Genomic DNA, 57,671 nt, shown 5'->3' on the forward strand with positions numbered 1-57,671 from the left:
TCCTCGGCATCGTGAACTACGGTGAGCATGGGCGTACCTTCCCAACCAGCGCGCCAACGCCGGTCTTGATCGAATACCTGATTCCGTGATGATCATCCTCGGGAAGGTGCGCCCACTTTCAGGCCACCTCGCCGAGCCTCATCCACAGGTATTGATCATTGCTCCCCACGGCCACCGATGATGCTGCACCGAACATCCCAGCGCTAGCGGTTTGCGAGCGCGCAGGTCAAGGCAAAAGATCCGGAAAAGCCGTCGCTAGGAGGTACGCGGTTGGTACGCAAGCGCTATTGCTGGACTTTCACGCGAGCCCTTACCTAAACTCGCAGGCTACACGCGAAACCGACTGAATCAAGCACCCTAGAGGCTTTGGAAGTACGACGCCGGTCCGAAGATTCGGAAACACGACCGCCGACTCTACTTACCTGCCAAAACTATGCTGGACGGGAGATCACGCGTTGGGCACAATGACTGAATTGTGCCCAAGAAAAAGTCGCTGCGGACCATCGATGATCTGCTCTCAGAGATTACGCCGGTTGATGCAAGCGAGGTCCAGTCTTGGTACAGAACCAGACACGGCCAACTCGCGGGCAGCGAGATACAAATGTCTGCGAAGACATTTCCTGTTCCGCCACTAATTCGCTACATCCTGGTTAGCTGCGGATGCAAGGACCTGGGGAGGGCGGAAAAGACGGCCTGGCAATACCCGTTCACACACGGCGACTGGCTTTTCATCGTTTCGCATCGAAAGTTCGGCCTCCGGCTATCGTTCTCGTATCCGACCGACAGTCAAGACGCTGCGAACGCTTGGGCACGGAGTTTTCTAGGGCGCCTCGCAGCCAGTCAGCGCTCCGCAGAATTGCTGCTCGCCGACGTTGCCGACCGCCAAATCGCGGAAGGTAACGTGACCCTCCAGAATCAGTACCAAGCGTTACGACTCACGTACGAGTACTTCCGCGAAGGCGCCCAGCTCGCTCTCGACGGAAAGGGGCGCATTCCCGAAAAAGCGCCTGGGGGAGGCTTCTGGATCGCACGAGAGGAACGAGAAGCGTTCTACAATATCGTCGCGATGTGCGGCGCCTACTTTTCCGTGATCGAGCATGTGCTTGTTTTATCCATCCCTTTCTTCGCAGAGCATAATTCGAAGGCGATCGATGTCCGCGAGGTCATCAAACTGTCCTGGGCTGACAAGTATCGTTACGTCCTCGGTGACTTAACGGGGATCGCGGGCGACTACTTCTCACGGCTTAACACCATCGCCGAAAGGTATAGGAACACGTATGGCCACGGCGCCTTTGGCAAAGATTGTGCGACCACCTATTTTCATGCTCCTGGAGTGGGGGCGATTCCGGGAAATATGACCCGAGTACGCCATAGCCCGCAATTCTCACTGGTGCCCGCCGCGGAGAGTGACTTCACGAAGGTGTGCGCCGTCTTCGATGGATGGGAGGCCGAGGTAGCCGACATTCTTATGTGGCCGGCGTGGACCTGGATCCAAGCTGGACTTGACGTCCGGTACGACCGAGAGTTTTGCAACAAGGTCAATGCAGCGCTCGAAGCTGAACGGTTTGATCAGTTCGTAGACGAGGAAGCTGCCCAGTGGGAATGGCACGTAAACATGGAGTACTAAGTGTCAGGCCGCGCTTGTTACTGCGTTAATCGGACGCTCAGCGCCGCGGGATTAGCCAATTCGACCAGCGCTGCCCCAGCACAGACGACGCATGCGATGCACGGCAGACCGCAGCGTCAAGTGACGCAGAGGAATAACTATGTTGGCGGCCGCGAGTCATGGCTACGTAGAGCAGGTTTCGGGTGGCGCTTTCGCCGAGGACGGCGTGGCTGGTGTCGGCGGTGACGCCTTGGGCGGATGAGCATGACTCAAGACCGCTACATGAGCCGCGGCCGGGTCCATACACAAGTGGCCGATCTGCTCGACCGCGCAGTCGAAGATCCCGACGGTCAATAAACTTGAAAAGTATGCATTTTATAGGTTAATAGCCTATGATTCGCACAATGGAGGATGGATTATGGCAAGGCGACACAGCACGGCGGTCCCCGCCGGCCTCGCCGCGCGCCCACTGCGTACCTTCCGCACCGGGCAGGCCGAGGACACCTACGCATACCCGGGCCCCGAGATCGCGCGGCTCCACGAGCGCGGCCTGCTCCATCGCCTCGCCAACGGTTACTACGTCGTCATTCCCCAAGAAATGTTGCGCCGCAAATGGATTCCTGATCTGGAAGTCGCCGCCGCCGGAATCGCCACGACGATCTACGGCCATGACGACATCGTCGTCATGGGACTCAGCGCCGCGCGCCTGCACGGCGCGATTCCTCGTGCATTGGCAACCGCCATCGTGGCGGTACCGCGCCAACACCGCCCCATCACACTCACCGACCGGCCGGCGGTCGTACGGTTCGTCAAACGCAACACCGCAGAACTCGACGCCGAACGCGTCCGCACTGACCTGGGCCCCACACTGGCAACGACGCCCGAACAAACCATCCTCGACCTCGCGCACCGTCCCACCCTCGGCGACAGCGCAGCCGACGTCCCCGCCGCCGTCGAAGCCCTCTACGCACGAGCGGATCCAGACCGTTTGCGCCAGCTCGCCACCGCACAGCGCCGCCTGGCTTCCCTGCGTCGGGCAGAAGACTGGGCAGGGGTTGCTCATGGATCCTGACGAACGCGATTCGGTCGCCACGCAGTTCGGCGTGTCCACCGAACAAGTCGAGCGCGACCACCTCATTTCCCACATCCTCGCGTTCCTCAGCCGTGAGTTCGGTGACCACCTCCACTTCATCGGCGGCACCGCCCTGGCACGCACCCACCTCCCCGACGGACGGCTCAGTGAAGACATCGACCTCATCGCCATCGGCAGCCGCAAAGAGTTGGCCGCCGAGCTCGACGCCACACTCTCCCGCGCCGTCGCGCGCACCCATGGCCGGCTGACCGTCGAACCCGCACTCAGCGGTACTGCAGACACCCTGCCGGTGCTGTTGCGCCCGTCGGACGGACGCCCGGTCCGCCTCCAACTGCTCTCCGCACGCGACCGGGTCGTCTGGCCGACGGAACGCCGCGCTCTGTTTCAGCGCTATGCGGACGCACCCGCTGCTGAACTGCTTGTGCCGACCCTCCCCGCGTTCGCGGCGTCGAAGACGGCGACATGGACGGACCGGCACGCAGCCCGCGACCTCTGGGACCTGTGGGCGCTGAGCCGGGTCGGTGCTATCGACGCGGAGGCCGCCGCGCTGTTTCGGCGGTACGGACCAACCAACAAGGCGCCGACGCTGCGCATGTTCGACCGGGCCCCGACGGACGCCGAGTGGCAGGCCCAGCTGGCCGGACAGACCCGCCTCAACGTCTCCGCAGCCGAAGCCCTCGTCGCGGTGCGCGAGGCTTGGCGACAGGCCATACGACCTGCGAAGACCGTCATAAACGGTGAATAAACGATGAGTTCCAAGATTCGATCTTGAAAAACACCCTCTGACGTGGGGCGGGCGGGGCTCGAACCCGCGACCAATGGATTATGAGTCCACGGCTCTAACCGACTGAGCTACCGCCCCGGCACGATGTGCGGCCACCATGGTCGCACACGGCAGGTCAGGCGAATATCGTCTGGCTCCGCTCGTCGACCTCGTAGCGTTCGGTGCCCTCGGCCACCCGCGGCGCATCGGCTCCCAGCGACACCGCGATCTTGTTCGCAGCGTTGCGCATCACGTCGAGCGTGAGCTCCAGCCGCTGCGTCTCGGAGAAATGCCGGCGAACTTCCTCGGCGACCCCGGCATCGATGCGCGACGGCGACCAGATCAGCGCATCGACATAGCGCAGCGCCGCCTTGTGCGCCGCGGTCAGCCCGTCGGCCGTCTCGAAGTCCGCGATCTGGCGATACAGCTGCTCTGACCCGCCCGCATCGAGCGCATGACCTTCGCGCAGCGATTTGCACAGCCGGCAGTCGTGCGCCTCGGCCCCGCGCAGCCGCACCACCTCGGTGGTGACCGGGTCCAGCTCGCGCAACCGTGCCACCGCGGGCACGAACCCGCCCAGCACCGCACCGACCGGATCGGTCTGCGTGTCGAGCTGGATCTCGGCCCGCCACCCGGGCTTACCGATGCCGAGCGCGTCGCACCCGGCCCACACCCGCGGCAGGAAGTCAGCGACGTAGATCGCCACCACCGCCCGAAAAGCGTTGTCCCCGAAAGTCTTCAGGAAGCGCTGGCGCTGATTGTCCCCGATGCCGGTCACGTCGACGGTGAACTGCTCGGCGAACGCGACGAGCACGGCGTCATGCTCGGTGTGTTCGTCGGCCAGATCGACCGGGGGCGGCAACGGCGGCAGCGACAGCGCCCGCCCGCAGGTCAGCCGGATCAGCGTGTCCGCGCGCGGCTCACCGGAAGACAGCGCGGCCATGTCTGCCAACCGCTTAGGCAACTCGTGATCGGTCACCAGCGCATTATTGCGCCTGACTGACCGAGGACATGTGAAAGTCGGGGATCCGCAGCGACGGCATGCTGGCGCGGGTGGCCCAGTCGCCCCACTCACGCGGCAACGTGACCTCGCTGACGCCGGCCTCGGTGGCCCGGCGCAGCAGGTCCAGTGGGCTCTCGTTGAAACGGAAGTTGTTGACCGCGGCGGCGACCTTGCCGTCCTCGATCAGGTACACGCCGTCGCGGGTCAGCCCGGTCAACAGCAGCACCGAGGGGTCGACCTCACGGATGTACCACAGCGTGGTGAGCAGCAGCCCCCGCTCGGTGCCGGCGATCATGTCCTGCAGGCTCGCCGTGCCGCCGGTCATCAACAGGTTGTCCGCCGCCACCGCCACCGGCTGGCCGAACTCCGCCGCGGCCGCCCTCGGATAGGCCAGCGCGTTGACGGTTCCGTCTCGGATCCAGTCCACCCGGTCGATCGCCATGCCATTGTCGAAGACCGACGCCCGTTCCGACGAACTCGTCGCCGTCACGAACGGCGAGCATTCCAGGCCCGGCGCGCGGGGATCGGAGTACAGCGTCAGCGGCAGCGACGTGAGCTTCTCCCCCACCCGTGTGCCTCCGCCCGGCGCGGCCAGCGCCGTGCGGCCCTCCTGAGCGCCGCGACCGCCCATCGACCACATCAGGTAGATCATCATGTCGGCCACAGTGGACGGCGGCATGATGGTCTCGTACCGGCCGGCCGGCAGTTCGACGCTGCGCTGCGCCCACGACAACCGCGTCGCCAGGTCGTCGAGCATGGAATCCACTGGCACGTCAGAGAAGTCGGCGGTGCTGACCCCGCTCCATGCGCTGGCCCCGTCGCGTTTGGCATTGATCTCCACCGAGCCGGTCGGCTGCGTGAAGCGCCGGCGCAGACCCGTCGAGGTCGCGACGAACGTCGTCTCCAGTTCGTGGCGGGCGAAACCGAACAATGTGTCGCGGCCCCGGAAGCCTTGCGCCAGAGCCTGTGCCACCCCGCCGAACACCTCCGCGCCGGTGCGCGGGATACCGGCGTCCCAGTCGGCCGGGGTGTCCCCGCCGGGCAGCGGCGGGGCGTTGTCGCGGGCGGGCGGTGCCGTCGCCGCCGCGTTCTGGGATGCGGACACCAGATCGGTGATGACGGCCGGGTCCACAGCACTGGAACGCACCGACCCCACGTGGGCGTCCTCGCCTTTGCGCACCACCGAGATGACGGTGGTGGTGCGGCTGGTCGATTCACCGTTGGTGGTCATTGTGTTGTTGGCCCACCGCAGCGACGCATCCACCCGGTCGGTCACCAGCACGATGGTCTCGTCTGCTCTGCCGAGCCTGCGCGCCTCATTCAGCGCAACCTCGACTACCAGTTGTGCTCCGATCATGTGTCTAGCGCCCGCCTTCTTCACGCGTGTTCAGCACGTTGACACCCCGGAACAGTGCTGCCGGGCAGCCGTGACTGACCGCGGCCACCTGACCGGGCTGGGCCTTGCCGCAGTTGAATGCCCCACCGAGACGCCATGTGGACTGTCCGCCAACAGCTTCCAGCGCACCCCAGAAATCGGTGGTGGTCGCCTGGTAGGCGACGTCACGCACCTGGCCGTCGAGCCTGCCGTTACGGATCCGGTAGAAGCGCTGACCGGTGAACTGGAAGTTATAGCGCTGCATGTCGATCGACCAGCTCTTGTCACCGACGATGTACAGCCCGTCGGACACCCGCGCGATCAGGTCCGCGACGCCGAGGTCCTCCGGTCCCGGCTGCAACGATACGTTGGGCATCCGCTGGATCGGCACGTGATGTGCGGAGTCGGCGTACGAGCAGCCGTTGGACCGGCCCACTCCGAGCCGCGGCGCGAACACACGGTCGAGCTGGTATCCGACGAACACCCCGTCGCGCACCAGATCCCAGCTCTGCGCGCGCACCCCCTCGTCGTCGAAGCCCACTGTCGCCAGTCCGTGCTGCACGGTCCGGTCGGCGGTCACGTTCATCACCGGGGAGCCGTACTGCATCCGGCCGAGCTTGTCCGGGGTGGCGAACGACGTTCCGGCGTAGGCGGCTTCGTATCCGATCGCGCGGTCGTACTCGGTGGCGTGGCCGATCGACTCGTGGATGGTCAGCCACAGGTTCGTGGGGTCGATGACCAGATCGGTGGGGCCGGCGACCACACTGGGCGCCTTGACCTTCTCGGCAAGCAGCGTCGGGAGTTCGGCCAATTCGCCGGACCAGTCCCAGACCTCGTCACCGGCCACCGCTTCCCAACCGCGCGCGGTCGGCGGGGCCAGCGTGCTCATCGACTCGAACGACCCGGCCGCCGCGTCGACGGACACGGCGTCCAGGCTGGGCAGCACCCGTACCCGCTGCTGCGTGATCGCCGAACCGAACGTATCGGCGTAGAAGGTCTGCTCCTTGGCCGCGTTCAGCCAGGCCGACACGTGATCCACCCCGTCGGCGGCGAGCAACCGGCCGGAGTAGTCCTCCAGCACCGCGATCTTGTCCCGGGCCGGGACCCCGAACGGGTCGATCCGATAGTCCGACACCCAGGAGACGTCCCGGTAGACCGGCTCGGGCGCGAGTTCGATGCGCTCGGCGTTCAACGGCGCCAGCGTGGTGGCGATCCGCACGGCGCGCCGGGCGGTGTCGGCGGCGGCAGCGGTGTCCAGTTCGGCGTGCGAGGCGAACCCCCAAGTGCCGTCGACGATCACCCGCACCGCCAGCCCGATCGCGTAATCGGTGACCGCGGTCTCCAGCGCGCCGTCGCGCAACTGCACGGACTCGGTGGTGATGGCGTGGATGCGAAGGTCTGCGTAGCTGGCGCCCGCCTGCGTCGCGGCGGTCAGGGCCGCATCGGCGAGCGCGTGGCGCGGCAGCGCAAGGAAGTCCGGATCGACGGTTCGGGCTGTCACGCCTTCACACCGTAGTGGTTCAGCGTTGGATGGCGCTGGTGCCCAGGACGGTCAGCTCCAGCGCGAGTGCGATGCCGCACACCGCGATCACGACGGTGAACGCCAGCCAGTCGCGGCGTTTGGGCCCGGACGGGACGGCCGAGATCTGTCCGGCCCCGCCCCGCGCGGTGATCGCGTCGCCCATCTCGTCGGCGCGGCGCAACGCCACCGTGACAGCGGCGGCGAGCAGGTCGATCAGGCTGGACAACCGCTGCCGGATCCGGGGACCGCGGCGGCCGTCCACCTCGCGCGGGCGCAGCCGCCGCGCGGCGTACAGCACGCTGAACTCGTCGACAAGCATCGGAAATGCTCTCAGCGCCAACGCCAGCGCCACCGCCCAGTCGTCGACCGGGATGCGCAGCGCGCGCAGCGGTCGGCCGAGCCTGGCCACCGCGGGCGCGACTTCGGCCACATTCGTGGTCCACGACACCATCGCGCCCAGGCCCAGCAGCACGATCGACAGCGCGGTGATGCGCAGGAAGTTCAGCAGCCCGCCCAGGCCGATCTCGACGGATCCGAGGTCGAGCACCGGGCTTCCGCCGGCGAAGGTGGCGGTGACCCCGCCCAGCAGCAGCAGGAACCACAGCCAGCCCGGGATCGTGGGCAACACGCCCCTCGGGATGCGGGCGATGACCGCGCCGACGACGACCAGCAGCGCGACCGCCCCGATCGGCACCCAGCCCGGGTAGAACGTCAGCAGCACCCCGATCCCCGCGACGATCAGCAGCTTCGAGCCCGCCCAGAGCCGGTGCATGACAGTGTCCCCGGGCACCGGCCGCAGCAGCACCACCTGGCGGCGCGGCTTGCGCGGCTCCGCGGCGGTCACGGCCGTCCGCCCGCGGTGGCCGGGGCGGGACTCAGCACACCGTTCTCCAGATGCACTGTGCGCGGGCACAACTCCTCGAGGCCGGCGAAGTCGTGGGAGATCACCACCACGGTCAGGCGCTCTCGGCGGCGCAGATCCTCCAACAGCCGCAACAGACCCCGCTGTGATTCGGCGTCCAGACCGGCGAGCGGTTCGTCGAGGATCAGGGCCCTGGGTGAGCGTGCCAGCAGACCGGCCAGCACCACCCGACGCATCTGGCCCCCGCTGAGCTGGTCGATGCGTCGCATCGCCAGGCCCGGGTCGAGTCCGACGCTGGCCAGCGCGGCGATGACCCGGTCGCTGTCGCGCACCGAGAATCCCGCGGCCGAGGCGATCTCGTGGGCGACGTGACTGCGCATCAGCTGCAGCCGCGCGGCCTGGAATGAGATCGCCACGGCCCCAACCTGTTCGGACACCGGTTTGCCGTCGAGCAGGCAACTGCCGGTGGTGGGCACGGTCAGGCCGGCCATGATCCAGGCCAGTGTGGACTTACCGGAGCCGTTGAGGCCGTGGATGAGCACACCGTCGCCCTCGTGCACCGTGAGGTCGATGTCCTGCAGTGCGGCCTTCGCCCATGGTGTCCCGCTGCCGTACTCGTGGCCGACGCCGACGAGCTCGAGGACGGGGACTCCTCGCGTCGCGTCGGGAGCTGCCGCCGGTGCCGGCACCTCCGCCTGCTCGACCATCTCGGTGTTGTCGGCGGCGCCGTTGCCGGCCAGCATCACCGTGCGGTCGGCGGCCTCGGCCTCGTTGTTGTAGTGGGTGATGTGCACCAGCGCGGTCCGATGCCGCGTGGTCAGCCCAGACAGCACCGACATCAGCGCCTCGCGGCCGTCCTGGTCGACCATGCTGGTGACCTCGTCGGCGATCAGCAGCGCCGGGTCGCGGGCGAGCGCGGCGGCGACCGCAAGCCGCTGCAGTTCGCCACCGGACAGTCCGCCGGTGTCGCGCTCGGCGAACCCGTCGAGCCCGACCTCGGCGAGCAGCTGGTCCACGTCGATGGCGGCCCCCGGCGGCAGGCCCCACACCACGTCGTCGGCGACACGGGTGCCCAGCACCTGGCTCTCCGGATGCTGCATCACCACCGCGGTGCCGCCGATCCTGCCCAATCCGACCGCGCCCGGGCGCTCCACGGTCCCGGCGGTGGGTTCGCGCCCGGACAACACCAGCATCAGCGTCGTCTTGCCCGAGCCGTTGGCGCCGGTCACCGCCAGATGCTCCCCGGGGCGGACCTGCAACGAGACCGGGCCGAGGGCGTCGTGGTCGGTGTTGGGGTAACGGAAGCGGACGTCGCGCAGCTCCAGGGGAACCGGAGCCACGGCGCCGATGTCGGTAGGGGCTTCCAGCTTGTGCACGTCGGGCACGCCGAGCAGGCGGCCCAACACCCGCGACAGCGCCCACCAGCCCACCAGGCTGACGAACGTGATGCTGACGACGCCCGAGGCGAAGAACAGGAACGGCCAGTAGTGCAGCGCGGTGGCGAAATCGCGGGTGAGCCGCGCGGCGAGACTCTCCAGGCCGGGGATGCGCTCGAGGACCGCGGCCAGACCGGTGATGTTGGCGGTGACGGATTCGAAGATCAGGTTGCGCAGCCGGCTCAACACGGCCAGGGCGGCGACGATGACGAGCCCGAACAACGCGCCGGCCACCAGCGCGCAGGCGATGACGGTCGGTGTGCCGCGGCCGCGACGTTTGACGATCCCGGTCAGGCCGCCGATGTAGGCGCAGTTCACGACGGTCATGAAGCCGCCCATTCCGGCGATCAGGAAGGCGACGATCCCGCCGGCCACCGTTGCGGCGAGCAGCACCCGCAGCCGGTATCGGTAGGCGAGCAGCCCCATCGGTACGGTCCCGAGCAGCGACAGTCCGGCGGCGAAGGGCACCACGACGGCGATGATCGCGATCGCCGCGCACAGCGCGGCCATGACGGCGGCCTGGGCCAGTTCGACCGGTTGGAGCGGGCCGGTCCGTCGAAGGACGCGCTCCGGTCCGGCCGATGTCATCACACGATTCTGCCAGTCGTACCGCCGCGGGCAGACAGCCCGGGCTGTGACCGAGACCACGGCCCGCCTTGATTTACATAGCCCCGCCTATGTAACCATGGGCGCATGTCGACGACGCTCGGATCCGATCTGCTGGCGGTGGTGGCCCGGATCAACCGGCTGGCCAATCAGCGGGTCCGGATGCCGGTGCCCTTCGCGCAGGCGCGCCTGCTGTCCACGATCGAGGACCGCGGCGAGGCCAGGATCTCCGATCTGGCCGCACTCGACCACTGCTCTCAACCGACCATGACCACACAGGTGCGCCGCCTGGAGGACGCCGGCATGGTCACCCGCACGGCCGACCCGAACGATGCACGGGCGGTGCTGATCCGGATCACCCCGCAGGGCGTCGCGGCGCTGCGGCAGGCTCGCGCTGACCGCGGCGCGGCGATCGACCCGCACCTGGAGCGGCTGACCGACGCCGAGCGGGACTGCCTGGCCGGCGCGGTGGACATCATGCGCCGGATCATCGAGGACGCCACGACCCAGGGTCCGGGGGCGCGCTGATTTGAGCCGATGCATTGGAGATCTATATAGTTCTCCTATGCTTCGTTCCCAACCCAAGGCAGTCTGGGCGGTCGCGTTCGCCTCCGTCGTCGCGTTCATGGGCATCGGCCTCGTCGACCCGATCCTGAAGCCGATCGCCGACAACCTGGACGCGACGCCGTCACAGGTGTCGCTGCTGTTCACCAGCTACATGGCGGTGATGGGGGTCGCGATGCTGGTCACCGGCGTGGTGTCCAGCCGGATCGGCCCGAAACGCACGCTGCTGCTCGGGTTGGTGATCATCATCGCCGGCGCCGGCCTGGCCGGGATGAGCGACTCGGTGATGGGCATCGTCGGCTGGCGGGCGCTGTGGGGCCTGGGGAACGCGCTGTTCATCGCGACCGCGCTGGCCACCATCGTCAACGCGGCCAAAGGTTCGGTCGCGCAGGCCATCATCCTGTACGAGGCCGCACTCGGTGTCGGCATCGCGGTCGGCCCGCTGGTCGGCGGCGTGCTCGGTTCGATCTCGTGGCGCGGCCCGTTCTTCGGGGTCTCCGTGCTGATGGTCGTCGCGCTCGTCGTGACCACGTTCCTGCTTCCGGCCACACCCCGCGCCGAACGCGCCACGACGCTGGCCGACCCGTTCCGCGCCCTGCGCCACCGCGCCCTGTTCGGGGTGGCAGTGACCGCGCTGCTCTACAACTTCGGATTCTTCACGTTGCTGGCGTTCACGCCGTTCCCGCTCGACCTGAGTGCCCACCAGATCGGGTTCATCTTCTTCGGATGGGGTGTCGCGCTGGCGTTCACCTCGGTGTTCGTCGCACCCCGCCTGCAGCGCCGCTTCGGGACCGTGCCGACGTTGCTGGTGAACCTGGTCGCGATGGCGCTGACCCTGGCCGTGATGGCCGTCGGCACCGACAGCAAGGCCGTCCTGGCCACATGCGTGGTGATCGCCGGACTGTGGATCGGCATCAACAACACGTTGATCACCGAGACGGTGATGAAGGCCGCGCCCGTCGAACGCGGTGTCGCGTCGGCGGCCTACAGCTTCATGCGTTTCGGCGGAGCCGCCGTGGCGCCGTGGCTGGCCGGCGTGCTCGGCGAGCAGGTGAACGTGCATCTGCCGTTCTGGGTGGGCACGGCGGCGCTGCTGCTGGCGGCCGGCGTCCTCGTCGCGACGCGCGGACATCTGCGCCACATCGACGTCGAGGAGAGCGAACTCGACGAGCTCACCGATCAGGCGCGCGCGGTCACCGTGGGCAGCGACAGCTGATCACCCGGTCACCGCAGCGCCGATCAGATAACCGACCAGATAGGTCGCGGCGATCGCCACTCCGCCGAGAAGCAGCTGCCGCGACGCCGCCCAGATCAGCGGCCGGCGGGTGAAGCGCGCCGCCACGCCCCCGGCCAGCAGCAGCCCGACCCCGCCGCACGCCAGACCGGCCCACAGCGATTCGTAGCCGAGCAGATACGGAATCAACGGGATGATCGCGCCGACGGCGAACAGGAAGAATGACGAGATCGCCGCGACCCACGGCGACGGCTTCTCGCGGGGATCCACCCCAAGCTCCTGCACGAGATGGAAATTCATGGCCTTGTGCTCGTCCCGGTGGATCTCCTCGGTGGCCTTGGCGGCGGTCTCCGGGCTCATCCCCATGTCGGTCAGCATCGCCACCAACTCGGCGCGCTCGGCCTGCGGATAGTTCTTGAACGCGCGGCGCTCCACCCGCACCTCCGACTCGATCTGCTCGTTCGCCGTCGTCACCGACGTGTACTCCCCCAGCGCCATCGAGAACGCGCCGGCCAGCAATCCGGCCACGCCGCTGATGACGACGGTGTGCGCGTCGGCGCTGGCGGCCACGCCCGCGATCAGGGCGGTGTTGCTCACCAGACCGTCCATCGCGCCGAATGTCGCCGCGCGCAACCAACCTCCGGTCACATCGGAATGTCGATGGCCGGCGACGTGCGGCTTGCCGGTCGGGGACAGAGGCCCCTGCAGTGGCGCCTCGGACGGCCCCTCGGACGGCTGCGTCATGGGCTTGATTGAACACCGGCACGCCACCACCCCGGTGATGAGGTTTACCTGGGTTTGCCACATCACAGTTTGCGGTCACGCCCGGAGGGCTACCGTCGCATCATGACCACCACCGCGGAGCATCTGCGCAACTCACTCGACGGCCGTTTCCGTGACGTGAAGAACCGGGTGCGACAGGAACTCAGCAACGCAATCTTCCGGCCGCACTACACCCCGAACACCGTCATCGCGCGCACGAAAGTCGCCGAGCAGATGAAGATCATGGCGGCCCGCGGCGCGGCCGAGGACGGCTTCAAGAAGGAGCACGGCGGCAACGGCGACGTCGGCGCCGCGGTCACCCAGATCGAGATGCTGGCGATGAGCGACCTGTCGTTGATGGTCAAGGCCGGCGTGCAGTGGGGTCTGTTCGGCGGCGCCATCGAGAATCTGGGGACCGAGCGTCACCACCAGGCGTACGTCAAGAAGCTGATCGACCTCGAGCTGCTCGGCTGTTTCGCGATGACCGAGACCGGTCACGGCAGCGATGTCCAGTCGCTGGAAACCACGGCCACCTACGACCCCGCCACCGAGGAGTTCGTCATCGACTCCCCCACCCCCTCGTCACGCAAGGATTACATCGGCGGCGCAGCCGAGACCGCCCGGGTCGCAGCGGTTTTCGCGCAGCTGATCACCCCGGACGGCGTCACGCACGGCGTGCACTGCTTCGTGGTGCCCATTCGCGACGACGACGGCAACGACCTGCCCGGCGTGACGACGTCGGACTGCCACTACAAGGGTGGGCTCCCCGGCGTCGACAACGGCCGCATCCAGTTCGACAACGTCCGGGTACCGCGCGGGAACCTGCTGAACAAGTACGCCGACGTCGCCGCCGACGGCACCTACAGCTCCCCGATCGAGAACCCCAACCGCCGCTTCTTCACGATGCTGGGCACCCTGATCCGCGGTCGGGTCACCGTCGGTGGCAGCGCGGGCGCGGCCGCGCGCGTCGCTCTCGACATCGCGACCCGGTATGCGTTGCAGCGCAGGCAGTTCTCCGATCCCGACGGCGGTGAGGTGTTGTTGATGGACTACCTCGTCCACCAGCGCCGGCTGTTTCCGTTGATCGCCCGCTCCTACGCGCTGCAGTTCGCTCAAAATGAGCTGGTGGCCCGCTGCCACGAACTGCAGACCGCCGACGACCCAGACCCCGAGGAGCAGCGCGAGCTGGAATCCCGCGCCGCGGGCCTGAAGGCGGCCAACACCTGGCACGCCACCCGCGCCATCCAGGAGGCCCGCGAGGCGTGCGGCGGCGCAGGCTATCTCGCCGAGAACCGGTTGATCGCGTTGAAGGCCGACACCGACGTGTTCACCACGTTCGAAGGCGACAACCACGTGCTGTTCCAGCTGGTGGCCAAGGAGCTGCTGACCGCCTACGCCGACGACATCAAGGGCATGAGCCCGGTCGAGTGGGTACGCTTCGCGGCCAACTTCGCCGGTGAGCGGGTGCTCAAACGCACTGCGGCACAGACGATCATGCAAACCATCCTGGACACCCGGCAGGACAACGAGGAAGAGGGCAGCCTTTTCAACCGGGGTACGCAGGTCCAGATGTTCGAGGACCGCGAGGAGTACATGATCTCGTCGGTGGCGCGGCGGCTGCAGAGCAAGGCCAAGGAGATGAGCGCCTTCGACGCGTTCAACTCGGTGCAGGACCATGTGCTGCACGTCGCGCAGGCCCACATCGACCGCATCGTGCTGGAGGCCTTCGTCGCGGGCATCGACGCCTGCCAGGACCGCCTGGCCCGCGAGATCCTGGGCATGGTGTGCGACCTGTACGCGTTGTCGGTGATCGAAGAGGACAAGGCCTGGTTCGTCGAGCACCGGTTCCTGTCCACCGAGCGCGCCAAGGCCGTCACCCGGGGCATCAACGACCGTTGCCGGCGCCTACGCCCCTATGCCGAGATGCTCGTCGACGGATTCGGCATCCCCGAGCAGCTGCGCTATGCCGAGATGCTGCACCCGGAGCACATCCCCGACGCCGACGAGCACACCCCGCAGAACGCGACCAGCGCGGGGACCATCTAGCGGACGTCAGGGCCCCGGTATCGGGTCCAGGACCGTCAGCCTGCCCTCCTCGAGTGTGACCTTGGCGGTGCCGATACCGGTCGGGCAGCACGGCTCGTCCCGGCCTTGCCGCCACTGGTACTGCACGACGGCGTCGTGCTGGCCCTGCGGGGTCACGGTGATGTAGGGCCGCGGGTCCATCGTCGGTGAACCGACGGGCTCGTCACCGTCGAAGAACAACACCTGCTGCGGGCTGTCGGGCTGATCGCCGGAGGTCACCACCGCCCACTGCAGCCGACAGTCTGCGGCGCTGCCGCGGGCGGTCTCACGCCACGACCCCGGCGGCAGCAGCGACAATTCGGACTCGATGGCCTGCGGGGTCGGGCCCGGGCCGCAGTCGGCGGCCACACTCGTCGGCGCCGGCGCCGGGGGACTCCAGCCACATCCGGCGGCGGCCGTCACGCCGGCGACCAGCACGGCCAGCGCCACATGACTGCCCTGAAGGCGCGCAACTCGCATGCGCCTCAGAATATGCGGGCGCGGCGGGCAACCGTCAAAGCGCTTCTGAGCGCGCGTCTTATCCGCAGCCGCCCCACGGCGCAGCACCACAGGGCGCCGTGGCGCGCACCGGGGGCGAGAAGGACATGGTGGCGAGCGTCGCTCCCGTAGTCGTCGTAGGACGCGAAACCCGTTGACACTCAGTATCGGAGGCTTGCGTCGGTGCGAGGAGCGTATCCACCCGACTGCGGTGCGGACGTGCCGTGACAGGGGGTTCCCACCGAGGCCACAGGAGATTCGCCGACTGCCCCCGGGCGGGAAACCGCCCAGGGCGGTGGGCGGGAACTGATGGCTCCCCCGGCTGGACTCGAACCAGCAACCCTTCGGTTAACAGCCGAATGCTCTGCCAATTGAGCTACAGGGGATTGCCCTCCCGCGGTCTGCGCCGCGGGCCAGAGAGCACTCTAGCCTACGTCGGCGCGACGGTGCCAATGCGCTCCCGGCCCGGCGCGTACAGCCCGTCGTGAGGCAGGATGGAACCCGACACGTCACCTCACTTCGAGACCTCCGGGAGGAGCCCTGTGATCGGGTATGTCGCCGCAGCGGCCGTCGGCTACGTGATGGGAACGAAGGCCGGCCGGCGGCGTTTCGAGCAGATCGCGGGCACCTACCGGGCCGTCACCGGCAGCCCGGCGGCCAAGGCCGTCATCGAAGCCGGGCGACGCAAAATCGCCGAGCGGGTGTCCCCCGACCCGGCGATGGTGAAGTTGACACGCATCGACTCCGGCACCGAGGTTCTCGAGCCGGAGCCGATGGTGAGGAAGAACCCCTAGTTGCCGCCGATGCCCTGACTGATCGTGGTGCCCGGCAGCAGCGGGCCGGTGTAGAAACCGAAGCCGTTGTCACCGAAACCGATCTGCGGGGTGCCGATCGTGGCGCCTGAACCGTTGGAGTAGGACAGGCAGTTGCCGTCCTCCTTGTTGCCGAACCACGCCAGGCAGCGCGGCCCGGCGTTGGCCTCCGCGGCGTTCACGCCGGCGACCGCGTAGAGAGGGACGGCGACCGCGGCGGCGGCGATGGCCCCGGCGATCAGCCGCATCCTGTTGCCCTGGATCCTGCCCATCACAACCCACCTTCTCCCCGACGGTTCAACGCGACCACCATAACCCGCCTATCGGCATCACGCAGTCAGGTCGTTACCGCTGGCCTGTTCCAGCAGGCTGCGCCGGTAGGCCTCCATCGCCACGAGGTCCCCGAACAGCGCGTGGTATTCGTCGCCCTGCTCCACCGGCGACATCCGCTGCAGTTTCGACTTCACCTCGGCGATCTGCCTGCCGATCCACACCTCCTGCAGGCGGGCCAGCACGCCGCCGATGTAGCGCGGCAGCCGCTCGTCGTCGGCGTTGATGGCTTCCACGCCGAGTTCGTTGACCAGGCTCGCCGTCTCCGGGCCGGCCACCCGGTCGCGCACCCTCTCGATCCACTGTGCGCCGGTGATGCCTGAGCCGGTGCCGCCGGCGGCCTCGACGGCCGCGCGCACCGCGGCGTAGCCGGGATGGGTGAAGCTGTCCGCGGCCAGCGAGTCGAACACCGGCCCGGCCAGCGCCGGGTACTGCAGCGCCGACTTCAGGGCTTCGCGCTGCGGCCACAACGTCGGATCGGCCGGGTCCGGCCTGGCCATCTGCGGGGCGGGCGCGCTCCGGGCGTTCGGCGCCTGCTCGGCGGCGGCTCCACGGCGGCGGGAGCGTTCGGGCATGCCCCGCCTGGTCGCCTCCTCACGCACGCGGCTGAGCACCTGTCCCTCGTCGTTCCAGCCTGTCCATCCCGCGAGGCGCCTCGCGTACTCGTCGCGTAGCGCGTAGTCGCGGATCCGGGCCACCAGCGGGACACATTGGCGCAGCGCGTCAACCTTGGCCTGCGGGTCGTTGTCCAGGACGTCGCCGGCCGGGATCAGGCTGCGGACGGCGAACTCGAACATCGGGATACGGCGCGCCACCAGGTCACGCAGCGCACCGTCGCCGGAGCGCAACCGCAGGTCACACGGGTCCATCCCGTCGGCGGCGACGGCGACGAAGGACTTTCCGGCCACCTGCTGGTCCCCGTCGAACGCCTTCAATGCGGCGGCCTGCCCCGCGGCGTCGCCGTCGAACACGAAAATCAATTCGCCGCGGTACCAGTTGTCGTCCATCATCAGCCGGCGCAGCAGCGCGAGGTGGCTGTCGCCGAACGCGGTGCCGCACGACGCGACGGCGGTGGTCTCCCCGGCCAGGTGCATGGCCATCACATCGGTGTAGCCCTCGACCACCACCGCACGGTGCGACTTGGCGATGTCCCGCTTGGCCAGGTCGAGCCCGAACAGCACCGAGGACTTCTTGTACAGCACGGTCTCGGGGGTGTTGACGTACTTGGCTTCCATCGGGTCGTCGTCGAAGATGCGCCGGGCCCCGAACCCGATGACCTCGCCGCCGCTGGCCCGGATCGGCCACAGCAACCGGCGGTGGAAGCGGTCCATCGGGCCGCGCCGGCCCTCTCTCGAGAGTCCGGCGGCCTCCAGCTCCTTGAACTCGAAGCCCAAGCGCCGCAGGTGTTTTGTCAGCGTGTCCCAACCCGACGGCGCGAAACCGCAACCGAACGTGGTGGCCGCCGCCGCGTCGAAGTTGCGGTCGAGCAGGTACTGGCGCGCCGGCGCGGCCTCGTCGCTCTGAAGCTGTTCGGCGTAGAACTCCTGGGCGGCCGCGTTGGCGGCCAGCAGCCTGCTGCGGCTCCCCCGGTCGCGCTGGACGTTGGTGTTCGCGCCGCCGGTGTAGGTGACGGTGTAGCCGACGCGGTCGGCGAGCAACTCGACGGACTCCACGAAGCTGACGTGCTCGATCTTCTGCAAGAACGCGTAGACGTCGCCGCCCTCGCCACAGCCGAAGCAGTGGAAGTGGCCGTGGTTGGGACGCACGTGGAACGACGGGGACTTCTCGTCGTGGAACGGACACAGCCCCTTCAGCGAGTCGGCGCCCGCCCGGCGCAGCTGCACGTAGTCGCCGACGACGTCCTCGATGTTGACGCGTTCACGAATGGCGGCGATGTCGCGGTCGGGGATCCTGCCCCGTCCTCGAGTCGCTTCGGCCGCCACCCGCTCAGTCTAGAGGCCGGGGCGAGCGCGCTTCGTGCACTCGTTCCAGTCGCCCCTCGGTGTAGGAGGCGATCTGGTCGATAACCACCCGCAGGCGAGCGCCGTCGTCGGGGGCCGCGGCGAACTCCGCCGCGAACTGGGGGTCCAGGCTGCCCGGCGCCTGCCCCCACAGCGCCAGCGCCACCTCGTGGATCCGGTTGCGCTGATCGGCCTGGATCTGGAGGTGCCGGTGGTCGGACATGATGAATTGCAACGCGAGGGTCTTGAGCAGCGCCACCTCGGCGCGCACCAGGCTGGGCACCGCCAGCTCGGCGTCGAACCGGCGCAACCGCCCGGGGCCGGCAACCTCGCGGGTGGCGGTCAACGCGGCGTTGGCGAACCGTCCGACCAACTCACTGGTCAACGTCTTGAGCGCCACCGACGCGGACAGGGTGCCGTCGAACTTGCCCACCGCCGCCACCACCGGCACCTGCGAGAGCCGCGCGGCGGCCTCCATCAGATCGTCGGGGGTCAGCGACGGAAACGACTGGGCGCCGACGTGGGCCAGCGAGGCGGCGGCGTCGGCGTCGGCCAGCACCCGCAGGTCGATGCGGCCGGAGATGACACCGTCCTCGACGTCGTGCACCGAGTAGGCCACGTCGTCGGCCCAGTCCATCACCTGCGCCTCCAGGCACGGCTGCCGGGCGGGTGCGCCCTCGCGCACCCACTGCGCTGCGGCCATGTCGTCGCCGTAGAACCCGAACTTGCGGCGGCCGCCCTCACGGGACCACGGGTACTTCGCCACCGCGTCCAGCGATGCCCGGGTCAGGTTCAGGCCGGCGCTGCGCCCGTGCTCGTCGAGCACCTTGGGCTCGAGCCGGGTCAGGATGCGGAAGTTCTGGGCGTTGCCCTCGAAACCGCCGAAGGCCTTGACGATCTCGTCGAGGGCGCGTTCCCCGTTGTGCCCGTAGGGCGGGTGGCCGATGTCGTGCGCCAGACCGGCGAGATCCACGAGGTCCGGATCGCATCCCAGACCGATCGCCATCCCGCGGCCGATCTGGGCCACCTCCAGCGAATGCGTCAACCGGGTGCGCGGCGTCTCACCGTCGCGCGGGCCCACCACCTGGGTCTTGTCGGCGAGCCGGCGCAGCGCGGCACAGTGCAGGACGCGGGCCCGGTCACGCGCGAAGTCGGAGCGGTGCTCGGTGTCGGTCCCGGGCAGGCCGGCGCTCTTCGCCGGTTCGGCCACCAAGCGCTGGCGGTCGAACGCGTCGTAGCTGTCCTGCAGTCGTGGGCTCACCGAAGCACAGTCTGCCAGGGGTGATCACCCGGTAAACGCAGCCGTCCGGGTGTGCCGCACTACATTGGCGGACATGCGCGTCGCCCGCCTGCTGCCCATGCTGCTCACCATCCTGACCTTGGGGCTTCTCTGCGCCCCCGGGGCCGCCGCCGAGCCGCCGCTGCGGCTGCCCACCTACCTGACCGACAATGCCGGCGCGCTCGACGCGGCCGGGAAAGCCGAGGTGCAGGCCGCGATCGACCGACTGTACAACGAGAAGCGCCTCCGGCTGTGGGTGGTGTTTGTCGAGGACTTCTCCGGCCAGGACGCGCAGACGTGGGCCCAGACCACTTACCAGCGCAGCGATCTCGGCGATCGGGACGCGATCCTGGCGGTGGCGACTGTCGACCGGGCCTACGCGCTGCTGGCGCCGACCGACGCGGTGCGCGGTGTCGACGTGGATAAGGTCCGGACCAACGACGTCGAACCACTGCTGCGCAACGGCGACTGGGCCGGCGCGGCCGTCGCGGCCGCCGAGGGACTTGCCGGCGGTGGCGGCGGTTCGGTCAGCTGGGTCGGCGTGCTGGTCGCCCTGGCCGTCATCGCGCTGGCGCTGGCACTGTTGGTGGTGTGGCAGCGCCGCCGCCGGCGCAAGCGCCGCAAGGCCGAATTCGAGGCGGCCCAGCGGGTGGACCCGTCGGACCCGAACGCGCTGGCGTCGGTCCCGCTGGATGCGCTCGACGACCTGTCCCGCAAGATCGTCGTCGACGTGGACAACGAGGTGCGCACCAGCGAGAGCGAATTGGCGCTGGCCGTCGAGGAGTTCGGCGAGCACGACACCGCGGCGTTCACCCGGGCGGTGGCGAACGCGAAAACCACGCTGGCCCAGGCGCTCAACGTGCGGCACATCCTCGACGACGCGGTGCCGGAGACCCCGATGCAGCGCCGCGATCTGCTCACCCGCGTCATCGTCGCCGCGGCGAAGGCCGACCAGGAACTCGAAGCGCAGCGGGAGGCGTTCGCGCAACTGCGGGATCTGGTGATCAACGCGCCCAGCAGGCTGGACACCCTGACCCAGCAGATGGTCGACCTGACCGCCCGGCTGACACCGGCCGAACAGACCCTGGAGCACCTGAAGTCCCAGTTCGCCGACACCGCACTGGTTTCGGTGGCCGACAACATCGACGAGGCCCGGCAGCGGCTGGCATTCGCCGACGAGAGCATCGGCACGGCCCGGGGACTGGTGTCCCGGCCCGCCGACAAGCAGGGCGGCCTGGTCGACGCCATCCACGCCGCGGAGGCCGCGCTCGGACAGGCCCGCACCCTGCTCGACGCGGTCGACAGCGCGTCCACTGACATCAACCGGGCGGTGACCGGCCTACCAGCCGTCATCGCCGACATCCAGAACGGCATCAAACAGGCCGGGGCGCAGCTGGGGCAGGGCAACGTCGCGGTGGCCACCGAGCTGAGCGCGGCCAGGGATGCTGCCGTGCAAGCGGTTTCGCACGCGCAAAGCACCGGCAGCAGCGATCCTCTCGGTGCGTTCACCCAGCTCACCCAAGCCGACGCGGAACTCGACCGGCTGCTTGCCGAGGTCGCGCAGGAGCGCGAGACCATCGAGAGGCTCAGCCGGACCTTCGACCAGGCGCTGTTCAACGCGCAGTCGCGGGTGAGGGCGGTGTCGGATTACATCGACACCCGCCGCGGGGCAATCGGGCCGGAGGCGCGGACCCGGCTCGCGGAGGCGGTGCGCCAGTTGCAGGCCGCTCGCGACAAGCGCGAGACGAACTTGAACGAGGCCATCGCCCACGCCAACGGCGCAGCGATGCTCGCCGCGCAGGCCCAGTCGCTGGCCAACTCGGACGTCACCGCCGCGCAGCGGCATTTCAACGGCCCGTACGGCGGTGGCGGGGGCGGGGGCGGTCAGATGGGCGCGGTGATCGGCGGCATCCTGATCGGCAACCTGCTCTCGGGCGCGCTGCGTGGTGGGTTCGGCGGAGGCGGCTTCGGCGGCGGTTTCAGCGGCGGTGGGGGCTTCGGCGGCGGCGGCTTCAGCGGAGGCGGCGGCCGCTTCTAACCGCCCTCGTCGCCTCCCCCGCGAGCGTGCGTGTCTGCGGGCGCCACGCCGCCACTTATCCGAACTTCACGCACGCTCGTCGGGCGCTGTTCATCCCCAACCCGAACTTGATCCACAGGCCGGCAGCCCGGCGCGCTGTGAAGCCGGGTCGTCGGCTGACGATCGTGACCATGAACGCGTTCGACGAAGTGTTCGGCGCGCAGGGAGGCGTCGCGACATCCGGCCAGCTGCTGCAATTCTGCAGCCGCAGTCGGCTGGACATCGAGATCCGCGACGGCCGTCTGATCAAGGTGTGGCCCGGCGTGTACAGCCGGGTCGAGCCGGACACCATGACGCGACTGCGCGGCCTCGACCTGCGGGCCGGCGAGCCCGTCGCGATATGTCTGGGCACCGCGGCCGCCGCGTACGGCTTCGACACCGAGGACACCCGGGACATCCATGCGCTCAATCCGCCGAGACACCAACTGCGCAACTGCGACGGCCTCGTCGTTCACCGGCGTGACGGTGCCCCGTTGAGCGTGGCGGACGGCCGCCCGGCGACTGCAGCGGCGTGGACCGCCGTCGAGGTGGCACGGTCCCTCCGGCGGCCACGGGCGTTGGCGACGCTGGACGCGGCGCTACGCAGTAGAAGCTGCGACCGGCGGGAGCTGACGATCGCTGCCAAGGCGCAGGCCGGTCGGCGCGGCATCGTGGCGGTACGTGACCTCATCCCGCTGGCAGACCCTCGGGCCGAATCGCCGATGGAGAGCGAGGCGAGGCTGGCCATGATCGACGGCCGGCTGCCCGCACCCCTGTTGCAGCACGAGCTCGTCGACCGCAGTTGGCGGATGTGGCGCGTCGACTTCGCCTGGCCGGACGCCAGTCTCGCGGTCGAGTACGACGGGTTCGACTGGCACAGCGACCCGGAGCGGTTCGCCCGGGACCGTCAGAAACGAGCCGCACTCCAGGAGATCGGCTGGAGCATGCTGTCGGTGGTGTCCGACGACGTCCGCAACCACCCTGCGGTCATGGTGCGGCGCATCGAGAACGCATTGATGCGCCGGATGGCGGCCTGAGCGTGCGTGAACTTCGTGATTTCGACGGCGTGTCCGCCGCAGACACGCACGCTCGCGGCAAAAGCCTCAGCTGCCCTTGAGGCGCACCGCGAGGTAGTTCCACACCTCAGAGATTGCCACCCGCTCCTGGGTCATCGCGTCGCGCTCGCGGATCGTGACCGCGTGGTCCTCCAGCGAATCGAAGTCGACCGTGATGCAGTACGGGGTGCCGATCTCGTCCTGGCGGCGGTAGCGGCGTCCGATCGCGCCGGCGTCGTCGAACTCGACGTTCCAGCTCTGGCGTAACTCGGCGGCCAGATCACGCGCCTTCGGCGACAGGTCGGCATGGCGCGACAACGGCAGCACCGCGGCCTTGACCGGCGCCAGGCGCGGGTCCAGCCGCAGTACGGTGCGCTTGTCGACGCCGCCCTTGGCGTTGGGGGCCTCATCCTCGGTGTAGGCATCGACCAAGAACGCCATCAGCGAACGCGTCAGACCCGCTGCCGGCTCGATCACGTACGGCACGTATCGGGTGTCGCTGGCCTGATCGTAGAACGACAGATCCACGCCGGAATGCTTTGCGTGCGTGGACAAGTCAAAGTTGGTGCGGTTCGCGATACCCTCCAGCTCGCCCCACGGGTTACCGGCGAAACCGAACTTGTACTCGATGTCGGTGGTGCCGTCGGAGTAGTGCGACAGCTTGTCCTTGGGATGCTCGAAGAGCCGCAGGTTGTCGCGATCGATGCCGAGGTCGACGTACCACTGCAGCCGGGTGTCGATCCAGTACTGGTGCCACTCGGGGGCGGTCGACGGCTCGACGAAGAACTCCATCTCCATCTGCTCGAACTCGCGGGTGCGGAAGATGAAGTTGCCCGGGGTGATCTCGTTGCGGAAGCTCTTGCCGATCTGCCCGATACCGAACGGCGGCTTCTTGCGCGCGGTGGTGACCACGTTGGCGAAGTTGACGAAGATGCCCTGCGCGGTCTCCGGTCGCAGATAGTGCAGACCCTCCTCGGATTCGATCGGGCCGAGATAGGTCTTGAGCATCATGTTGAAGTCACGCGGCTCGGTCCACTGCCCCTTGGTGCCGCAGTCCGGGCAGACGATGTCGCTCATCGGCACCGAATCGGGGTCACTGATCCCCTTTTTCTCGGCGTACGCCTCCTGCATGTGGTCCTGCCGGTGGCGCTTGTGGCAGTTCAGGCATTCCACCAGCGGATCGTTGAACACGTCGACGTGGCCGGAGGCCACCCACACCTGACGCGGCAGGATGATCGCGCTGTCCAGGCCGACGACGTCGTCGCGGCCGGTGACCACCGACTTCCACCACTGCCGCTTGATGTTCTCCTTGAGCTCGACGCCCAGCGGCCCGTAATCCCAGGCGGACTTGGTGCCGCCGTAGATCTCGCCGGACTGGAACACCAGCCCGCGCCGCTTGGCCAGGTTCGCAACGGTGTCGATGATCGAAGACGGAGCCACGGATTGACAGCGTAGCGAGGTCACCGGTGACGCCCGCGTCACATCCCCCATTGACATGCGCGGTCGTGCATGTATCGTGACACCTAATGAAAACCGTTTCCACTACGGCAGGTGTGCCCGACGTGCACATCCATGCCGGGACCCCGCCGGCCGAGATGCCGGCCCGTGCGGTCCTCGACTCGGCCGGGGATCTGCTGCGCGCCCTGGCCGCACCTGTACGCATCGCCATCGTGCTGCAGCTGCGTGAAGAGGCGCGCTGCGTCCACGAACTGGTCGACGCGCTGGACGTGCCGCAGCCCCTGGTCAGCCAGCACCTTCGCATCCTGAAGTCGGCCGGCGTGGTGGAGGGCTCCCGGTCGGGACGGGAAGTGTTGTACCGACTGGTCGACGATCACCTGGCCGAGATTGTGGTCGCCGCGGTCTCGCACACCGCCGAGGAGCCGCAATGACGGGCGTGATCCGCTCCACCCGGCAGCGCGCCGCCATCTCGGCACTGCTGGAGAACATCGACGACTTCCGCTCCGCCCAGGAACTTCACGACGAGCTCCGCCGCCGCGGCGAGGGCATAGGTTTGACCACGGTGTACCGCACGCTGCAGCAGATGGCGGCGGCCGGCGCGGTCGACACGCTGCGCACCGACACCGGCGAATCGGTGTACCGGCGCTGCTCCGAGCACCACCACCATCACCTGGTCTGCCGCGCCTGCGGTTCGACCGTCGAGATCCAGGGCGGTCAGGTCGAGACGTGGGCCGCCGAGGTCGCCCGCGAGCACGGCTTCTCCGACGTCAGCCACACCATCGAGATCTTCGGGGTCTGCAGCGACTGCGCAGACGAGAACTAACGCCGCTTCCGTCGCGCGCCGGCAACGGCGATGAGGACACCGCCGATCGCGATGATCGGTCCGAGTACAGACCATGTCGTGGTGCTGCTCATCGGGCTCCCCTGCACCGCGCCGAACCCCTGCAGGGCGAACAGCAGGCCGAACAGCGCGACGACGACACCGACGACGATCATGGCGATGCGCATGTCCGCGACCCTAGCCCGTCAGAGCCTGTCGCACGTCGCTCCCGGTGGACAGCACCATCAGCACCAGCGTCCGCAGCGCGTCGTCAGTGAGTCCGGCGGCCGGAAAGTTGTAGCGCAACAGCACATCACCGGTCTTCTTGGCGTTGCCCCGCGCAGCGCCGATCTTCTCGACCAGAGACACCGTGCCCAGCAGCGTGTCGTGCGCATGCTTGGCCACCTTGGCGCGAATCTTGTTGTCCAGCGGCAGGTCCCACGCCAGCACCTGGGTCAGCGCCACCAGGTCGAGGTCCTTGGCGATGGTGACCACCCGCAACGACGCGAACGTCCCGTCGTGCTGCACCGTCAGCGCGCCGTCGTCCTCGCGGGTCACGGGCAGGATCTCGGCCAGCACGACCGCCAGGCGCTCCGACAGTTCCATCAGGCTCCTAGGCGCGCCCGAAGCGCCGGTTGCGGTTGACGTACTCCTCGCACGCCGCCCACAGGTCGCGGCGGTCGTAGTCCGGCCACAGCTTGTCCTGGAAGACGTATTCGGCGTAGGCGGCCTGCCACAGCAGGAAGTTGCTGGCCCGCTGCTCACCGGAGGTGCGGATGAACAGGTCGACGTCGGGGATGTCGGCCCGGTGCAGGTGCTTGGCGAACGCGGCCTCGCTGATCCGGGCCGGGTTGATCCTGCCGTCGACGGCCTCTTGCGCGAGTTCGCGCGCCGCCTCGACGATCTCGGTGCGGCCCCCGTAGTTGACGCAGTAGTTGATCGTGATGACGTCGTTGTCGACGGTCATCTGCTCGGCGATGTCGAACTCCTTGATCACGCTGCGCCACATTCGGGGCCGCGATCCCACCCAGCGCATCCGCACACCCATGTCGTTGAGGTTCTCGCGGCGGCGGCGCACCACTTCCCGGTTGAACCCCATCAGGAAGCGGACCTCTTCGGTGCTGCGCTTCCAGTTCTCGGTGGAGAACGCGTACACGGTGAGGTGCTTGATGCCGATCTCGATCGCCCCGCAGGTGATGTCGATCAGCACCGCCTCGCCCATCTTGTGGCCCTCGGTGCGCCCCAGACCGCGCTGGGTGGCCCAGCGTCCGTTGCCGTCCATCACGACGGCGACGTGGTTGGGCACCTGACCGGCCGGGATCTGCGGCGCGGCCTCCTTGGAGGTGTGCTGCGGCGGCCGGGCGAATTTGCCGTTGGTGTGCGGGGGCAGCTCGGGGAAGACGACCGGCCAGGTCGACTTGTCCGGGAAGGTCGGATAGTCGTCAGGCGCCGGGGGCAGCTGCGGGTAGCCCTTCTTCCGCTTGGTTGCCATGCGCAACATCCTGCCTGATGCCGCCGGCAGCCATCCGCTCTGCCCGGTAGACACGCTCCACCAGGGGCAAAGTCCGCAACTGCCGTTCCAGATGCCATTGCAGATGGGCGGCCACCAACCCGCTGGCCTGACTGCGGTGCGCCGGGGTGGAGATCTGCGCGTGCTCCCAGTCGCCTTCGTAGAGCGCGGCCATCAGATCCAGCACGCCCTGGGGCGGGGTCACCGACCCGGACGGCCGGCAGTGCACACACACGCTTCCGCCCGCGCCGACATGGAACGCCCGGTGCGGGCCCGGAGCCGCGCACCGCGCGCACTCGGTCAACGCCGGCGCCCACCCCGCGACCCCCATCGCGCGCAGCAGATAGGCGTCGAGGACGAGTTCGCGGGGACGGGTGGCGTCGGCCACCGCGCGCAGCGCGGACACGGTGAGCCTGTGCAGCGCCGGCACCGGGGCGCGCTCCTCCCCCGCGATCCGCTCGGCGGTCTCCAGCATCGCGCAGGCACAGGTGTAGCGGCCGTAGTCGCTGACGATGTCGGAGGCGAACGCGTCGATGGCCTGGACCTGGGTGACGATGTCCAGATTCCGGCCCGGGTGCAGCTGAACATCGATGTGCGCGAACGGTTCCAGCCGCGCACCGAACTTGCTGCGGGTGCGCCGCACGCCCTTGGCCACCGCCCGCACCAGACCGTGATCGCGAGTGAGCAGACTCACGATCCGGTCGGCTTCGCCGAGCTTGTGCTGACGCAGCACCACCGCCCGGTCCCGGTACAGACGCATCGGCCCAGTCTCCCACTGCCGGGGGACGATTTCCGGTTCGCAGCGCCGATATTCTCGTACGTGATGGCCGACACCGATTCCTCCAGCCCTTCCCGCCCCGTCTCCACTGCTTCCCGGCGCCGCTTCCCCACCCTTGGCAACCAGTTGTTCCAGCTCGCCAGCGGCACCGCCACCTCGGTCGACCTGGTGACCCGCTCGCTGGAGGCCATCGAGGCGAGCCAGCCCACTCTGAACGCGTTCCGGGTGGTGCTGGCCCAGCAGGCGCTGGCCGACGCGGCCGAAGCCGACCGCACCCGTGCGGCCGGCGTGGACCTGTCGCGGTATCCGCTCCTCGGCATTCCGATCGCGGTCAAGGACGACGTCGACGTGGCCGGCGTGCCGACCCGGTTCGGCGCCGACGGCGAGGTCCGTCCCGCCGCGGCCGACGCGGAGGTGGTGCGCCGGCTGCGCGCCGCCGGCGCGGTGATCGTCGGTAAGACCAACACCTGCGAACTAGGCCAGTGGCCGTTCACCAGCGGGCCGGCATTCGGACACACCCGCAATCCGTGGTCACGGGAGCACACCCCGGGCGGCTCGTCGGGTGGCAGCGCCGCGGCGGTGGCGGCCGGTCTGGTCGCCGCCGCGATCGGTTCCGACGGCGCCGGCAGCGTCCGGATCCCCGCGGCGTGGACGCACCTGGTCGGCATCAAACCTCAACGCGGACGCATCTCGACGTCGCCGTTGGCCGAGGCGTTCAACGGGATCACCGTCAACGGGGTGCTCGCGCGCACCGTCTCCGACGCCGCGCTGCTGCTCGATGCCGCCTCGGGCAATGCGCCCGGCGACCTGCACACCCCGCCTCCGGTGCGGGTATCGGACTACGTCTCACGGGCGCCCGGACCGCTGCGTATCGCAAAGTCCACGAAGTTCCCGTTCACGGTGTTCCGCGCGGCTCTGCACCCGGAGATCGGTGCCGCGCTCGACACCGTCGCCGACCAACTCACCCAGCTGGGTCACACCATCGTCGCCGCCGACCCCGACTACAACCTGCGGATGTCGTGGAACTTCCTCGCCCGCTCGACATCCGGCATTCCGGAGTGGATGGATCGCATGGGTCAGGGCGTGCGGTGGGACGGACGCACCCGCTCCAACGCGCGGATGGGCTGGCTGCTGTCGCAGAACGTGCTGCGCAAGGCCCGCGCCCGGGAAGCACAGACCCAACAGCACATCGGCTGGATCTTCAACCTCGCCGATGTCGTCCTGGCCCCGACCACCGCGCTGCCGCCGCCGAAAGTGCACACGTTCGACGGCCTCGGCGGCCTGGGCACCGACCGGACGATGATCAAGGCGTGCCCGGTGACGTGGCCGTGGAACCTGTTGGGCTGGCCGTCGATCAACGTGCCCGCCGGCTTCACCTCCGACGGCCTGCCGATCGGGGTGCAGTTGATGGGCCCGGCCAACAGCGAACCGCTTCTGGTGTCGCTGGCCGCCGCGCTGGAGGCCCTCAACGGCTGGGCCGCTCATCAGCCAGAGGACTGGTGGACGCCCCAAGCCCCGGCGGAGACACCGAAAATCGCGGCTCCGGACCCGGTCACCGGTCAGGTCGCGTAACCTGCGCTCTGTGATCGTCTGCAGGCTCGCGCGCGCGCTGCCCGCCCTCGTGGTGGTCGGCGCGGCCGTGGCGGCGATGCCCGTGGCCCAGGCCGACAACCGGCGCCTCAACGAGAGCGTCGTCGTCAACGTCTACACGATCCAGAAGAACAACAACTGCGGCACCGAGATCAAGATCAACCCGCAGCTGCAGTTGGCCGCGCAGTGGCACACCAACGACGTCCTGCGCAACCGGGCACTGAGCGGCGACATCGGTTCCGACGGATCCACCGTGCAGGACCGCGCCAACCGTGCCGGGTTCGTCGGCACCGCCGCCGAAACCGTCGCGATCAACCCGGCACTGGCGATCAGCGGCATCGAGATCCTCAACCAGTGGTACTACCGGCCCGACTACATGGCGATCATGAGCAATTGCGCAAACACCGAGATCGGGGTGTGGTCGGAGAACAGCCTGGACCGCACCGTGGTGGTCGCGGTGTACGGCCAGCCTCGCTAGCTAAAAGCCAAGCCTGCCAAGCTGTTTGGGATCGCGCTGCCAGTTCTTCGCGATCTTGACGCGCAGATCGAGAAAGACCTTGGTGCCGAGCAGCTTCTCGATCTGAGTGCGCGCGGCCGTGCCGACCTCGCGCAGCCGGGCCCCGCCCTTACCGATCACGATGCCCTTCTGACTGTCGCGTTCGACGTAGAGAATGGCGTGCACGTCCATGAGCGGATCGTCCTCCGGGCGGCCCGGTCTGCGCTCGACCTCCTCGATCACCACCGCCAGCGAGTGCGGCAGCTCGTCGCGCACCCCCTCCAGCGCGGCCTCCCGGATGAGTTCGGCCATCAGCACTTCCTCGGGTTCATCGGTGAGCTCACCGTCGGGATAGAACGCCGGGCCTGCAGGCAACTGCGCGGCGAGCACATCGGTGAGCACATCGAGCTGTGTTCCCGAAGTCGCTGAGACGGGGACGATCTCGGTGTCCGGCCCGACCAGTTCACTGACCGCGAGCAGCTGCTCGGCGATGCGGTCCTTGGACACCTTGTCGATCTTGGTCACGATCGCCACCAACGTGGTCTTGGGGGCGACGGCGCGGATCTGCTCGTAGATCCAGCGGTCACCAGGACCGATCTTTTCGTCGGCCGGGATGCAGAGCCCGATGACGTCCACCTCGGAATAGGTGTCCTTGACCAGATCGTTGAGCCGCTGACCGAGCAGTGTGCGGGGACGGTGCAGACCGGGGGTGTCGACGAGCACGATCTGGAACTCGTCGCGGTGCACGATGCCGCGGATGGTGTGCCGGGTGGTCTGCGGCCGGTTCGACGTGATCGCGACCTTGGTGCCGACGAGCGCGTTGGTCAGAGTGGACTTGCCGGTGTTGGGTCTTCCAACGAAACAGACGAAGCCGGACCGGAATTCGGCGTCGGCCGTCACAGCGGATTACCCGCGCGGTCGGTGACGATGACAGCGGCACCGCAGGACAGCTCACGGACGGCGGCCACTCCGGCGTCGTCGGCCGAACCACCCACCAGCACGGCGGCTTCCAGCCCGGTGGCGCCGCTGGACACCGCCGCCGCGACGGCCGCCTGCAGAGCCGTCAGGCGCAGGGAGTCGAGGGCGACGGGCGCTCCGGCGTAGGTGCGGCCGTCGGCGTCGCGTACCGCGGCCCCGCTGCCCGCCTCGGCCCGGCCCATCGCACCCCGGGCCAGCACCACCAGCTTGGCGTCCTCGGGTTCGAGCGCGCTCATTCGTGTCCTTCCGCGTTCTCCGGCTGTGCTTCGACAGGACTGACCAATACGGTGCCCACCCGCACCCGGCCGCGCGGGTCCGGCCCGCCCTCGGCCCGAAGTCGCAGCCCGTCCCAGGTCACCTCGGCGCCCGGCAGCGGGACGCGGCCCAGTTCCAGGGCGACCAACCCGCCGACGGTGTCGACGTCGAGGTTCTCGTCGAACTCCAGGTCGTAGAGCTCGCCGAGGTCTTCGATCGACAGGCGGGCTGACACCCGATACTGCCCGTCGCCGAGGTCCTCGACCGGGGCGACCTCGTCGGTGTCGTACTCGTCGGCGATCTCCCCGACGATTTCCTCCAGCACGTCCTCGATCGTCACCAGCCCGGCGATCGCACCGTATTCGTCGACCAGCAGCACCATGTGGACGCGGTCGCGCTGCATCTCGCGCAGCAACTCGTCGAGCGGCTTGGAGTCCGGCACGAAGGTGGGCTTGCGCATCACCTCCGAGACCGGCGTGTCACGGCCGCGGTTGGTCGAGTAATAGGTGCGCTGCACCAGGTCCTTGAGGTAGACCACCCCGACGACGTCGTCGACGTTCTCACCGATCACAGGGATGCGCGAGTGGCCGCTGCGCACCGCCAGCGAGGTGGCCTGGCCCGCGGTCTTCTCGCTCTCGATCCACACCATCTCGGTGCGCGGGACCATCACCTCGCGGGCCGGGGTGTCGCCGAGTTCGAACACCGACTGGATCATCCGGCGCTCGTCGTCGGCCACCACACCGCGCTGCTGGGCCAGGTCGACGACCTCGCGCAGCTCGATCTCGGAGGCGAACGGGCCGTTGCGGAAGCCGCGGCCGGGGGTCAGCGCGTTACCGATCAACACCAGCAACCGGCTCACCGGCAACAGCAGCACCGAGATCGCCTGCAGCGGAAGCGCCGTCATCAACGCGATGGTGTAGGCGTTCTGCCGGCCCAGTGTCCGGGGGCCGACCCCCACCGCGACGAAGCTGATGACCGCCATGATCGCCGCCGCAGCCACCAGCCCCCAGGTCACGCCCAGGGTTCCGTCGAGGAACGCCGCCAGCAGCACCGTCGCACTCACCTCACAGGTGATGCGCAGCAGCACGATGAGGTTGATGTAGCGCGGCCGCTCGGCCATCACCCGGGCCAGGCGCACCGCACCCGGCCGTTCCTCGCGGACCAGCTCCTCGACACGGGCCATCGACACCGTGCTCAGCGCCGCGTCCATCGCAGCGAACAGTCCGCCCAGAAAGATCAGCACGATGGCGCTGATCAGTTGGCCGGCCGGGCTCACGGAGTGTCGCCGGGGTTCACGTCGGCGCCGTAGTTCACATCGTCGCCGTAGTTCACATCGTCGCCGTAGTTCACATCGTCGAAGTAGCGCGACTTGTCCAGCAGCCGGCGGTCTTTCTCGGTCTGCCGGTCCTGGTGATACGCCTGCACCTGGTCGGCGACCCACTCCTCGAGCAGTTGGCGCTGCAGCGCGAACATCTCTTTTTCCTCGTCGGGTTCGGCGTGGTCGTAGCCGAGCAGGTGAAGCACTCCGTGCACGGTCAGCAGGGCGAGTTCCTGACCGAGCGTGTGGCCCGCGTCGGCGGCCTGCTTGGCGGCGAACTCCGGGCACAGCACGATGTCACCGAGCATCGAGGGACCGGGTTCGGGCGCGTCCGGCCGCCCCCCGGGTTCCAGCTCGTCCATCGGGAAGCTCATCACGTCGGTGGGCCCCGGCAGATCCATCCAACGCATGTGCAGATCGGCCATGGCCGCGGTGTCGAGCAGCACCATCGACAGTTCCGCGGCGGGGTTGACGTCCATCTTGCGGATCACGAACCGGGCGACGCTGATGAGCTCCTCTTCGGAGACATCGACACCGGATTCGTTCGAGACCTCGATACTCATGAAAGTCGTTACCGCCGCGGACGTCCGGAGCCGGACGAACGCCGCTGCGCCCGGTTCATCAGGGTGGGTTCCTCGTATTTCGCGTAGGCGTCCACGATCTCGGACACCAGCCGGTGCCGCACCACGTCGGCGCTGGTGAGTTCGGCGAAGTGGATGTCGTCGATGCCGTCGAGGATACGCATCGCAGCGTGGAGGCCGGACGCCGCACCGCCGGGCAGGTCGACCTGCGTGATATCGCCTGTCACAACGATTTTCGAGCCGAAACCCAACCGCGTCAGGAACATCTTCATCTGTTCGGCGGTGGTGTTCTGCGCTTCGTCTAAGATGATGAACGCATCGTTTAACGTCCGGCCACGCATAAATGCCAGCGGAGCCACCTCGATCACCCCGGCGCTCATCAGCTTCGGGATCAGTTCGGGATCCATCATGTCGTGCAGCGCGTCGTAGAGCGGCCGCAGGTAAGGGTCGATCTTCTCGTACAGCGTGCCCGGCAGGAAGCCAAGGCGCTCACCGGCTTCCACCGCCGGGCGGGTCAGGATGATCCGGCTGACCTGCTTGCTCTGCAGTGCGCTGACGGCCTTGGCCATCGCCAGATACGTCTTGCCGGTGCCGGCCGGGCCGATACCGAACACGATCGTCTTGGCGTCGATGGCGTCGACGTAGCGTTTCTGGTTGAGCGTCTTGGGCCGGATCGTCTTGCCGCGCCGGGACAGGATGTCGAGCGTCAGCACCTCGGCGGGCGATTCGTCGCCAGTGCCGGTCAGCATCCCGACACCGCGCCGCACCGCGTCCGGCGTCAGCCGCTGCCCCGCGCCGACCACCTCGACCAGCTCGGAGATGACGCGCTCGGCGAGCGCGACGTCGGCGGGCTCACCGGACAGGGTGATGTCGTTGCCGCGAACGTGGATCTCGGCGGACAATAGCTCTTCGAGTTCGCGCAGGTTCTCGTCGGAGGATCCCAGGAGGCCCATGACGTAATCGGGCGGAACTGTGATGCTACTGCGGACCAGCGATCCAGAAGACGATTCAGATGCGGCCGAGCTTGCGTTCTCGCGGGGCGCCACGTGAGGTTTTCTGCCTGCTTCCTGGGTCGGGTATGGGAAACCCCAGTTTAGCGCCGCCCCCGGCGAGCGCCCAATGCTTATGAGCTGAGGCGTTCGCGCGGGGGGCGGGACCGAACCACCAGGGGCCACCAGAACCAGCGTCCCAGCAGCGTCGCGATCGAGGGCATCATGAACGCCCGCACGATGAACGTGTCGAACAGCAGGCCCAGGCCGATCGTGGTGCCGACCTGCGCCATCACCCGCAGATCGCTGACCACCATCGATGCCATGGTCAGAGCGAACACCACCCCGGCGACCGTGACGACGCTGCCGGTGCCGCCGATCGCACGGATAATGCCGGTCTTGATCCCTGCCGGGATCTCCTCCTTGAACCGGGACACCAGCAGCAGGTTGTAGTCCGAACCGACGGCGATCAGCGCGATGATCGACAGGGCCAGCACCATCCAGTGCAGTTCGATGCCGACGATGTGCTGCCAGATCAGGATCGAGATGCCGAACGACGCGCCCAGCGACAGCGTCACGGTCCCCACGATCACCAGCGCGGCGACCAGACTGCGGGTCAGCACCAGCATGATCATCAGCACCAGACACAGCGCCGAGATCACCGCGATCAGCAGGTCGTAGCGGGAGCCGTCGGACATGTCCTTGAACGTCGCGGCGGTGCCTCCGAGCTGGATCGTCGCGTTCTCCAGCGGGGTGCCCTTGAGCGCCTCGATCGCCGCGATCTTGATCGGCTCGACGCGCTGCAGCGCCTCCTCGGTGGTGGGGTTGCCGCGGTGAGCGATCAGCATCCGCACGGTCTTGCCGTCGGGCGAGAAGAAGCTCTCCATCGCCCGCTTGAAGTCCTCGTTCTCGAACACCTCGGGCGGCAGGTAGAACGAGTCGTCGTTCTTCGCGGCGTCGAATGCCTTGCCCATTTCGGTGGAGTCGCGGGTCAACTCGTCCATCTGGTCGTAGAAGCCGCCCATGGTGGCGTACGTCGCCAGCATCATCTGGCGCATGCTCTCCATGGTCTCGATCATCGGCGGGAACGTGGCGAGCATCTCCGGCAGCAATGCCTTCATCTCGTCCATGTTCAGAACGGCCTTGTCGAAGGTGTCGGTCATCGTGCCGATGCCGTCCATGGAGTCGAACAGCGACCGAAACGACCAGCACAACGGGATGTTGTAACAGTGCGGTTCCCAGTAGAAGTAGTTGCGGATGGGCCGGAACTGGTCGTCGAAGTTGGCGACCATGTCACGCAACTGGTGGACGGTGTCGCGCATGTCCGTCATGTCGTCGATCATCACGGTGGTGATGTTCGAGAACTTCGTCATCAGGCCGTACATCTTTTTCATCGTCGCGATGGTCTCGCCGATGTCGTCGGCCTGGACGCGCATGTCGGCGATGCGGTCCTTCATCAGCTTCATGTTCTGCTGCTGGCCGACCCCCTGCATGCTGATCAGGAACGGGATCGACGTGTGTGCGATGGGCGCCCCGTCGGGCCGGCTCGGGGCCTGTACCCGGGCCACCCCTTCGACGTTGAAAACGCGTTTGGCGAGCCGGTCGAGGATCAGGAAATCCGACGGGTTCCGCAGGTCGCGGTCGGCTTCGACGATGAGCACCTCGGGGCTCATCCGTGAGAGCGAGAAGTACTTGGTGGCCGCCTGCAGACCGGCGTTGGCCGGGATGGACTCGGGGATGTAGCGGGTGTCGTCGTAGCTGGTCTGGTAGCCGGGCAGCGCGGCCAACCCGATCAGCGCCAGCGCAAGGGACGCCACCAGAATCGGCCCGGGCCAACGGACCACGGTTGCACCGACCCGCCGCCACGCCCGGATCCGCATGGCGCGCTTGGGTTCGAGCAGCCCGAAGCGGCTGCCGACGGTGACGATGGCCGGTCCCAGGGTGAGCGCGACCGCGACACCGGCGAGGATGCCGACCGCGCACGGCACACCCATACTCTGGAAATACGGCATCCGGGTGAAGGACAGGCAGTACATCGCGCCGGCGATGGTCAGACCGGACCCGAGCACCACGTGCGCGGTGCCACCGAACATCTCGTAGTAGGCCGCTTCGGGGCTCGCCCCCGACGCACGGGCCTCCTGGTAGCGGCCCACCAGGAAGATCGCGTAATCGGTGCCGGCCGCCACGGCCAACGAGATCAGCAGGTTCACCGCGAACGTGGAGAGCCCGATGATCTGGAAGTGGCCCAGCGCCGCCACCACGCCGCGCGCGACCGACATCTGAACGCCGACCATGATCAGCAGCAGCACCACGGTGGCCACCGAGCGGTAGAAGAACAGCAGCAGCACGATGATCACTGCGAACGTGACGAGCAGGATCAGCGCCATGCTGCTCTCGCCGGCGATGTTGACGTCGGCGGTCAATGCCGCGGGGCCGGTCACGTGCACCTGCACGCCGGGCGGCGGAGGCGATTCGGCGACGATCTCGCGCACGGCCGCGACCGACTCGTTGGACTTCGTCTCGCCCATGTTGCCGGCCAGGTTCAGCGCGACGTACGCGGCGTGGCCGTCGGTGCTCTGCGCGGCGGCCTCGGTGAGCGGGTCACCCCACATGTCCTGGATGTTGCGGACGTGATCCGGTGCGGCTTCCAGCTTTTCGATGAGCCGGTCGTAGTAGGCGTGCGCATCGTCGCCGAGCGGCTGGTCGCCCTCGAGCACCACCATCGCGATGGAGTCGGAGTCCGATTCGCCGAAGAGCCGGCCCATGTCCGACATGGCCTTCATCGCCGGCGCATCGCTCGGGCTCATCGACACCGCGTTCTGGGCGGCCACCACCTCCAGCTGCGGCACCAGCAGGTTCAGCGCCGCGACCAGAAGCACCCAGCCCAGGATGATCGGGACCGCGAGCCGGCGGATCCAGCGGGCAACGGGCGTCGGGTCCTGCAGGGACCGACCGGGGTGGGCCGACGCTCTCATGCCGACTTCGTGAAGCAGTAGACGTAGGCGGTCACGTTGTAGGCGGTCCGTTCGTCTTTGACGATGTCGTCGGCCAGGATGCGGCAGCCGATGAAGTCACCGTCACCCTGGGCCACCACGTTGCCGACCATGGCCGGGGAGTTCGTCTCGACCTCGATCGACCACGGCAGCGCGGCACCGACGACCTGATTCGGATCGCCCTGGTCGTCGATGTAGTTGATGTCGGCGGTGGCCCCGGGCTCACCGAAGATCTCGTAGCGGACGATCTTCGGGTCGGAGCGGTTGGCCTCCTCGGACATGTTCCCCGCATAGGTGGGCAGTTGGTGCGAGCCGAAGATGTTGCGGATCCGCCACACCGAGAAAGCTCCGACCACGAGGACGATCACCAATACGAGCGGTATCCACGCTCTGGTCAGACGGGTGAGAATCGGGAGTCCTTCGAGATCGGCGCAGCCCTCAGGCCCTTACAGTCAGAGGGAAGGCTAACCTATCTAAATTCCGGGCGGACGACTACCCCCCGGGGGGTGTCTAGGACCAGCGGCCGGTCAGCGCGCCCAGCGCGCCCAGCGCGACCGCGGCGGCCGTGGAGGTGCGCAGCACCGTGGGGCCGAGCCGCACGGCGACCGCACCGGCCGCGGTGAGCGCGGCCAGCTCGTCGTCGGCGACCCCGCCTTCCGGGCCGACGATCAGGGTCAGTGAATCCGCTTGAGCCACCGGCATTTCGGCGAAGGATCGGGTGGCAGACTCGTGCAGCAACAGCACCGTGCCGGGTGCGGCGTTGCGCACCGACGCGACCAGGTCGCGGGTGGACACCACGCCGTCGACCGCGGGGATGCGGGGTCGGCGCGACTGCCTGGCCGCCGATCGGGCCACCGCGCGCCAGCGTCGTAACCCCTTGTCCACCTTCGCGGCGCCGTCCCATCGCGCCACGCAGCGCGACGCCTGCCAGGCGAGGAACGCGTCCGCCCCGGCCTCGGTGGCCAGCTCGACGGCCAGCTCCGAGCGGTCGGATTTGGGCAGGGCCTGCACCACCGTGACCGCCGGCGCCGCAGGCGGGGCGACGCGGCGGTCCAGCACCCTGGCCGTCAGCCGTCCTTTGGCGACGTCCTCGACGATGCAGTGCGCGATCGCCCCGGCGCCGTCGGCGAGGTCGAGCTCCTCCCCCGCCCGGGTCCGGCAGACGGTGGCGGCGTGATGTCCCTCTTCGCCGTCAACGATGGCGAGGTCGCCTGGGGCGGGAACGACGTCGACGTAGAAGAGACTGCGCATCGGGACGGCGGCGCGGGATCAGCGGCCGGTGAACGTCTCACGTAGACGCGAGAACAGCCCGCCGCCGTGCGAGGAGGCACTGCCGTTCTGGGCCGAGCGCACCTCCGCCTTGTCCTTGGTGCGTTCCCTGAACGCGCGCAACAGTTCGATGTCCTCATGGTCGAGCCGGGACGGCACGACCACGTCGATGTGGGCGTGTAGGTCGCCGCGCACCCCGGAGCGCAGGTGCGGCATACCGTGTCCGCGAAGCGTGGTCACTGACCCGGGCTGGGTGCCCGCGGCAATGGTGATCTCGGTGGGGCCGTCGAGGATCGCGTCGACGGTGACCGTCGTACCGAGTGCGGCGTCGACCATCGGCACCGACACCGTGAAATGCAGGTCGTCACCGTCACGGACGAACACCGGGTGGGGCTTCTCGTGCACCTCGACGTAGAGGTCGCCGGCCGGACCCCCGCCCGGCCCGACCTCACCCTGGGCGGCCAGCCGCACCCGCATGCCGTCGCCGACACCGGCGGGGATCTTGACGCTGATCTCGCGGCGGGCCCGCACCCGTCCGTCACCGGAACACCGGTTGCACGGGTCCGGGATAACCTCGCCGACCCCACCGCACACCGGGCACGGCCGTGAGGTCATCACCTGACCCAGCAGCGAGCGCTGCACGGTCTGGATCTCCCCGCGTCCGCCGCACGTGTCGCACGTGATCGGGGAGGAGTCGCCGTGGGTGCCCTTGCCGTGGCAGAGGTCGCACAGGATGGCGGTGTCGACGGTGACCTGCTTGGTCACGCCCGTCGCGCACTCCTCAAGGTCGAGGCGCATCCGCAGCAGCGAATCGGAGCCGGGCCGGACGCGACCGACCGGTCCGCGTGAGGTGGCGCCGCCGCCGAAGAACGCCTCGAAGACGTCGCCGAGACCACCGAACCCGGAGAACCCGCCGCCGCCGGCCGACGCGGATTCCAGCGGGTCGCCGCCGAGATCGACGATGCGCCGCTTCTCCGGATCACTGAGGACCTCGTAGGCGGCGCTGATCTCCTGGAAGCGGGCCTGGGCGCCTTCGTCCGGATTGACGTCCGGGTGCAGTTCGCGGGCGAGCCTGCGATAGGCGCGTTTGATCTCCGAATCACTCGCGCCCTTGCTCACTCCGAGCAACCCGTAATAGTCGCGTGCCACGCTCAACCTTTCCCACCCCACCGATCCGCGTAAACCCGTTCAGGGCGCGCGGTCAGCGGTTTCCTAAGACTTCGCCAATATAGAGAGCAACTGCGGCGACGTTGGCGATGGTTCCCGGATAGTCCATCCGTGTGGGACCCAACACACCCATGCCGCCGAACACCTTGCCCGCGCTGCCGTACGCCGTGCTGATCACCGAGGTTCCCGCCATCTCCTCGGCCTCGGTCTCGTGACCGATGCGCACGGTCACCTTGCCCGCCTCCTGCTGTTTGGCCAGCAGGCGCAGCACCACCACCTGCTCCTCCAGCGCCTCGAGCACCGACCGCAACGAGCCACCGAAGTCGGCGGTGTTACGCGTCAGGTTCGCCGTGCCACCCAGCAGCAGCCGCTCCTCGGTATGTTCGACCAAGGTCTCGACGAGCACGGTTGCGGCTCTGCCGACTGCGTTACCCAGGCCGTCGTGCTCGTTGAGGTTAGACGCCAGGTCCGACACCGCGATCGAGGCCGCCGTCAGGGGCTTGCCTTCGAGGGCCTGGCCCAGCAGGTCGCGCAGCCGCGACAGCTGCGCGTCGTCGATCGCGTCGCCGAGTTCGACGATGCGCTGATCGACGCGGCCGGTGTCGGTGATCACGACCAGCAGCAGCCGCGCCGGCGTCAGCGCCACGACCTCCAGACGCCGCACCGAGGACGTGGTCAGGGTCGGGTACTGGACGACCGCGACCTGACGGGTCAGTTGCGCGAGCAGCCGCACCGCCCGGCGCAGCACATCGTCGAGGTCGACACTGGACTCGAGGAACTGCAGGATCGCTCTCCGCTCCGCCCCCGACATCGGTTTGACGTCCTCGAGCCGGTCGACGAACTCGCGGTAGCCCTTCTCGGTAGGCACCCGCCCCGAGCTGGTGTGCGGCTGGGTGATGTACCCCTCGGCCTCCAGAACAGCCATGTCGTTGCGCACGGTTGCGCTCGATACGCCGAGGTTATGACGTTCCACGAGAGCCTTGGATCCGATCGGCTCCTTCGTGGCGACGAAATCGGCGACGATGGCCCGGAGAACCTCGAAACGACGTTCGTCGGCGCTGCCCATTTGTTCACCCACCTGAAGAAGTCACGTACCGGTCGCGTTCATTTTACGGCGGACCCCGGATGCGGGTCGGTCGAGCGGCCGGGCGACACGGTCGTCGGAGGCAGGCTAACCTAACGAACCAGGCAACAATCACGGGGGCAATGGGCAGCAAAGGCGCGTCGATGATCTTCAAAGGGGTTCGCGATGGCAGGCCCTACCCTGACCACGGTCTGTCGCACCGACAGTGGGCCCAGATCCCGCCCCGGCAGATCCGGCTCGACGAACTCGTCATGACGACCACGGTGCTGGCGCTCGACCGGCTGCTGTCCGAGGACTCGACGTTCTACGGCGATTTGTTCCCGCACGCGGTCAAGTGGCGCGGCAACGTCTACCTCGAAGATGGACTGCACCGCGCGGTGCGGGCCGCCCTGCGCAATCGCACCGTCCTGCACGCCCGGGTGTTCGACATGGACGTCGCTTCGCAGGCCACCTGAGCCCGTCTCCGTCAGTAACCGGCTTCAGCAATCTCTCGCCGTACGACGTCAGCAGATTCGTAGCAACGATTCTCCGCCCACCCGTGCCCCAGCCGCCCGGTGCCCAGGCGGTGCTCCTAGCAGACTCACGCAACCTCTGCGGCGAAGTGCGCGAGACATGCCGCGTTGCCCATTCGCCCGTTCGCCCACAACCCCGCAGCTCATCGATTATCTTTTAGGTTAGGCAAACCTATTGCCAGGGTCACATCCCTCCGTTAGCGTTCACCAATCTCACAGGAGATACATAGGAAATACATAGCTGACAGGGGAAATGTGTGAAGCAAGACCGTCGTGTCCCGGTGCCGGGATGCGTGTACGACACCGGGCGCGCTCCAGCGAGCCACCGTCGCAGCAAAGCGTTCATGGCGAGTGTTGCGGTCGCCGGCGCCGGCGTTCTGGCCGTCGCCCCCACGCTCGACACGGCGGCATCGACCGTCCGTCCGCACGCACACGTGACGGCTCACGAGTTGTCGGCGTTCGAAAACCCCCTGGCGCTGTGGGGGACGACGATCTCGAACTCCCTGACCACCGCGGGTGGGCTGGGACACAACATCGTGGCGCAGACGACCGCGCTGGGACAGGCGCTGGGTAACCCCGCGCTGCACGCCGAGATAATCGAGGTCCTGTTCTCGTCGGTGACCAATCCACTGCCGTTTCTCACCGAGACGCTGAAGTTCCCGTTCACCTACGGTGCCCGGATCGGCGCGGGACTCGAGGCCGCCTCGGCGGCTTCGTGGGGTGCGCTCGCGAAGCTTCCCGAGGCGATCGTCACCGCGGCGGGCTTGCTGCTGCAGGGCCAGTTCCTGGCGGCATACGGTCAGATCAACCACTGGTTCCTGGTCGACGCCCTCTCAGAGGGCAGGGCCGGTCTGCTCGATGCCCTCCGCGTTCCCGGCGACTTCCTGGAGTCCATCGGGTTGCACCCCCTAGCCCGAATCCTCGGCACGTCGTGGATGGACGAAGGCACCGCCGGACCCGGCTACGGTCCTGGCCTGCTGTCGCGCGGTGTGATCGGCAACCTCGGTCGGGCCCTGTTCGCACCGCCGATCACAGCGATCTTCCAGACCGTCGAGATCCTGGACCGAGCACGGGAAGCGCTGTTCTCAGGCGATCTGGTCACGTTGGCCAGCGAGGTCGTCAACGCCCCGGCCAAGATCCTCAACGCGTTCCTCAACGGCTACGTGCCTGCCTTCGTCGACGACCCCGACAGTCCTTTCCCGCCCGACGGCCCCGGCCGGAACTTCCCCGGCCTGTTCTCCCCCACCGGCACTCTCGACTTCCTCTTCGTCCAATTGCCGCGGGAGATCGCCCGGGCGCTCAATCTGCAGCGCCCGCAACCGGAGCCCGAAGCCGACGCCTCGGCGAGCACTCCGACCACAGAGGTGTCGTCGACCTCGGCAGCCTTCTCCGACGACGCGGCGACTTTCACGATCGACACGGCCGGGTCGGGATCAGCCACCGAGGCCGAGGACGCCGGCGCCCCGGAGGTACCCGCCGACACGGACACGGTGACCGACACCGACGGTCAGGACGTCGGTGACGGCACCGAGCCCGCCGTCAACACTGACGGGGACGACGTCGACGGCGCACCTGTCGGCGAGGACGCGACACCGACAGCGCGGACGACGTGGCGAGCGACGAATCGGGCGGCGACGACGCGCCCGCCGCTGGTGACGACGACGAGTCGGCGGCAACCGCACCCGGGTCGGACGCCGGTGCAGGTACCGACGGTGACTCCGGATCCGGCGGATCGGACAGCACCGAGTAACCGGCGTTGACACGAGGGCCCTTGGGGGTGGCCGGGCCGCCACTCCCGAGGGCCCTTCCGGCCTGTGCCTGCGCGGTCAGCTCATCGACTCCCGCAGGCTGCGAGGCCGCAGGTCGGTCCAGGTGTCTTCGACGAAGGCCAGGCAATCGGCACGGGTGCTCTCCCCGAAGACAATTCGCCACCCGGCGGGCACGTCGGCGAAGGTCGGCCACAGGCTGTACTGCTCCTCGTCGTTGACCAGCACGTAGAACGCACCGTTGTCGTCATCGAACGGGTTGGTGCTCATCGGTTCTCCTCGTCGAAGGGGGTTGCGCGGCACCCGCGTAGTGGGCCCCGAGCACACGATCGGACAGCAGCCCGAGGCAGCTGAGGTTCGGAAATCCCGGGCCTTGCATCAGCCCGGACAGGCCGGGCAGGAACAACTTCGGCGTCAGCGCGGCCACCGACAGGTCGTGACCGATGGATTCCTGCAGCGAATCACCCGTCAGCGGGGCGCGCAGCGCCAGCTCGATCAGATCGCGCGCGTCCTGGCTGAACAACGGCTCGAACCACATGGAGTCGGCGCCGGAGCCGTCGATCACCAGATCGAAACCGTGCACGGTCTCCAGCGCTTCGCCGCCGCGGTTCGAGCTGAGGGTCAAGCGGATCCGCTCGTCGCGTGCGACGGCGTGGGCGACCCGGCCGCGCAGATGGCGGATCCGGTCGTCGGCGAGCAGCGCGTCCTGCACCCGAGCCGAGAACACGCCACGGTCGGTGCGGGCCAGCGCGTCGCGCCGTTCGGTCACCGTCAAGCCGGCCCAATCCGTCGGGTCGGAGAACAACGTGTTCTCGAAGAAGCTCTCCCCGCGGGTGAACAGGGTGACCTGCGGCGAGATCACGGTGATGGTCGAAACACGGTGCCGGAAAAGCTCGTTGAGCATGGACGCCGCCGTCTCGCCCCCTCCGATGACCGCGACCCGCTCGGCGACGATCAGATCCGGCCGGGCCGCGCGTTCCCAGAACTGGGCGATCGACAGAACATGCGGGTCATGCGGCAGTATCGAGCGCTGAGCCTGCCCGGGTCCGGTGATCATCACGCCGTCGGCAGCCACGCTGCGCTGCGGCGTGACCACCTCCCACCGTCGGCCGTCGGTCGAGATGCGTTGCACCTCACCGGTGATCACCGTCATACCGATGTTGTGGGCGACCCAGCGCAGGTAGCGGCTCCACCCGACGTGGGTGGGTGCCGGCCGGCCCCGGTCGATCCATTCCGCGAACTGTGCGGTGGCCACCAGATAGGACTGCCAGCTGTGCCGCATCATCCGCTCGTCGAGTTCGGCGTTGCGGCGGGGCACCAGCGAGGACCGGTACGGGAAGCCGACGTCCTTCTCGGGGCTGGTGCCGAGCCGGTGCTGACCGTCGGTCCAGCCGCCCACGGACTGCCAGTTGGCGGCCACGACGCTGCGCTCGATCGCCACCACGTCGGGCACGTCGACGCCCATGGCGCGCAGTTCGGCGGCTTTGGCCGCCACCGCGATCGCCTTCGGGCCGGCGCCGACGACGGCGAGGGTCGGGGTGGGCGGAGTCGTCATAACGCCTCTGCGAGTGCGGTGACCGCCCGCTGCCAGAGCACGGTGAGCCGGTCGACTTCTGCCGCGTCGGACAGCACGGTGCTCCAGCGCCAGCTGGTGCGTAGCTGCGGCCCGTCGGCGCCGCCGGAGATCACCGAGATGACGTCGAACGTATAGCGCAGCGGCAGGTCCGGCTCGGCGGCGGCCGGCATGTGCGCGTTGAGGGTTTCGTCGGTGATCAGCGACCACGCGTGCGTAGTCTGGTCGGCGCTGAGGTCGTGCCTGCCGACGTAGTTGAACTCGACCTGCGGGTCGGGCATTGCCGCCAGGGCTTCGTCGCGCCGCGTATAGCGCAGCAACCCGTAGTCGAGGCCCCGGTCGGGCACCTCGGCGAGCTGCCGGGCGACCGCGCGGAGCAGGGTGCGGGCCGCGGCCGGATTCCGACCCGCGGTGTGCACGTCGATCGCGGCCTCCCCGGCGCCGAGGCGCACCGGATACACCGACGTGAACCACCCGACGGTGGTGGAGGTGTCGACACCTCCCCCGACGAGCGCGTCCTCCCGGCCGTGCCCCTCCAGGGCGACGAGCGTGCCGTGGTGGGCGGGCTGCCCGCGCTCGATCCGCCACGACGCCAGCGTGAGAGTCAGTGCGGTGAGCAGGAAATCACGCATCTGAAGGCCTGCGTGGTCGAGCCGGTCCAGGATGGCCCGGGTGACGGCGGCATCGGTGAGGACGTCGGTCGTGCGCAGCGAGGCCCAGGTGTCGCGCCGCGGGTCGGCCCGGCGCCGGCCGAGCTCCGGGTCGGGTCCGGCGAGTTGCCCGACCCAGTACTCCCGGCTGTGCTCGACAGTCTCGGTACGGCTGCGCTCGTGCAGTCGCCGCGTCCATTCCCGGTAGGTGGTGTACTCGTGGGCCTGGTCCACGGGGTGCCCGGCAGCCAGCGCGGCATCGAGTTGGGCCAGCGCGCCGAGGAGCACGTACCACGACACCACGTCGGTGGCCAGGTGGTGAACGCACAGCGCCAGCACCGGCGGACCCTGCCGGAACCAGACCGCCTGGACCATCGAGCCCGAAGCCGGGTCGATACGGTCAAGTGCGGCAGCCACTTCGACCTCCAGCGCGGTATCGGCGGCGGCATCCACCGCGTGGAGCACGTCGGCGGCGCACACCGCGCCGGGCGCACGGGTCCCCAGCCGGCCGCGCTCGTCGAGGACCGCCCGGAGCATGTCGTGGCGGTCCAGCAGGGCCTGCACGATCTGCTCCAGACGCTGCCCCGGCAGATCCGCAGGCAGCGACACGAGCACATTCTGGGTGAACCGGCGGAAGTTCCCGTACTCGTACATCCAGGACATGATCGGTGCGGGCATCACCTCACCGAAGCGGTCGTCGGTGACCGGGGCCGGGGCGTGGTCGTGCGCAGAGGCATCTATCGCGGCGGCCAGTTCGCGAATGTTGTTGCACTCCAGCATCAGTCGGGCCCGCATCTCGATCCCGCGGCGGCGTGCGGCCTGCACCAGGGTCAGCGCCACGATGCTGTCCAGCCCGGTCTCCAAGAAGTCGGCCTCGACGTCGACGCCGTCCTCGCCGAGCACCTCGGACAGCAGTTCGACCAGTGCCGTCTCGGTCGGCGTCTGCGGCGCCGCCGACACGGCGTCCTCGATCGCGATCCCGGCCAGCGCGGCCTCGTCGATCTTGCCGTGCGAGGTCAGCGGCAGCTCGGACAGCACGACGACGCGCTGCGGAACCATGTAGCGCGGCAGGCGTGTGGCCATCAGCGCCCGCAGATCGGCGAGAGCCGGAGGGTTCACCCCTGCGGCGACGTAGGCGGTCAGCCTGGCCTGCGCGCCACGCCGGTCGACGGTGACGTGTGCGTCGGTGACGGCTGGGTGCTCGCTCAGTACCGCCGCGATCTCACCGGGTTCGACGCGGAAGCCGCGAATCTTGACCTGGTCGTCGGCACGGCCGAGGAACTGCAGGCCGCCGTCCGCACCGCGCCGCACCACGTCGCCGGTGCGGTACATGCGGGCCCCGGGCGTGAACGGGTCGGCGACGAACCGTCCCGCCGTTTCGGCGGCACGGCCCAGGTAGCCGCGGGTCAGCTGCCGGCCCGACAGGTACAGCTCCCCCGCGACGCCGTCGGGCACCGGCCGCAGCCATGCGTCGAGCACGTAGGCGCTCATGCTCCGGGTCGGCCGGCCGATCGAGGGTTTCCGGTACTCGTCGATGGGCGCGACCACCGCCTCGACCGTGGTCTCGGTCGGCCCGTAACAATTGAACGCGGTCATTCCGGTGCGGACGCACTCGTCGCCGATCAGCCGCCACAGCGCGGGACTCACCGCCTCCCCTCCGAGGGCCAGCACCGCGAGCGGAACGGTGCTCAGCAGGCCGAAGTCGCGCAGTTGGGCGAACATCGACGGCGTGGTGTCGAGCATGTCGACGGCGAAGCGGCCGATGCCGTACACCAAAGCCTCTGCGTCACGCTGGGATTCGTCGCCGATGAGGTGCACCGAATGCCCGTCGAGCAGCGCCGCGAGCGGCTGCCAGGCGGCGTCGAAGGTGAACGACCACGCGTGACCCACGCGCAGCGGACGACCGATCCGCTCGGCCGCCGGGCGCAGCACGTGCTCGGCGTGGTCCTCGGCGTAGGCCAGCACCGCGCCGTGCGTGCCGACCACGCCCTTGGGTCTGCCGGTGGTGCCGGAGGTGAACACGATGTACGCCGCCTGGTCGGCGGACGCGCGGGCGGGTCGGTATCCGGCCGGCGGCCCGGCGGTGGGCACCGCGGCGACGAACGCATCATCGATCACCACCGCCGCGCCGGACTGTTCGAGAATGTCGGTGATGCGTTCGCCGGGCATGGCCGGGTCGAGCGGGACGATCACCCCGCCGGCCTTGAGCACGCCGAACATCGCCACCACGTAGTCGGGCCCACGCGGCAGCAACACCGCGACCGGGATCTCGGGGCCCACGCCGGCGGCGATGAGCGCAACGGCCATCCGGTCGGCGGCCTCGTCCAGTTCCCGATACGTCAGCGTGCCGCAGTCCCCGCCGGCCTCCCAGGTCAGCGCGACCGACCCGAGCCGGTCGCCGGCGATGCGGGTGAACCTGTCGTGGATGCTATGGGCAGTCGCCGGATCCGGCGTCACCGGCCCGGGGGGGTACTCGGCGGGCAGCAACACCCCGGCGGCGCGCAGCGGTCGCTCCCAGCAGTCGATCAGGCGTCCAGCAGTGTGCAGCACCCGCCTACCGAGATCGTCCGGCCGCAGCGCGCCGAGCGCGCCGTCGACCGCCTCGACGAACACCGTGAGCCGGTCGTCGGCCAGATGCGCCGCGATGGTCACCGGGAAGTGCGACAGACTCTCCAGCGCCGACGGCACGAACGTCGCGCCGTTCGCCTCGAACTCCGTTTGGCCCACCAGCCCGCCGGGCGGGAAGTTCTCATACACCAGCAAGGTGTCGAACATCTCGCCGATTCCGCCGAGGGCACGCAGCGCGGAGTGGCTCAGGTAGCTGTGATCGCGCAGCGCAGCTGCTTCGCGCTGCAGGGCCAGGCACTGCTCGCCGGTCGGCGCGCCGGGGTCCAGGCGCACCCGCAGCGGCACGGTGTTGATGAACAACCCGACCATGCGCTCGACGCCGGCGAGTTCGCCCGGACGTCCGGACACCGTCACGCCGAACACCACGTCGGTGCGGGCGGTGACGACCGAAAGCACGGTGGTCCAAGACATCTGGATCAGGGTGTTGAGCGTGACGCCGCGACTCCTGGCGGCCTCGGCGAGCCGACCGGTGGTCTCGGCGTCCAGCATCACCTCGGTGAGCCGGGGCCGTCCCGACGGCGCCGACGACGTCAGAGCCGGCGTCATCAGCGTGGGCCCGTCGACACCGGCCAGATGCCGCCGCCACAGTGCGCGGCCGGACTCGTCGTCGCGACCGGCCAGCCAGCCGATGTAGTCCCGGTAGGGCCGTGGCGGCGGCGGCAGCGCCGTAACGTCACCGCCGGCGCGGTACAGGGTCAGCAGCTCACCCATGAACAACGGCAGCGACCACCCGTCGATCAAGATGTGGTGGGCGGTCACCACGAACCGCCAGCGCTGCGGCGCCTCGATGAGCAGGAAACGGATGACCGGGCCCCGCTCGAGTGTGAACGGCGCAGCGCGCTCGTCCTTTTCGATCTCTTCCAGTTCGGCGTCGTCGGCGGCGGTGACATGACGCCACGGCATGTCGACCCGTTTCGGGATGACCTGTACGGCACGGCTGAGGTTGCCCTTGACGAAACTGGCCCGCAGGTTGGCGTGCCGCTCCAGCAGCTCCGCCGCGCACCTGCGGAGCAGGTCGGCGTCCAGCCGGCCGGTGGCGTCGGCGGCCATCGCGATGACGTAGGGGTCGTCGTCGCGGCCGTCGGACAGCGTCGCCATGGAGAAAAGCCCCTGCTGCAGCGGGCTCAGCGCCAGCACGTCCTCGATGACGGGCGGCTCGGCGCCGGGTTCGGTCTGGGTCGGCTCGGTCTGGGTCATTGCCCGGCGCCCCACGATGCGGTCAGTGCGGCGAGTTCGTCGGCGGGAAGCCCCGACACCGACATCGGCGCGTGGTGGGTGTCCGGCTGGTCATCGGCCGCGCCGGTGCCGCTGTCGATGGCGGCGGCCAGTTGCGCGAGCTGCGGATGCTCGAAGACCATGCGCGCACTCAGGTCCAGGCCGGCATCGCGTGCCCGGGCGGCGAGTTGGACGGCCAGCACGCTGTCACCGCCGAGCCCGAAGAAGTCGTCGTAGCGGCCCACCTCTCCGGCGCCGAGCAGCCCGGAAAGCAATGCGGCCAAAGCACGTTCGGTGTCGGTCTGCGGCTCCTCGAACTCGACCTCGGCGGGCGGAGCCGCGTCGACGACGTCGCCGGCGGCGGGACGGCGGGCGACGATCTCGAGTCGGCCGTCGTCGTTCCAGCGGGCACGGTCGCCGGTGCGGTAGCGCTCCGTTGCCTCGAAAGGACCACCGCTCAGGTACAGATCGCCGAGCACGCCGACCGGCACGGGCGACAGATCGGCGTCGAGCACCTCGACGCGGGCGCCGGTGCTCCATTCCTGCGAGATGCGTTTCCTCTCCTCGGCGCAGAGGATGTCGACGTCGCCGAGCGCACGGTCGGGGGTGTCGACGAACGCCGCCACCACCCGGGTCAGCCACCCGCCGAGCCGTTCGACGGTGCGCCGGGTGTAGGGCTCCGGCCGGTAGATCAGGTAGCCGCGGTACCCCTCGCCGTCGCGCCCGGAACCGTCCCCGGCCAGGAAGTTCAGCGACAGATCGGCCTGGGCGATGTCGAACGTCGGTTCCAGTGCCGTGAATTCGGTGTCGGCGTCGATCATCTGGCGCTGCGGCAGTTGTTCCCGCACGTGCACCACCACCTGAAACAGCGGGTTGCGGGCCAGGGTGCGCGGCGGATTCACCGCCTCGACGACCTGTTCGAACGGCACGTCCTGATTGGAGTACGCCGACAACGCCATATCGCGGGCGCGGGTCAGCACCTCGCGCAGCGTCGGGTTGCCGCGCAGGTCGTTGCGCAGCACCACGAAATTGACGAAGAACCCGACGAGCTGTTCCAGCTCGGCCTCGGAGCGGCCCGCCACCGGTGTGCCCATCGGGACGTCCAGGCCGCCACCGGCTTTCGCCAGCGTCACCGCGACCGCGGCCTGCAGCAGCATGAACTCGGTGATGCCGACCTCGCGGCACAGCTCGGCGATTCTGCGCCGAACGTCACCGTCGATGGTGAACTCGACGGCGTCACCCTTGCCGGTGGGCAGCCGGGGGCGCGAGAAGTCCAACGGCAGCCCGGATTCCACCGGAGCACCGGCAAGCTGACGAACCCAGTACTCGCGCTGCGGTACGGCGATACCGGTGTCGTCGCTGAGCAGCTTCGCCTGCCATGCACCGTAATCCGTGTACTGCACGGGCAGCGGCGCCCAGGTCGGCCGCTCCCCGGCCTTCCGGGCGCGGTATGCGGTCACCAGGTCGCTGAACAGCACGCCGCCGGACCAGTGGTCACCGGCGATATGGTGAATCACCACGGACAGCACATGTTCCGGAGTTTGATCGGCGGCTCGGCCGTCCGGAGCCTGACCCACGGCGAACACCGCCGCCCGGATCGGCCAGTCTTCTTCCAGATCGAAGGTGCGTTTGCGCTCGCGGTCAAGTTCGGCCTGCAGCCACTCCTCGCCCTCACCGCGGGCCCGCCGGACCGGGACGTCAGAGACCGGGTTCACGATCTGGTAGGGCACACCGTCGATCTCGCGATAGGTGGTGCGCAGGACGGCGTGCCGCTCCACGACGTCGCGAATAGCGGCGACGAACGCGTCGACATCGCAGGGGCCGGTCACCCGCGCCGCGAACGGGATGTTGTTGATCGGGCTGCGACCCTCGATCCGGTACCCGAACCACGAACGCAGCTGCGACGACGACAGCGGCGCCGGGCCGTCCAGTGGCGCGGCGACCAGCCGAGGCCTGCGGGTGGTGGCGTTCTCTCCGAACGCCAAGGTGTTCATGTGGGCGGCCAACCGGGCGACGGTCGCGTGCTCGAAGACATCGCGCACCTCGACGTCCGCGCCGAACCGGCTCCGCAGCTCGGCCACCAGCCTGGTGGCCAGCAGCGAGTGCCCACCCAGGTCGAAGAACGAGTCGTCGGCGCCGACGCCGCTACGACCGAGCAACTCGGCGAACAGCTGCGCCAGTCGGGCCTCGGTGCCCTCGGCCGGCTCACGGAACTCGGTTGCCGCCGAGATCTCCGGCTCGGGCAGCGCGGCGCGGTCGATCTTGCCGTGCGCGGTGATCGGGATCTCGTCGACCACCACGTAGGCGGCCGGCGTCATGTACTCCGGCAGTGCGGCGGCCACCCGGGCGCGGACCCTGTCGACGTCCACCGCCGCCCCGTCGGCCGGGGTCAGGTAGCCGACCAGGCTCTTGCCGAGGTTGGGCAGGTCGGCGACGACGACCACGGCCTGCCCGACGCTGGGGTCCACGGTGATCGCGGCGGCGACGTCGCCCAGTTCGATGCGGAACCCGCGGATCTTGACCTGTTCGTCGGCGCGGCCGACGAACTCGATGTCACCGTCGGCGTTGAGCCGCGCCAGGTCACCGGAGCGGTACATGCGCGCACCGGGGGTGAACGGGTCGGCGACGAACCGCTCGGCGGTCAGCCCCGGCCGGTGATGGTAGCCACGCGCGACATGGGTTCCGCCGATGTAGATCTCGCCGATGGAACCAACCGGCACCGGTTGCAGCGCATCGTCGAGCAGGTGGATCTGCGTGTTGATCTTGGGTTTGCCGATCGGGACGATCCGGGTGCCCTGCCTGCCCTCGACCTTGAACCGGGTGGCGTTGATGACGGTTTCGGTGGGTCCGTAGAAGTTGTGCAGCAGCGCGTCGAAGGTGGCATGGAACTTGTCGGCCACCTCACCGGGCAGCGCTTCACCGCCGATCGGCACCCGCTGCAGGGTGCGCCACTGGTTCACCCCGGGCAGCGACAGGAACAGCCCGAGCAGTGACGGGACGAAGTGCATCGCGGTGATGCCCTCGTCGCGCAGCAGCGCGGTCAGGTAACCGATGTCGTTCAGACCGCCGGGGCGGTGGATCACCAGCCGGGCACCGCAGGCCAGCGTGCCGAACACCTCGGCGATGGACACGTCGAAGCTCGGTGAGGCGACCTGCAGCAGCCGGTCGTTCTCGTCGACCTCGTACTCGTCGGCGAACCAGACGAAGTACTCGGCGACCGGTCGGTGCGGCACCGGGACGCCTTTGGGCAGGCCGGTTGAACCGGAGGTGTAGATCAAGTAGGCCGTGTTGTCCGGGCCCACCGGGCGCACCCGGTCGCTGTCCGTCGGATCGTCGGCGCGCAGCTCGCCGGCATTGCTGACCGCCTCCCGCACAACCACTTTCGCGTCGCAATCGCCCAGGATGAAGTCAACGCGGTCCTGCGGGTAGGTGGGGTCGACCGGGACGTAGACCGCGCCGGCTTTGAGCACGCCCAGCGCGGTTACCACCAGCTCCGGTGACTTGTCGAGCAGCACGGCGACCCGGTCCTCGGCGCCCACCCCTTCCCGGATCAGCCAGTGGGCGACGCGGTTCGCCGCCTCGTTGATCTCGCGGTAGGTGTGCTGGCGCCCCTCGAAGACGACGGCGGTGCCGTCGGGACTGCGCCGGGCCTGCGCCTCGATGAGGTCGGTGATGGTGGCCGGCGGGGTCTCGAACGCCGGGCCCGACGACACCGCGCGCAGCCAGTCGAGGTCCTCGTCGCTCATCAGCTGCAGTGCGCTCAGCGCGGTGTCGGGTGCGCCCAGTGCGCTGCGGATCAATACGGCGTAATGGTCGAGCAGTTGCCGGGCCAATCCGGGTTCGATGATCTCCACCAGGTGCTCGAGCTCCACCACGATCTCGTCGGTGTCGAACTCCACCATGATGCCCAGCGGGAGATGCGTCAGATGTGAACGCAGCTCGGCCCTTTCGCAGGTGACACCGGGCGGGGTGAAGCCGAACCGGTCGCGGCCGCGGAAGCCGAAGCTGACCCGCGTCATCCGCTCGGCGCCGTGCCGCCGGTCGGGGTTGAGCTCACGGACCATCCGGTCCAGGCCGACCCGCTGGTGGGCGAACGCCCCGAGCGCGGTGTCGCGGGTCTGGGTCAGCAGATCGCGGAATGTCATCGCCGGGCGTGGGCGCAACCGCATCGCGACGGTGTTGCCGAAGTAGCCGATGACGTCGTCGGGGTTGCCGTCGCGGTTGAGCACCGGGGTGGCGACCAGGAAGTCGTCGACGTGGCTGTACCGGTGGATCAGCACGCCGAACACCGCCAGCAGCACCGCGTACGGTGTGGCGCCGACCTCGTCGGCCAGTGCCGTGACCCGCGCGCTCGTCTCCCCGTCCAGGCGCAGCGCGGTGCGCTGTGACCGCCAGCTGGTCGGGACCGCCGACCCGGTCGGACCGGGCAGCTCCAGCGGTTCCGGCGGATCGGCCATCACTGTCCGCCAGTACGCGACGTCCTCCTCGTCGGAGCCGGCGGCGGTGGGGACCGCACGGGGCGCCGGGCGCAGCTGTTCACCGACGTAGGCGCGGGTCAGGTCGCCGAAGAACACCTCCCACGAACCGTCGTCCCAGGCGATGTGATGTGCCACCAGCAGCATGACGTGTTCCGTTGCGGCGATGCGGATCACCGTGATACGCAGCGGCGACTCGACGTCCAGGTCGAACGGCTTGGCGAACTCGCGCTGCGCGATCACCTCCAGCCGCAGCCGGCGGGCCCGCTCGGACAGATCGCTCAGATCGTGTTCGGCCCAGCCGGGCATGAGGTCGGCGTGCACGGTGGGCACCGGCATGCCGCTGTCGCCGGCGGCGGTCGCCTCGGTGCGGTACGTCGTGCGCAGCACGCGGTGGCGCCGGGCCACCGCGTCGACCGCAGCGTGCAGCCGGGCGAGGTCGATGTCGCCGGACAGGCGGTAGGACAGGCACACGTTGAGCAGCGCGCCACTCGGGTCGGCGTTGTGCACGAACCACATCCGCAGCTGGCCCTCGGTCAGCGCGTCGGGATCACCCGTGTCCTGGGCGGTGCCGGTGCTCAGCCCACGCTCCTGCATCCTGCGGCGCAGCAGTTCCAGTCGGCGCTCGTCGAGCCCGGCCCCGGTGTCGATGTCAGTCACTGAAAAGAGTTCACTTTCTCTGATAGGCCGGCGATCAGGTCCGTACCGGTGATGCCGCCCAGCAGTGTCGCCAGCGGCACGGTGTGGCCGGTCAGCCGTTTCAGACGCTTACGGAGATCCAGCGCGAGCAGCGAGTCGACCCCGAGATCGAACAGCGATGAGTCCAGATCCAGTGCTGCGCAGTCCGCTCCGAGCACTGCCGCGAGCTGGCTGCGTACCGCCTCGGGCGGCGCCATCGGCGTGGAACCGGCAGCTGTGTCAGTCTCCCTCGATGTCTGCACCGGTGTCTCGCCGAAGAACGCGCGCATCCGCTCCGGGTCGGCGGCCAGCACCAGCGGATCCCCCGAGAGATCCGCCAGGCTCGCCTCGACGGCGAGTTGGGGGCTCATCTGCCGCAGTCCCGTGCGCTCCACCCGCGCGATCTCCGCGGCGTCGACGATGCCGCTGCCCTCCCAGAGACCGAAGCGCACGGCCGTGCAATGGCGCCCTTCGGCGCGCAACCTGGCAGCCATCACGTCGAGCATCCGGTTGGCTGCCGCATACCCGCCGACACCCTTTCCGCCCCACACGCCGGTCACTGAGGAGCACAACAGGATTCGGGCGTCGTCGCGGATCGGCCAGGTGTGGGTCAGCGCCTCCAGGCCGACGATCTTGGCAGCCGCCATGTCCGCCAGCGCGGCGCCGGTGGTGCCGGTGCGATCGGCGAATATCGCGGTGCCCGCGGCGTGGATGACCAGCGACGCCGGACCGCCGGCGACGTCGGCGGCCGTGGCCGCAAGTCGGCGGGAATCCCGCAGATCGCATGCTGGTGCGATGATCTCGGTACCGAGGTCGTTCACCAGGGCCGGGTCGACGCCGCGGCGGCTCAGCAGCACGATCCGCCGGGCGCCGCGTGCGGCCAGGAAGCGGGCGTAGCTCAACCCGATGGCTCCCGAGCCCCCGGTGATCACCACGTTGTCGAGTGCGCCCGAACCGAGCTCCCATGGTTGCGCGGCGGACGCGTCTCCGAGACTGCGTTGGTACACCGCCCCGTCGCCGCGTAAGGCGAGTTCGCCTGTGGCGTCCAGCATCACGTCGACGGCACCGATCCCGGTCGTCGCTCCGGCCGGCAGGTCCAGGTGGTGGAAGTTCTGGTCGGGGTGTTCGAACCCGATGCAGCGGTGCATGGCGGCCAGCCCGGCCTGGGCCAGATCGGGCAACGGGTCCGCGGCGGTGGCGCTCTCGGCGCCGGCGGTCACCAGCCAGACGTCACGGCACCGGGCGCCGAACGTGTCGGGGTAGCCGAGCAGGCCGGTGTCGACGGCGCAGGACAGCCCGTCCACGGCTCCGGCGGCGTCGCGGTCACCGAACGCGGGTGCGACCGCGATCACCAGATCGGCGTCCGTCGGGTCGGTCAGCACCGCGCGGTCGTGCTCGGCGACGGCGTGCCGCAGCGCCGCGGCCACCGGTGTGGCAGAACCGGTCTCGACCACTGCGATCTTCCGGCGCGGTGTCGCCGTGGCGCGGCCGGGGCGGTGCGGCCGCCAGGTCTCACCGCTTACGGTCAGTTGCGGCAGCGCCGGCAGCGGCTCGGGCTCGGCCCATAGGTGCTCGGCGCGCATCGGCGCACCCGGAAAGCCGTACAGCGGCTCGGGCCGGCCGGTCAGAAGGTCGCCCCAGTGATAAGCGGGGTCGGCGGCCGCGACGGTGACGATATTGGCAGACAACGCGTCGCGCACGGACTCGTCGCGGTGTCCGGAGCCGACGAGCACCGCCGCCGCAGCGCCGGCGCGTTCGATGCCGTCTTCAACGGCGAACAGCAGTGACGGGTGCGCAGACATTTCGACGAAAACGCCGGCGCCCAGCCCGATGGCCGTCCGCACGGCCCAGTCGAACCGGATCGTGTTGCGCAGGTTGGCATACCAATAGTCGCCGAACTCGGTGCCGGGGGCGACGGCCTGTCCGGTCGCCGACCCGACGAACTGCACCGGCGAGTCGGCGAACACCGATTCCGGTAACCGCCGGCACAGGTCCTCGCGCTGGGGTTCCATCGCGGTGGTGTGCGCCGGGAAACTCATCGCCAGCTCCTTGGCGAACCGGCCGCGGGCACGGGCGGCCGCCACGGCCGCGGTGACCGCGGACCGCTCTCCCGACACCGCGACCGAGGTCTGCGCGTTGACCGCGGACAACTCCAGCCAGCCGTCGGTGGCGCCGATCAGCTCGGCGGCTTCGTCGGTGTCCACGCCAAGGACCGCGACGCCGTTGTCGCCCGGGATGGCCGCGATCGCCGCCGCCCTTGCGGCGAGCACGCTGACCGCGTCGGCGAGGGTGACGGTTTCGGCGACGTAGGCCGCCGCGACCTCGCCGAGACTGTGCCCGACGGTCAGGTCCGCCACGATGCCACACGAGCGCCATACCGCCGTCAGCGCGACGGAGTGCACGAACTGTGCGGCCTGCAGTTCCAGGTGCGAGACCGGGCCCGGCGCCGCATCGCCGCCGACGAGGAACGGCAGCGGGGACGTCAGCCCGGCCGCGACGAACGCCGCACCCAGCCGGTCGGCTTCGTCACGGTAGGCCGGCAGCTCGCGGTAGGGCTGCGCGCCCATGCCCGGCCACTGGGTGCCCTGCCCGGGATACACGAACGCGGTCCGGCCCGCGGCCCGTCCTGCCGCGTGCGTCACCGACGGGTGCTCGCGTCCCTCGGCGAGCGCCAGCAGACCAGCGGTCAGTTCATCGTGATCCGCGGCGCGCACGACCGCGCGGTGGCGTCGCGGCCGTCGGGTACGCACCAGCTGGGCGGCCACCTGCGCGGGATCACACGGCTTTCGCCCCAGGTAGTCGAGGATGTCACGGGCGGCGACAGGCAGCAGCGCCTCGTCGTGAGCGCTGAGCGCGACGGCGATCCGCCCGTCGGGCAACCGGCCGGCCGGCATCACGCGGGCCAACCCTGCGCCGACTCGGGCACCGCGACGACGACGTGGGTGTTGGTGCCGCTCATCCCGAACGCCGACACCGCGCCCGTGCGCGTCCCGTCGACGGCACGCCACGGCGTCAGCTTGGTGGCCAACCGCAAACCCGTGCTCTGCCAATCGATCTCGCGGCTCGGGTCGTCGACGTGCAACGTGGCGGGGACGGCGGCGTGCTCGGCGGCCAACAGCACCTTGGCCAGGCCGAGCGCACCGGCGGCCGCCTGCGTGTGTCCCACGTTGGACTTGACCGAGCCGAGCAACGGGCCTCTCCCGGGCGTCCCGGCTCCGTACGTGGCGGCCAGCGAGGTGAGCTCGGTACGGTCCCCCAGCCGGGTTCCGGTGCCGTGGCCTTCCACCATGCCCACGCTGTCGACGTCGACACCGGCGGTGGCCAGAGCACGCCGGAACAGCCGGGTCTGGGCCTCGCGGCTGGGAGCGGTGAGCCCGACCGATCTGCCGTCGGAGTTCACGCAACTGGCCAGTACCTCGGCCACGATCCGGCGGCGGTCCCGCAGCGCGGCCGATCTCCGTTGCAGCACGAACATCCCGGCGCCTTCGGCCCACACCGTGCCGCTGGCGTGCGCGCTGTAGGGCCGGCAGTGCCCGTCGTCGGACAACGCGTGCTGTTTGGAGAATTCCACGAAGTAGCCCGGTGAACCCATCACGCACACCCCGCCGGCCAGGGCCAGGTCGCAGTCGCCGGACCGCAGCCCCTGCACGGCGATGTGCAGTGCGGACAGGGCCGACGAGCACGAGGTGTCGACGGTCATCGCCGGACCCGCCAGACCCAGGAGGTAGGCGATGCGGCCGGAGATGACTCCGAGCGAGGTTCCGGTGATCAGATGGCCGCTGTGGTGGGAGAACTCGTCCATCGCGGGCCCGTACCCCATGTCCGAGGCGCCGACGTAGCACCCGGCGTCGTGGCCGTCGAGGTCGTCGGGGTTGATTCCCGCGCTCTCCAGCGCGCGCCACGCGACGCGCAGCGCGACGCGCTGTTGCGGATCCATGGCAACGGCCTCCCGGCGCGAGATGCCGAAGAACTCGGGGTCGAAATGCCCTGCACCGCGCAGAAATCCG

General features: G+C 68.9%; 46 protein-coding genes, 2 tRNA genes and 1 pseudogene (1 of these 49 running past the window's edge). 15 read left to right on the forward strand and 34 right to left on the reverse strand.

What is annotated here, in order from left to right:
• Positions 1 to 475 precede the first annotated feature (475 nt).
• A complete protein-coding gene (locus ACXMYJ_RS10655; RefSeq protein WP_460355992.1) occupies positions 476 to 1,627 on the forward strand; it encodes a hypothetical protein in 1,152 nt (383 codons plus the stop codon).
• Between the two features lie 145 nt (positions 1,628 to 1,772).
• Here ACXMYJ_RS10655 and ACXMYJ_RS10660 read toward each other — a convergent pair.
• Positions 1,773 to 1,865, reverse strand: a pseudogene (locus ACXMYJ_RS10660) (P-loop NTPase family protein); the annotation flags it as partial.
• Between the two features lie 159 nt (positions 1,866 to 2,024).
• Between ACXMYJ_RS10660 and ACXMYJ_RS10665 the strand changes: the two are divergent.
• Positions 2,025 to 2,678 (forward strand): type IV toxin-antitoxin system AbiEi family antitoxin domain-containing protein, encoded by a 654-nt coding sequence (locus ACXMYJ_RS10665; RefSeq protein WP_460355994.1) that lies wholly within the window; start codon positions 2,025 to 2,027, stop codon positions 2,676 to 2,678.
• Positions 2,668 to 3,444: a nucleotidyl transferase AbiEii/AbiGii toxin family protein gene (locus ACXMYJ_RS10670; RefSeq protein ID WP_460355996.1), complete on the forward strand. Its 777-nt coding sequence runs from the start codon at positions 2,668 to 2,670 to the stop codon at positions 3,442 to 3,444. The genes ACXMYJ_RS10665 and ACXMYJ_RS10670 overlap by 11 nt, the downstream gene beginning before the upstream one ends.
• Positions 3,445 to 3,487: 43 nt before the next feature.
• Here the strand turns inward: ACXMYJ_RS10670 and ACXMYJ_RS10675 are convergent.
• From ACXMYJ_RS10675 to ACXMYJ_RS10700, 6 genes are all read right to left on the reverse strand, one after another.
• Positions 3,488 to 3,561 (reverse strand) — tRNA-Ile (locus ACXMYJ_RS10675).
• Between the two features lie 37 nt (positions 3,562 to 3,598).
• On the reverse strand, positions 3,599 to 4,441 hold the full coding sequence (locus ACXMYJ_RS10680) for a carboxymuconolactone decarboxylase family protein (protein ID WP_260754072.1): 843 nt from the start codon (positions 4,439 to 4,441) through the stop codon (positions 3,599 to 3,601).
• Between the two features lie 7 nt (positions 4,442 to 4,448).
• Positions 4,449 to 5,822 (reverse strand): metallopeptidase TldD-related protein, encoded by a 1,374-nt coding sequence (locus tag ACXMYJ_RS10685; RefSeq protein ID WP_460355999.1) that lies wholly within the window; start codon positions 5,820 to 5,822, stop codon positions 4,449 to 4,451.
• Between the two features lie 4 nt (positions 5,823 to 5,826).
• The gene (locus tag ACXMYJ_RS10690) at positions 5,827 to 7,341 is read right to left on the reverse strand and encodes a TldD/PmbA family protein (protein ID WP_260754075.1); all 1,515 of its coding nucleotides are present in this window, start codon (positions 7,339 to 7,341) and stop codon (positions 5,827 to 5,829) included.
• Between the two features lie 19 nt (positions 7,342 to 7,360).
• A complete protein-coding gene (locus tag ACXMYJ_RS10695; RefSeq protein ID WP_460356001.1) occupies positions 7,361 to 8,206 on the reverse strand; it encodes an energy-coupling factor transporter transmembrane component T family protein in 846 nt (281 codons plus the stop codon).
• Positions 8,203 to 10,248, reverse strand: coding sequence for an ATP-binding cassette domain-containing protein (locus ACXMYJ_RS10700; RefSeq protein ID WP_443187955.1), 2,046 nt, complete (start codon positions 10,246 to 10,248; stop codon positions 8,203 to 8,205). The genes ACXMYJ_RS10695 and ACXMYJ_RS10700 overlap by 4 nt, the downstream gene beginning before the upstream one ends.
• Positions 10,249 to 10,353: 105 nt before the next feature.
• Between ACXMYJ_RS10700 and ACXMYJ_RS10705 the strand changes: the two genes are divergently transcribed.
• Positions 10,354 to 10,794, forward strand: coding sequence for a MarR family winged helix-turn-helix transcriptional regulator (locus ACXMYJ_RS10705; RefSeq protein ID WP_460356005.1), 441 nt, complete (start codon positions 10,354 to 10,356; stop codon positions 10,792 to 10,794).
• A gap of 37 nt (positions 10,795 to 10,831) precedes the next feature.
• Positions 10,832 to 12,046 carry an MFS transporter gene (locus ACXMYJ_RS10710; protein WP_443187954.1) on the forward strand — a complete coding sequence of 405 codons (1,215 nt, stop codon included), beginning with the start codon at positions 10,832 to 10,834 and terminating at the stop codon, positions 12,044 to 12,046.
• On the opposite strand, the gene ACXMYJ_RS10715 is transcribed toward ACXMYJ_RS10710, so the two are convergent.
• Positions 12,047 to 12,808, reverse strand: coding sequence for a VIT1/CCC1 transporter family protein (locus ACXMYJ_RS10715; RefSeq protein ID WP_443187953.1), 762 nt, complete (start codon positions 12,806 to 12,808; stop codon positions 12,047 to 12,049).
• Between the two features lie 102 nt (positions 12,809 to 12,910).
• Here ACXMYJ_RS10715 and ACXMYJ_RS10720 point away from each other — a divergent pair, with 102 nt between their 5' ends.
• Positions 12,911 to 14,872 carry an acyl-CoA dehydrogenase family protein gene (locus tag ACXMYJ_RS10720; RefSeq protein ID WP_443187952.1) on the forward strand — a complete coding sequence of 654 codons (1,962 nt, stop codon included), beginning with the start codon at positions 12,911 to 12,913 and terminating at the stop codon, positions 14,870 to 14,872.
• Between the two features lie 6 nt (positions 14,873 to 14,878).
• Here the strand turns inward: ACXMYJ_RS10720 and ACXMYJ_RS10725 are convergent, their stop codons facing one another.
• Both ACXMYJ_RS10725 and ACXMYJ_RS10730 read right to left on the reverse strand, forming a co-directional pair.
• Positions 14,879 to 15,370, reverse strand: a complete 492-nt coding sequence (locus ACXMYJ_RS10725; protein ID WP_443187951.1) for an LppP/LprE family lipoprotein — start codon at positions 15,368 to 15,370, stop codon at positions 14,879 to 14,881.
• A gap of 328 nt (positions 15,371 to 15,698) precedes the next feature.
• Positions 15,699 to 15,774 (reverse strand) — tRNA-Asn (locus ACXMYJ_RS10730).
• Between the two features lie 156 nt (positions 15,775 to 15,930).
• On the opposite strand from ACXMYJ_RS10730, the gene ACXMYJ_RS10735 reads away from it, so the two are divergent.
• Positions 15,931 to 16,182, forward strand: a complete 252-nt coding sequence (locus ACXMYJ_RS10735) for a hypothetical protein (RefSeq protein WP_443187950.1) — start codon at positions 15,931 to 15,933, stop codon at positions 16,180 to 16,182.
• Here ACXMYJ_RS10735 and ACXMYJ_RS10740 read toward each other — a convergent pair.
• The 3 genes from ACXMYJ_RS10740 to ACXMYJ_RS10750 are packed head-to-tail and all read right to left on the reverse strand — an operon-like array spanning position 16,179 to position 19,752.
• On the reverse strand, positions 16,179 to 16,472 hold the full coding sequence (locus tag ACXMYJ_RS10740; RefSeq protein WP_260754085.1) for a DUF7155 family protein: 294 nt from the start codon (positions 16,470 to 16,472) through the stop codon (positions 16,179 to 16,181). The genes ACXMYJ_RS10735 and ACXMYJ_RS10740 overlap by 4 nt on opposite strands.
• Positions 16,473 to 16,529: 57 nt before the next feature.
• Complete coding sequence (gene dnaG, locus ACXMYJ_RS10745; protein ID WP_460356009.1) at positions 16,530 to 18,473, reverse strand: DNA primase; 1,944 nt, start codon at positions 18,471 to 18,473, stop codon at positions 16,530 to 16,532.
• A gap of 4 nt (positions 18,474 to 18,477) precedes the next feature.
• On the reverse strand, positions 18,478 to 19,752 hold the full coding sequence (locus ACXMYJ_RS10750) for a deoxyguanosinetriphosphate triphosphohydrolase (RefSeq protein ID WP_260754093.1): 1,275 nt from the start codon (positions 19,750 to 19,752) through the stop codon (positions 18,478 to 18,480).
• 73 nt (positions 19,753 to 19,825) lie between these two features.
• On the opposite strand from ACXMYJ_RS10750, the gene ACXMYJ_RS10755 reads away from it, so the two are divergent.
• Positions 19,826 to 21,808 (forward strand): TPM domain-containing protein, encoded by a 1,983-nt coding sequence (locus tag ACXMYJ_RS10755; protein ID WP_460356012.1) that lies wholly within the window; start codon positions 19,826 to 19,828, stop codon positions 21,806 to 21,808.
• A 170-nt stretch (positions 21,809 to 21,978) separates the two neighbouring features.
• The gene (locus ACXMYJ_RS10760) at positions 21,979 to 22,863 is read left to right on the forward strand and encodes a hypothetical protein (RefSeq protein WP_460356015.1); all 885 of its coding nucleotides are present in this window, start codon (positions 21,979 to 21,981) and stop codon (positions 22,861 to 22,863) included.
• 66 nt (positions 22,864 to 22,929) lie between these two features.
• On the opposite strand, the gene ACXMYJ_RS10765 is transcribed toward ACXMYJ_RS10760, so the two are convergent.
• Positions 22,930 to 24,372 (reverse strand): glycine--tRNA ligase, encoded by a 1,443-nt coding sequence (locus tag ACXMYJ_RS10765; protein ID WP_396885531.1) that lies wholly within the window; start codon positions 24,370 to 24,372, stop codon positions 22,930 to 22,932.
• 104 nt (positions 24,373 to 24,476) lie between these two features.
• Between ACXMYJ_RS10765 and ACXMYJ_RS10770 the strand changes: the two genes are divergently transcribed.
• Together ACXMYJ_RS10770 and ACXMYJ_RS10775 are read left to right on the forward strand one after the other, a co-directional pair.
• Positions 24,477 to 24,770: an ArsR/SmtB family transcription factor gene (locus ACXMYJ_RS10770; RefSeq protein ID WP_396885533.1), complete on the forward strand. Its 294-nt coding sequence runs from the start codon at positions 24,477 to 24,479 to the stop codon at positions 24,768 to 24,770.
• On the forward strand, positions 24,767 to 25,162 hold the full coding sequence (locus tag ACXMYJ_RS10775; RefSeq protein WP_460356017.1) for a Fur family transcriptional regulator: 396 nt from the start codon (positions 24,767 to 24,769) through the stop codon (positions 25,160 to 25,162). The genes ACXMYJ_RS10770 and ACXMYJ_RS10775 overlap by 4 nt, the downstream gene beginning before the upstream one ends.
• Here ACXMYJ_RS10775 and ACXMYJ_RS10780 read toward each other — a convergent pair.
• Genes ACXMYJ_RS10780 through recO form a run of 4 tightly spaced genes read right to left on the reverse strand, consistent with a single transcriptional unit; the run spans position 25,159 to position 27,429 of the window.
• A complete protein-coding gene (locus ACXMYJ_RS10780) occupies positions 25,159 to 25,347 on the reverse strand; it encodes a hypothetical protein (RefSeq protein WP_260754106.1) in 189 nt (62 codons plus the stop codon). The two genes, ACXMYJ_RS10775 and ACXMYJ_RS10780, sit on opposite strands and share 4 nt — an antisense overlap.
• 10 nt (positions 25,348 to 25,357) lie before the next feature.
• Positions 25,358 to 25,765, reverse strand: coding sequence for a hypothetical protein (locus ACXMYJ_RS10785; protein ID WP_260754108.1), 408 nt, complete (start codon positions 25,763 to 25,765; stop codon positions 25,358 to 25,360).
• 7 nt (positions 25,766 to 25,772) lie between these two features.
• Positions 25,773 to 26,660 (reverse strand): decaprenyl diphosphate synthase, encoded by an 888-nt coding sequence (locus ACXMYJ_RS10790; protein WP_396884582.1) that lies wholly within the window; start codon positions 26,658 to 26,660, stop codon positions 25,773 to 25,775.
• On the reverse strand, positions 26,602 to 27,429 hold the full coding sequence (gene recO, locus ACXMYJ_RS10795; protein ID WP_260754114.1) for a DNA repair protein RecO: 828 nt from the start codon (positions 27,427 to 27,429) through the stop codon (positions 26,602 to 26,604). Before recO ends, ACXMYJ_RS10790 begins: the two co-directional genes overlap by 59 nt.
• A 63-nt stretch (positions 27,430 to 27,492) precedes the next feature.
• On the opposite strand from recO, the gene ACXMYJ_RS10800 reads away from it, so the two are divergent.
• Positions 27,493 to 29,019: an amidase gene (locus ACXMYJ_RS10800; protein ID WP_460356021.1), complete on the forward strand. Its 1,527-nt coding sequence runs from the start codon at positions 27,493 to 27,495 to the stop codon at positions 29,017 to 29,019.
• Between the two features lie 76 nt (positions 29,020 to 29,095).
• Positions 29,096 to 29,515, forward strand: a complete 420-nt coding sequence (locus tag ACXMYJ_RS10805; protein ID WP_260758180.1) for a CAP domain-containing protein — start codon at positions 29,096 to 29,098, stop codon at positions 29,513 to 29,515.
• Here the strand turns inward: ACXMYJ_RS10805 and era are convergent, their stop codons facing one another.
• The 10 genes from era to hrcA all read right to left on the reverse strand — a co-directional run bounded on the left by era (position 29,516) and on the right by hrcA (position 40,149).
• Positions 29,516 to 30,433: a GTPase Era gene (gene era, locus ACXMYJ_RS10810; protein WP_260754117.1), complete on the reverse strand. Its 918-nt coding sequence runs from the start codon at positions 30,431 to 30,433 to the stop codon at positions 29,516 to 29,518.
• The gene (locus ACXMYJ_RS10815) at positions 30,430 to 30,747 is read right to left on the reverse strand and encodes a cytidine deaminase (RefSeq protein WP_260754119.1); all 318 of its coding nucleotides are present in this window, start codon (positions 30,745 to 30,747) and stop codon (positions 30,430 to 30,432) included. Before ACXMYJ_RS10815 ends, era begins: the two co-directional genes overlap by 4 nt.
• Complete coding sequence (locus tag ACXMYJ_RS10820) at positions 30,744 to 32,042, reverse strand: hemolysin family protein (RefSeq protein WP_260754121.1); 1,299 nt, start codon at positions 32,040 to 32,042, stop codon at positions 30,744 to 30,746. Before ACXMYJ_RS10820 ends, ACXMYJ_RS10815 begins: the two co-directional genes overlap by 4 nt.
• The gene (gene ybeY, locus ACXMYJ_RS10825; protein WP_260754126.1) at positions 32,039 to 32,647 is read right to left on the reverse strand and encodes an rRNA maturation RNase YbeY; all 609 of its coding nucleotides are present in this window, start codon (positions 32,645 to 32,647) and stop codon (positions 32,039 to 32,041) included. The genes ACXMYJ_RS10820 and ybeY overlap by 4 nt, the downstream gene beginning before the upstream one ends.
• A gap of 8 nt (positions 32,648 to 32,655) precedes the next feature.
• Complete coding sequence (locus ACXMYJ_RS10830) at positions 32,656 to 33,711, reverse strand: PhoH family protein (protein WP_260754127.1); 1,056 nt, start codon at positions 33,709 to 33,711, stop codon at positions 32,656 to 32,658.
• Between the two features lie 77 nt (positions 33,712 to 33,788).
• Positions 33,789 to 36,629, reverse strand: coding sequence for an MMPL/RND family transporter (locus ACXMYJ_RS10835; RefSeq protein ID WP_260754128.1), 2,841 nt, complete (start codon positions 36,627 to 36,629; stop codon positions 33,789 to 33,791).
• Complete coding sequence (locus tag ACXMYJ_RS10840; RefSeq protein WP_260758181.1) at positions 36,626 to 37,045, reverse strand: MmpS family protein; 420 nt, start codon at positions 37,043 to 37,045, stop codon at positions 36,626 to 36,628. The genes ACXMYJ_RS10835 and ACXMYJ_RS10840 overlap by 4 nt, the downstream gene beginning before the upstream one ends.
• 112 nt (positions 37,046 to 37,157) lie before the next feature.
• Positions 37,158 to 37,898 (reverse strand): 16S rRNA (uracil(1498)-N(3))-methyltransferase, encoded by a 741-nt coding sequence (locus ACXMYJ_RS10845; protein ID WP_260754129.1) that lies wholly within the window; start codon positions 37,896 to 37,898, stop codon positions 37,158 to 37,160.
• Positions 37,899 to 37,916: 18 nt separating this feature from the next.
• A complete protein-coding gene (gene dnaJ / locus ACXMYJ_RS10850; RefSeq protein WP_260754130.1) occupies positions 37,917 to 39,065 on the reverse strand; it encodes a molecular chaperone DnaJ in 1,149 nt (382 codons plus the stop codon).
• A gap of 52 nt (positions 39,066 to 39,117) precedes the next feature.
• Entirely contained in the window at positions 39,118 to 40,149 is a 1,032-nt protein-coding gene (hrcA, locus tag ACXMYJ_RS10855; RefSeq protein ID WP_460356092.1) for a heat-inducible transcriptional repressor HrcA, read from the reverse strand.
• A gap of 161 nt (positions 40,150 to 40,310) precedes the next feature.
• Between hrcA and ACXMYJ_RS10860 the strand changes: the two genes are divergently transcribed.
• Complete coding sequence (locus ACXMYJ_RS10860) at positions 40,311 to 40,622, forward strand: type II toxin-antitoxin system VapB family antitoxin (protein ID WP_260758183.1); 312 nt, start codon at positions 40,311 to 40,313, stop codon at positions 40,620 to 40,622.
• 401 nt (positions 40,623 to 41,023) lie between these two features.
• Positions 41,024 to 42,439 carry a hypothetical protein gene (locus ACXMYJ_RS10865; RefSeq protein WP_460356028.1) on the forward strand — a complete coding sequence of 472 codons (1,416 nt, stop codon included), beginning with the start codon at positions 41,024 to 41,026 and terminating at the stop codon, positions 42,437 to 42,439.
• Between the two features lie 66 nt (positions 42,440 to 42,505).
• On the opposite strand, the gene ACXMYJ_RS10870 is transcribed toward ACXMYJ_RS10865, so the two are convergent.
• The 6 genes in view from ACXMYJ_RS10870 to ACXMYJ_RS10895 are tightly spaced (each overlapping or abutting the next) and all read right to left on the reverse strand, a layout consistent with a single transcriptional unit that may run on beyond the window.
• Entirely contained in the window at positions 42,506 to 42,715 is a 210-nt protein-coding gene (locus ACXMYJ_RS10870; RefSeq protein WP_260754132.1) for an MbtH family protein, read from the reverse strand.
• Positions 42,693 to 44,000 (reverse strand): NADPH-dependent L-lysine N(6)-monooxygenase MbtG, encoded by a 1,308-nt coding sequence (gene mbtG, locus ACXMYJ_RS10875; protein ID WP_260754136.1) that lies wholly within the window; start codon positions 43,998 to 44,000, stop codon positions 42,693 to 42,695. The genes ACXMYJ_RS10870 and mbtG overlap by 23 nt, the downstream gene beginning before the upstream one ends.
• On the reverse strand, positions 43,997 to 48,493 hold the full coding sequence (locus ACXMYJ_RS10880) for an amino acid adenylation domain-containing protein (protein ID WP_460356032.1): 4,497 nt from the start codon (positions 48,491 to 48,493) through the stop codon (positions 43,997 to 43,999). Before ACXMYJ_RS10880 ends, mbtG begins: the two co-directional genes overlap by 4 nt.
• Positions 48,490 to 53,646, reverse strand: a complete 5,157-nt coding sequence (locus tag ACXMYJ_RS10885; protein WP_460356034.1) for an amino acid adenylation domain-containing protein — start codon at positions 53,644 to 53,646, stop codon at positions 48,490 to 48,492. The genes ACXMYJ_RS10880 and ACXMYJ_RS10885 overlap by 4 nt, the downstream gene beginning before the upstream one ends.
• A complete protein-coding gene (gene mbtD, locus ACXMYJ_RS10890; RefSeq protein ID WP_460356095.1) occupies positions 53,643 to 56,558 on the reverse strand; it encodes a mycobactin polyketide synthase MbtD in 2,916 nt (971 codons plus the stop codon). The genes ACXMYJ_RS10885 and mbtD overlap by 4 nt, the downstream gene beginning before the upstream one ends.
• Positions 56,558 to 57,671, reverse strand: the 3' portion of a protein-coding gene (locus ACXMYJ_RS10895; RefSeq protein ID WP_460356037.1) for a beta-ketoacyl [acyl carrier protein] synthase domain-containing protein. 197 nt of this gene lie beyond the right edge of the window; only the last 1,114 of its 1,311 coding nucleotides appear in the window; its start codon lies off the right edge, out of view; its stop codon occupies positions 56,558 to 56,560. The genes mbtD and ACXMYJ_RS10895 overlap by 1 nt, the downstream gene beginning before the upstream one ends.

Source organism: Mycobacterium sp. ZZG, from assembly GCF_054786995.1.

Bases quoted from the DNA above. Each gene is read 5' to 3' on its own strand.
- ACXMYJ_RS10665 (WP_460355994.1), top strand. From the start codon at position 2,025: ATGGCAAGGCGACACAGCACGGCGGTCCCCGCCGGCCTCGCCGCGCGC.
- ACXMYJ_RS10670 (WP_460355996.1), top strand. From the start codon at position 2,668: ATGGATCCTGACGAACGCGATTCGGTCGCCACGCAGTTCGGCGTGTCC.
- ACXMYJ_RS10685 (WP_460355999.1), bottom strand. From the start codon at position 5,822: ATGATCGGAGCACAACTGGTAGTCGAGGTTGCGCTGAATGAGGCGCGC.
- ACXMYJ_RS10700 (WP_443187955.1), bottom strand. From the start codon at position 10,248: ATGACATCGGCCGGACCGGAGCGCGTCCTTCGACGGACCGGCCCGCTC.
- ACXMYJ_RS10705 (WP_460356005.1), top strand. From the start codon at position 10,354: ATGTCGACGACGCTCGGATCCGATCTGCTGGCGGTGGTGGCCCGGATC.
- ACXMYJ_RS10710 (WP_443187954.1), top strand. From the start codon at position 10,832: ATGCTTCGTTCCCAACCCAAGGCAGTCTGGGCGGTCGCGTTCGCCTCC.
- ACXMYJ_RS10715 (WP_443187953.1), bottom strand. From the start codon at position 12,808: ATGACGCAGCCGTCCGAGGGGCCGTCCGAGGCGCCACTGCAGGGGCCT.
- ACXMYJ_RS10720 (WP_443187952.1), top strand. From the start codon at position 12,911: ATGACCACCACCGCGGAGCATCTGCGCAACTCACTCGACGGCCGTTTC.
- ACXMYJ_RS10725 (WP_443187951.1), bottom strand. From the start codon at position 15,370: ATGCGAGTTGCGCGCCTTCAGGGCAGTCATGTGGCGCTGGCCGTGCTG.
- ACXMYJ_RS10740 (WP_260754085.1), bottom strand. From the start codon at position 16,472: ATGGGCAGGATCCAGGGCAACAGGATGCGGCTGATCGCCGGGGCCATC.
- ACXMYJ_RS10755 (WP_460356012.1), top strand. From the start codon at position 19,826: ATGCGCGTCGCCCGCCTGCTGCCCATGCTGCTCACCATCCTGACCTTG.
- ACXMYJ_RS10760 (WP_460356015.1), top strand. From the start codon at position 21,979: ATGAACGCGTTCGACGAAGTGTTCGGCGCGCAGGGAGGCGTCGCGACA.
- ACXMYJ_RS10765 (WP_396885531.1), bottom strand. From the start codon at position 24,372: ATGGGGGATGTGACGCGGGCGTCACCGGTGACCTCGCTACGCTGTCAA.
- ACXMYJ_RS10770 (WP_396885533.1), top strand. From the start codon at position 24,477: ATGCCGGCCCGTGCGGTCCTCGACTCGGCCGGGGATCTGCTGCGCGCC.
- ACXMYJ_RS10775 (WP_460356017.1), top strand. From the start codon at position 24,767: ATGACGGGCGTGATCCGCTCCACCCGGCAGCGCGCCGCCATCTCGGCA.
- ACXMYJ_RS10780 (WP_260754106.1), bottom strand. From the start codon at position 25,347: ATGCGCATCGCCATGATCGTCGTCGGTGTCGTCGTCGCGCTGTTCGGC.
- ACXMYJ_RS10785 (WP_260754108.1), bottom strand. From the start codon at position 25,765: ATGGAACTGTCGGAGCGCCTGGCGGTCGTGCTGGCCGAGATCCTGCCC.
- ACXMYJ_RS10790 (WP_396884582.1), bottom strand. From the start codon at position 26,660: ATGTTGCGCATGGCAACCAAGCGGAAGAAGGGCTACCCGCAGCTGCCC.
- recO (WP_260754114.1), bottom strand. From the start codon at position 27,429: ATGCGTCTGTACCGGGACCGGGCGGTGGTGCTGCGTCAGCACAAGCTC.
- ACXMYJ_RS10800 (WP_460356021.1), top strand. From the start codon at position 27,493: ATGGCCGACACCGATTCCTCCAGCCCTTCCCGCCCCGTCTCCACTGCT.
- ACXMYJ_RS10805 (WP_260758180.1), top strand. From the start codon at position 29,096: ATGCCCGTGGCCCAGGCCGACAACCGGCGCCTCAACGAGAGCGTCGTC.
- ACXMYJ_RS10815 (WP_260754119.1), bottom strand. From the start codon at position 30,747: ATGAGCGCGCTCGAACCCGAGGACGCCAAGCTGGTGGTGCTGGCCCGG.
- ybeY (WP_260754126.1), bottom strand. From the start codon at position 32,647: ATGAGTATCGAGGTCTCGAACGAATCCGGTGTCGATGTCTCCGAAGAG.
- ACXMYJ_RS10835 (WP_260754128.1), bottom strand. From the start codon at position 36,629: ATGAGAGCGTCGGCCCACCCCGGTCGGTCCCTGCAGGACCCGACGCCC.
- ACXMYJ_RS10845 (WP_260754129.1), bottom strand. From the start codon at position 37,898: ATGCGCAGTCTCTTCTACGTCGACGTCGTTCCCGCCCCAGGCGACCTC.
- hrcA (WP_460356092.1), bottom strand. From the start codon at position 40,149: ATGGGCAGCGCCGACGAACGTCGTTTCGAGGTTCTCCGGGCCATCGTC.
- ACXMYJ_RS10860 (WP_260758183.1), top strand. From the start codon at position 40,311: ATGATCTTCAAAGGGGTTCGCGATGGCAGGCCCTACCCTGACCACGGT.
- ACXMYJ_RS10865 (WP_460356028.1), top strand. From the start codon at position 41,024: ATGGCGAGTGTTGCGGTCGCCGGCGCCGGCGTTCTGGCCGTCGCCCCC.
- ACXMYJ_RS10870 (WP_260754132.1), bottom strand. From the start codon at position 42,715: ATGAGCACCAACCCGTTCGATGACGACAACGGTGCGTTCTACGTGCTG.
- mbtG (WP_260754136.1), bottom strand. From the start codon at position 44,000: ATGACGACTCCGCCCACCCCGACCCTCGCCGTCGTCGGCGCCGGCCCG.
- ACXMYJ_RS10880 (WP_460356032.1), bottom strand. From the start codon at position 48,493: ATGACCCAGACCGAGCCGACCCAGACCGAACCCGGCGCCGAGCCGCCC.
- mbtD (WP_460356095.1), bottom strand. From the start codon at position 56,558: ATGCCGGCCGGCCGGTTGCCCGACGGGCGGATCGCCGTCGCGCTCAGC.